This is a genomic window from Sphingobacterium sp. UBA7625 (assembly GCF_002484085.1).
Classification (GTDB): Bacteria; Bacteroidota; Bacteroidia; order Sphingobacteriales; family Sphingobacteriaceae; genus Sphingobacterium; species Sphingobacterium athyrii.
This window is the reverse complement of record NZ_DLJD01000003.1, coordinates 230687-288357: the sequence shown is the minus strand read 5'-3', so window position 1 is coordinate 288357 and position 57671 is coordinate 230687. Positions and strand designations below refer to the sequence as shown.

Below are 57671 nucleotides of genomic sequence, written 5' to 3'. Positions count from 1 at the left end.
AGTCGGAAATAGCAGCAATAGTTGTTACCATTATCTTTTTTTCAGGTTGCTTCACGAAACCCGATATTGAAAAATGAAATGAGTTTACAACAAAACCTGCACAAGTTTTACAATTAAAAAATGGTGAACAACAATTTTTATTGCAATTATCGTCATTTTGTTGACTATTTGAAGTTTCAAAAGGTTCATCCATACAACTATCTTCTACAAGGCAAGGTGCTATAGATAACAGCAAAATCATTATAGCCGATATGTAAGACAGATACTTCATTCTGCAAAAATATGAAAATTTATATTCACTTTTTTAAGTGTTCTAATAACAATTTAATTAAACTTTTTACAAACTGATAAAAGAATATTTTAAAAAAAAATTGAAAAATAACACAGAATCTTTTCTTTGGTCGCCCATACGACAAGAAAAGAAGATATGCTAATTGCCCGGAGTAGGGCGAAAATTGATGGGCATATCCTAAAGCGGCTATTTCGCTTTACGCAAAAAGACATTTCCTTAGCAGGAAATGTCTTTTTGCCCGATAAGATCAGTCTATCAATATCGGGCTAGTCCTGAAATCTTCAAGATTATGGAATAATCCTCTGTACTTGGTCATTCCGAACCTGAATAAACTCCACAGTAACTTGCACCCCAATTGCGCTAAGGAAGCGTTAATAAAGAGGTCTTGCTGTTCAAGTGCTTCTGCAAGGGAACAGCTTGGCGTATTGTCGTCCCTTTCTGACTGCATCAGCAGTTCGCCATATTCTTGGGTCACAAATGGCAGATTGTTCACAGGAATATATTTTTCAGATTCCGGTTGTACGATGTTACCCACTGTGGAAAGGATAACCTGCCCTGTATGTTTACTATTGCCATAGTCCAACCAATATTTGGGCGAATCCCGAACACGGTTACGCTGCCCGTTAACCGATGTGAGTATTTCGGCAACTCCAAATCTTGCCTGTACCGTATCGACACAGGTAATCGTAATTGTCGCATTTGATTGTTTGGGTAGTTTTCCAAACTTATCCTTTTCAAATTTGACTGTCTCGGCTTTCCAGTTAGAACCCGTACAACGGTTAATACGGTTAATAAGAGCCACGGACTTTGGCAATCCGACCTCACAGTCAAAAAATCGCTGTCTCCCCAAATTTGCGGATGTGACAATATCATCATCCCATAGCCTGACCTGCAGACCTGTATGTCCTAGAGCCAATAGGCTTTCATTGATTTCCATCAATCCAGTCAGTACCTTTGAGCCTGTTCCGCCTGCTCCCACCAAATTGACAGTGATCGGGTTTGTCGGGGCTAACAGGTAGTTATCTGTAAAATGCATTTTTGTTTTCTCCTGATTCATAGCAATATATTTTTAAGGGTTAATTTATGGGGCAGAAGTACCTCTGTTGGAAAAACTGTTCCCTGTTCGATCAGCCTTTTCCATAGTGTCACAGAATTTTCTTTGCACTGTCCACCTGTAACAAGGGCATGGCTAAAATAGCTGTGGAAAAAATAGTGTTCCCATGCTTTCATAAAATCCTCTACCGAAGTAGTATTTTTAATGTCGATTTTTATTGTTCCCAAACATACTTTTCCGTCAGCGTATATATTGAAAAAAGGGCAATGGTAAAGCTGTGACTTTAAAGTTGGTCTTCTATTGTTTTTAAGCGCAAATACCGTGAGACTGGATTTGCTAGCCTTCCACAACATAGGCGGAACATAGGCTTTGCCGTTTGGAATCCCTAGATTTTCGACAAAAAACAGTTCTCTTTGCTGTGCTTTCGTATGCCAGATCACTGTTCCTTTTTCGGTGTTCGGGTCAAGGCTCAAAACATTGCTCGGAAGGACAGATTTAGGTTTTAAAAATGCGCTTTCTTTTTCATGTTCGAGCATTAGCGTTTTCGCCAGAATATCGGCTTCCATCACTGTCAGCGGATGGGCGTTTATAGGGTTTCCGTTATCGTCCATATCAAAATGTTCTACATATACATCAGGGTCAAGTCCCTGTGATTCATAAAGCACCAATGCACATTTGGGATAATAAAGTTTATTGTCAAAATCCTGCGTAATATCTCTGTTATTGTTTTTCATCGCTCAATTGTCTATAATCGTAAATTAAATCAGTAAGGTCATGCAATAGGTCAAAGAGTCTTTCCTCAAATGCAAGGTCTTTACTTTCGTTTTTCTGTCCGTCAAAACATTTGATCAGGGCAGGTTCCTGCGTTTCACTGTATTCCTGAAGCTGGTTATTGACGGATTCAAATACAGTTTCTGCGAGCCAACCCCTATTATCGGCATAGAAAGAAATATATTTTTCCATTGGAATGATCTGATCTTCCAAATATTCTTCATCCTCATCGAACATACTACTGGCATTGCGAAAAATACTGGCATCGGGATATTCACGGTAAATTGACAGTGTTTTACGTGCCAAGATCAAACAATTGGTGTCAAAATCATCTTTGGGATCGAAACGGGCAATCCGCTGATCGAAAAAAGTGAGGTTCTCACGGTTGTAAATTTTCTGTTCAATTTTATCTCCCACCCATTCCGCAATCTCGATTTCGCTTACACGGTTGTCTTCTTCGTCTTCGTAGGGATCATCCATTATCCAGTCTTTCAGCATTTCATACTCATAATATAAATAGCTTCCCTCCTGTCTGTAATAGGGTATATCAGCAATGTGATAGAGATAGGAAAACACGGATAATAAAAGATGGGCTGTTTTTTTCCGTTTTTTGTCGTTAATCATTCTGAAAAGCGGGATAACAGGAATGTAAAAGAGTGTCGCTCCTGTATCACAGCGTTCTTCGGAAACCACATAAAATTTATCATTTTCTTTTTTGAACCGCAAACTGTGAAAGTTCAGCACGTTCTTTTTTAGTTTCCCCTTTATGTCGGAGATTGCAAGATTGATATTGTAGGGAAATTTATAATTATCGGACTTAGCAAACGGTTCGATTTTGTAGTGTTCTGCCAGTCCTGAAAGTGACCGGAAAAAGTCACTTTCAAGTTTTGCAGAGGTTTCATTTACCTGATTCATTTCTGTTTGCCTGAACTTGGGCAGAAATGTGCAGTTTAGTAAACCATTGGCAACATGGCTATCGGTACGGACTTCCTTCTGTCCCTGAAAATTTCCTGTGCGTCTTTTGGTTTTTCCATCCATCGGGCGAACTCCGCAATCCTGCGGTGCAGGTTGGTTTCTTTTTCTTTGTCGGGAATTTTTATTGTTCCCGATATGATCTGTTTTCGCATTGTTCATTGTTTTAATTCTTTAATAATTAACCCTTCGTCCCCATCACACTTTCAAAAGTGTATACGACAGAATCATCCTTAATTACTGGCGCAGAAACCTTTGAAGTCGTCAAAATGGGATAGGTATTGGCATAAAAATTCATCACTGCATCCACGCTCCAACGTGGTTCGGGGTCGTCAAGGATTATTTTCAATCCCTTGTCCACGAGTACAAACACTCTCGCTAATTCAACGCTCAATAACATATTCTTTCAATTTTATTGTTAAACATTCACTTCTGTCAATGGCTCGTCTGTTTGGTTCTGTGGTGAGGCAAAAAGATCACCTGCAAAGTGGGACTGATACAAATTTTGCTTCTGACCTATTGTTTCGGCATGGTCGGGATATTCGGAAGCCTTTGGTAACGCAGTCCATGCTTCTTTGAATTTCCCCTCTTTTTCAAGTGCTTCGGCTTTCGCCATTGCATCGTTGTACTTTTTAATCTTCACATCCTTTTCCTTTTTCGCCTTGTCTGCTTTTTCTTTTTCCATAGCGGAATGTTTTTTTGCTTCCTCCATCTGCTTCATAAAAGCTTCCATATTGGACATAAGCCCCGAAGCGGATTCAATCGGTTTTTTGATATGTGAGAAAAATTCAGCGTCCAATTCTTCTGCCGTTCCTTTAAGATTAAGTGGGGGGATTATATTTTTTGCTTTATCTCCACATCCGTCATTCTGCACCAAAATAGAGACAACTATTTTATCTTCTGTTGCTTTGGCAATCGTAAGCGTTACTTTGCTCTGCAAGTCCATTTTTGCTATCTGTTTAAAAAAATTCGCTTCCATAATACTGTTGTTTGTGAATATTGATTTATTTATAATTGCCCGTATGGGGAAATGATTTCAGTCGGGTTATTGAGTTTAAATCTATCTATGAGAAGATTTGCGATTTCGTCCTCGGAATAACCCATTTTTTTTAATCGCTTTTTATACCTTGCGAACCGTACACCTTCCTCGTCTTTTCCTTTGAGGTCAAGTAAATGTGTTTTCCAGTTATAGATCGCATATAAAATACTTGAATAAGTCATGCAGGCATATTGCTGTGCTTTTTCAGGGTCATTGTAGCTAAAACCGACTTCTATATATTTTGAAATAATTGTCAAATATTTATATGATCGGCTTTTTCCGAACTTTCTTTCCATCATCAAAAATTCATTGAAAAGAAAGTCCATAAATTGATTATCCTTGTCCATGTTATTTACCGTGTATAATTGTGTTTAGCATTTGAAATATTATCATCTTTGAGAAGCGGTCTATTTCCCTTTCCGTCACGGTCATAATTTATCTTGTAGCCGTTGTTCTGCACGATGCCTTCCAAAAGATTCCTTGCTCCTGTGGCATCCCAATCGTCCGTTGCCGTCATGTTCAGGCAATGCAAACGTTCAAAATCCTTCACCATTCGGGCTATGATCGAAAGTGCCCGATATTCTGTTTTATCTGCTAGATTGCTCATGATATTTTTGATTTTAGTTCCAAAAGTTTGTTGTAAACGTCAGTCCAGTATTTTTGTCTTACTTTATCGTATGGTACAGGCGGAACATGGTGCATGTCCTTAAAGAGTTCCGCCTGCTGAATCGCTTTATCTAAGTCGGTCACTGTGATCTCAAGACCGTTTAAATCCGTTATTTTCATTTCAAATAAATTATAGTTCTCCCAGATTAGAATCTGCCAAAATCCATTGGATCTAAACAGATCGTTTTGAGAACACCATTAGCATAGGTTGCCATCCCATATAGACAATTGCCTATTTCCTGATAGCCCAGTACAAAATCAACTTTATAATGCTTTGCTATCCGCACCACGGCTTGTATGTTGGGTGTCCATCTCGTATCATACTCCAACATGCCGTCATGGTTATAGCTGATATCGCAGAAAAAATGATCTTCCGTACCGCCAAGAAAATCGGGCAGTTTTTCAAAATCTATCTGCTGTTCCATTTGAACGATTGTGTTAAAAAGAGCTGTTATCTGCTGGATTGCTTCGGGAGTTCCCACGAAGACAAGCGTGTTGTTACACCAATTTGCCATGATTACAAGAATTTTTTAAGATTTTCTGCTTCCTCTATATTTTCCTTTACCAATGGCATCCAGTCTTTAGCCATTGTATAAAGAATAGCATGGTAAATAATCATTGCTATCCTGTAACTATTCTGTTCTTCATCTTCATAATTCAAAGCACCACTATTTACTGCCTTAAAGAACAGTTCTTCAATCTTTTTAAGGGGCGGATTTCCTGCGATCATTTCGCTGAAATTTTCCTTTAATTCTGCCTGTGTCATTTTGTTTGTATTTACAGGTGACTTTTCACAGTCACCTGTGGTTAAACTTTAATCTTCCGTATTTTCTGTAAATTCTATGGATACTATTTCTTGTTCTCCGAACAGTAGTTCTATTGCCAGTTTCAGGCTATGGTGGGGATTTTCACACCCGACAAAGCGCACTAGGCAGTGTATCATAAAAATTGAATTGTGTCCCCAAAAAAGATGTTCGGAAAATATTTTAGGGTTTCTGTGAAGCTGAACATTGAGCCTTTCCAATAGCCTTTCAATTTCTGCGATCAGGCTGTACCAATAATTCGCTGTTATCAAGCAGTGGGGTGGCCAAGCCATTTTAATATCCTCCTGCTTTTCCCGAAAATGGGTTATCTCCTTTTGAACAAAGCTGATAAGGTCTTTTAAATCTTTGGGAAATAATCGGGCTAGTACATAAGCCCTTTCTATATTGTTCATTTCGTCCAATGGTTTCATTTTGATAAATTTTGATGTGTAAAATTCAGTTCTGCGACCTGCGGTAAGTGCTTCGGTCAATGAAAGGTTCAATTCTGTATGCAACCCTTTTATTGACAAGATTTGCGTATTCAGTAGCTTTTTTCCTTGTTCGGAAAACCGCACCGTCTACTTTCCAAGTCACTTTATAATGCCTGATTGTAGAAGGCGACCTAAATGCGTAATAATCTATCCATTTAAGTTCCTCGTCCCTGAACACCTTGACAGGATGGATATACAGCCCTTTTCCGTCAACATTCGGGTAATAGGTAGATGCCAGTAATTTCTTCTCCCTGTCGAAGATTTCAAAGCGTACAAAATCTTTGTCGTGCAGGATGATCCTGAATAATTCATCTACATTGAAATGTGCATTCAGTAGCACATTTTCGTCGTACTTTTTGTATGTTATTACGCCAATATTCATTGCGGTAAATTTTAAATGATTGATTTCTGACCGATTTTTTTAACCCTGATTATTGCCCCTATTTGACAGCTTTCGCAGGTCATTATCTGCTGAATTGCTCCCTGCTCTCCGCTGAGTGAGGTTACTTTGACCTTGAAAAAACCTGTATCATGTTTCAATGTTATTTTGAATGTTTCCAGTACCATTTTTTTAGATTTATAGGCGACTGCTTTCACAGTCGCCTGTGGTTAAAGTTTAGTTATAGAATACGTGTCCGTCCTGGCTCCAATAGCTTCCGCAGAAAAGATCCCTTGCGTAGGCTTCATAATCAAAATACTCTTTCGCAAAATCGCTGAGGTCTGAACGACCTTCTACCAGTTCCCGTGCAAAATCCTCCTCACTGTCGTAATGGGCTACATAATCATCTTTAAAATCACTGATAAGCTCGTCAATGTCACTTTTGGAAAAGTCCTTGTGATCGTTGTCACACCAGATTAAAAATGCTTCAAGATCGTTATCGTCAAGATTTCCGAGGGCTTCCAATACTTCAAAAGTGTTTTCACATAACCATGATTCGCCTATTAAGCCTTTGGGTATATGTTCGTAATCTTGAAACATAAACTCTGGGTCTTCCTCGTCACTGTGCAACTCGGCGCAGGCTTCGTAAAACTCGCCCCTATCTGCATAATCGGACAGTTTTAGCCATTTTCCGAAAATTGACCCATCGTTATATTTAGCGTATGTTCCAACGTAAATACTAGCCTGTGTTATATCTATTTGAATTGTTGACATGATGTTAAATTTTTGAAGGTTTAAAGATTAGTTTGCACTTTCCACAAGCTGTTTTAATTTGGCTTTTACCGCCCTTGCAACCTCTCCGCGCCAAGTTGTCGCATTTGCAAGGAAATAATTAATTATGGAGCTTGCCGAATCTTCGTAATAGTTGTCGTTTACGCTACTGAGTGAGCGCATTGCATCCAAATAAGGCACAGCCCCGAAATAGACGTTTTTCCAGTCTTTTGTGACCAATAGGGCAATGTGTGCTATATTATCCGGTATCTGTACCCCTGTATTTTGGGCTGATTTTTTCATAATGAATTTTAGATTTGGGTTGTTTTAAAATGGTAGATCATCGTCATTATCTCCCGCAAATACGGGCGAAGAGTTGCCAGATTTTACGGTTTCTTTTTTTACAGATTCTCCGCCCTGTTTTGTGTCGCCACCGTGAAAAACTATTTCTGATACCTGAAAATTCAGTCCTGCCTTTAGGTTGCCTTCTTTGTCTACCCACGCTCTAGGGCTGACCCGTCCCGAAAGTTCTACAATAGTGCCTTTTGTGAGGTATGGGGCGATGTTTGGGGTTCTCCAATATGCGCAGTCAAAAAATGTGGGCTGACTGATTTTTTCGCCTTCTTTGTTTCGGAAGGTGTGCCTGATCGCTACGCCAAAATTGACGACCTCTTTGCCGTTTGAAGTTGTTCTAACTTCTGCTGTTCTTGTGATTTTTGCTGTGATGTTCATAACGTTTTGTTTTATTGTTTTACATTGCTTGTTATGTTCTTCCAGTCCTTCCGAGGCTCGGCCCCGATATTATTTTCAAAAGAAAAAAAGGAAAAAAAGAAAGCAGACAAACAGATCATACAACTGCGTAGACCAAGAGAAAAAATGATTTAATGGGGGGTCCCTTTGGGAGGAAACCGTTCATTCACTTTTTTCTCTTGGTGGGATGTGGGTCGGATGGATGAACTAACTTGGCTGCCTTTTTATCCTTTTCTTTGAAAATGATATTCATTGAATTTCTATGCATAAAAAAATCCGGATATTTAGTTGTCCGGACATCAGAGATTTGAAAGGCAGATGTTGGGAACTGTTTTGGTATCTGACTTACAATTTTCTGATCATGGGGAGCCAAAAGCTCTTTTATGGGACGGAAAGAAGCCAGGAAATAAATGTGCTTTGGTGTGCGTGATGGGAAACATACAATAATGCGTGAGCGATTGAAGTGGATAGCCCACAGCTCAGCGAGGACTTGGAACAAAAAGCGCGGTCTGAATTAGACACACCCCAGTTAAAAAGAAGCTATACCATAATTTCAACATGCTCCTAGGAAAAATCATAAAAATTGGATCATGCTTCATTTATTGAGGAACCTGAAAATTTGTTATGAAATTGTTGGACTTTCTAATTTTCTAAGCCCTAAAATCAATTCGTAAAAAAAATTGCGAAATCGTACTTGATTTATTGTTTTCATTAACTTTTATAGATTAAAAACAAGTTATCTATTTCTTTAATTAAAGTTTATGATTATTTTTATTGTATATTTATAATACTAACCATAAAAACTAGATTATGAGAAAAATTTATTTGTATTTAGCTATTCTTATCTTCTTTTCATGTAACAGGGAGGATATTAATACGGATAAGTCAAATGATGAGAATTATGTTACCTTAAAGGAGAGCAAATCAATTGCTGACTCTTTACAGCAGTACATATTACATAGGAAAGCAAAAGCCAGTGCGGGAATTAATAAAAGCCGTAATACAGTTCTAGAGAAAGAAATAGTAGGTAGTGATGGAACGGTTGTCATGCGTATATTTAACTATACCGAAGGCGGCTTTATTATTTTAGCAGCTGACCGAAGAGCAAACCCTGTGCTCGCATATTCAGACGAAACTTCCTTTTCTTCAGATACTGTGCCACTTGCTACAGATGCATGGCTGAATGACACGAAGCTTGAAATTGATGCTATAAAAGCAAGAGGAACCCAGGGAACAAATGTTGCGGATATTCTATTGAAGAAAGCCAAATATACACAGCTATTATCCGGTAACATGGTCTCTACTATAAAAACAAAGGCAGTTGGAGGAAATGTCGCAAAACCGCCACCCCCAAAATGTGAGGATAGTGATTTTGTAAAAGGTCCACTTCTTTCAACAAATTGGGACCAAATCGGTGGCTATAATAATTATATGCCGGCGAAAAGTTGCACTCCTTATTATTGCAATGGTAAAGCTTTTACAGGTTGTGTAGGCACTGCAATGGCACAGGTCATGAGATATCATCAGTATCCAACTACATTTAATTATAGCATTATGCCCAGTAGTGTGCCAAATTATTCAGATGTTTCTGCAGGAGCAAATGAAATCTCTAAACTCATGTGGCTGGCAGCGGATGCAGTTGGTTCAGATTATAAGTGTGATGGAACTGGAGCGGCTGCAGATATAAGTGATATTTCCTCTACTTTTAAAAGTATTGGGTATTCCACTTCTGCAACTTCGGGTGATTTTAATTCTGCGACAGTTTTGAGTGAAATAACAAGTAACAGGCCCGCTATATTATCAGGTTACAGTACCAAAAGCGGATCACTTTTTCCTACATACAGCGGCGGACATGTATGGGTAGTAGACGGAGCACACCACCTCATAACATGTCCTGAAACTTTGCCTGATGGTTCAACAGTTGGCGGAGGGGGTTATCTGTGGTTCCACATGAATTGGGGATGGGGGGGGTCGCATAACGGCTGGTTCGGTTATGCCGATGCAAATTCAGGTAATGGTAATTACCAATATAAACGACAAATGGTTTATAATATTCATAAATAAGATCAATATGAACAAGTTATTGTTAATAATCGTAAGTGTTCTTTCTTTCTTTGGATGTAAGAAAGAGGAAGCTAAGCAAACAAACCTATATGACAAGGTTCAGCTAAATTTAGTAGATGAGAATGGTGTAAATGTCCTTAATTCAAAGTTGACAATAGCTGATCTGGATCTATATTACGTCACAAGTACTGGTGATAAAGTCCTTCAAAATCATGAAAACCTGGATTTTCCAAAGAATATGAATATTGTAAATGATGGGCAGGCGAAGATGTTGATTGTGTTTGCAAATGTAGAAGCACAAAATAATGAGTATGCTGAAAGCATATTAAAAGTTAAAGGTTATGATGATATAACAATTAAGGTTAAGGTTCAAAAAAATGGCGGTAGCCTTGGATATTCCGACTTATTTTTAAATGGAAAAAACATACCTGTAGATTTAAGATCTAAACCTATTAAGTTACAGCTGGAAAAATAGTCGCATTAAGATATACAAAGACCACAAATCAGTGGTCTTTGTGATTTACCGCTTTACAGATTAAAAAAACGTTACTTCTCCCATATTAGGACTGATAACTGAATGCTTATAGCAACAATGTTCATTTGGTCTATTAAAATTCAGGAAACATCCCTCCTTTCTCAATTTCACTTCTACGTTGCTGCTTCCATTTAAATCCTTAATAAAGAAGTTTATAACATTCGTAAAATTAAACCATTAAAGCCATGATCAACCACAATATATATTTGTTGGTCAGATGCACATGGTTCCGGACAAGATTTATAAATTTTAATCAAGGAACCATCTTATTATTATAGAAATACAGACGCCATTAAAATTAAAATCAACAAAGCACACAATTGCATATTTAATAAGCATCCAACTTATTATAGAAACATATAATTAAGACATAAAAGTCCTTAAAAAAAGTGTTTTCATATTTAGTAGGAAATTCAAATTATATCTAATATTTTTAGTATTTTTAAGAAAAACTATTAACCTTTATGGCAAAGAAAAAACTCAGAATTGAAACTGAAAATTTTATAATTGAAGATCGGCCACCTATCAAACAAGATGAGAAATTTAAACTATATGTTAGGTCTGGAGGCAGATGTGCAATGTGCAACAGGTATTTAATTGATCTTCAAACTGGCATCAACCTTGGAGAAATGGCTCATATCGTTGGTTGGACGAATAAAAAAGGATCACCAAGAGGCTTGTCATCCATGCCGCAGGAAGAACGGAACTTTGAAACTAACTTGATTCTTCTATGTCCTGAACACCATAAAAAAATCGATGATGCCAAAATGATAAATGATTATACGGTTGAAAGACTAATTGCAACAAAAAAGGAACATGAAAGTAGAATTCACCATCTTACAAATTTGCCCAAAGATTCAGACACTGTAGTTTTAAGAATGCTTGGAAATATACGGGGAACTGCTGTTGAATTGTCACAAAGGCATGCTTTGGATGTTGTCTTCAAGGAAGAAAATCGTGCTGCTGTGTTTATAGATAGCTTTGATAAACAAAGCATTGAAATTGACCTTACCAAACTTCCTGAGCCAGAAGAAGATTGGGACGGATATTGGAGTCTCGGACAAAAAACAATAGATCGAGAACTTAGCAAGTTTGAAGAAGGAATCCGTTCAGGATCAATAAGGCATCTTTCAGTTTTTGCTATAGCTAGAATTCCACTTTTAGTTTATTTGGGATATAAACTGGGCGACAAAATCCCGATGTCTTTGTATCAAAAACACAGAGGTGAAGAAGAAACATGGGGCTGGATTGATCAGGATGAAAATATTGATTTTGAAATAAGTAAAATTCAAGAAGTTGATTCAGACGATGTGATATTGATTTTAAGCATAAGTGGTAGTGTTGACAATGCAAGGTTGCCGCAAACTTTGGTAGATAAATCGAATATTTATGTCATCAAACCCTCTTCTGTAATCCCAAATCGGAATATTTTTAATTCAAAAAAGACGTATCAAAATTTTGTCAGGAGATATCATGAATTTCTGAGTCAATTGGAAGTAGACCATAAAGGCTGTGATTCAATCCATGTCTTTCCAGCTATACCTATTCTAGCAGCAGTTGCATGCGGAAGGGGAATTATGAGAAATGTTCACCCTTCTTTACTTATTTACGATTTTACCGGAAAGGACTATTTACCAACCCTAACTGTCAATATTCATGAAACTAATTAAATACTTTAAAAACTTTCTAGAGCAAGAGGTAAATTTAAACCCGACCAGGATCAAAAATTTGGATGAACGAACAGAAGCAATCACAAATTTTCTTGAAAACAGCACATTATTTCAGGATAATTTCATTGATGTAATACCGCAAGGTTCATATGCCCATAAGACTATTATTAAGCCAGTAAATTCTTATGATGAATATGATGCAGACGTTTTATTATTTGTGGAGGAATTTGAGGATTGGAAGCCATGTGAATACGTAGAAAATTTATATTCTTTATTCCGAGATAGCGCAATTTACAGAAATAAAGTTAGCAGAAAATCGAGGTGTGTTACTATTACCTATGCGAATGATTTTCACATGGATGTTGTACCTTTTGTTGAAAGAAATGATAAAAAATGGGTAACGAACCGACATGAGGATAGGTTTGAAGTAACTGACCCTGAAAAATTTACCGAATGGCTAGATGAAAGAGGAAGAATCACGAAACACCACTTTGTCAAGGTTGTAAGAATCATAAAATATTTGAGGGATTACAAAAAGACTTTTTCTGTGAAATCAATTATTCTCAACACTTTGTTAGGGATGCAGGTTGATGATGTAGCACTAATGGAAGATCCTAAATGTTATGATGATGTCCCTACTACTTTATATACTGTAATGAAGAAGCTGAAAAATTATGTTTCATCTCATTATTATATGCCAACCATTGATGATCCTGGGGAAACAGGGGAAAACTTTGGAGACAGGTGGGATCAGGACGGTTGGGCAATTTTCAGAAATAAGATGATGTATTATGCTGATAAAATAATAGATGCATACGAAGATCCAGATTTAAATTCCAGCTTGGCAAAATGGAAGGCAATTTTCGGTGAAGGGTTTAAAAAGGCTGAAACTGAAAGTTCAAATGTAAAGCAAATGACGGACAACAGTTATGTGGAATTCACAGATACAGAGCAAACGCTTGCTGACAAAAATATTGCTTTGGAGATTAACCCTGCTTATAAAGTTAAATTAACTGGCAGAGTAACAAAGAAGAATGGCTTTCGTACGTTTACTCTTGCAGAAAGAGGCGGTCGAGTAGAGAAAAAAAGATCAGTTGTATTCTCCGTTAGATGCAACGTACCGGAACCATATGATATTTATTGGAAAGTACTGAACCGCGGAGATGATGCATTAAAAAATGACTGTATACGTGGTCAGATCGAGAAGGGTTTTGATACGAGAACGGAGCCAACCAGCTTCTGGGGAAACCATTATGTCGAATGTTATATTGTAAAAAATGGAATTTGCGTTGCAAAAGATAGGCAATCAGTTTTTGTAATTTAAGGTTTTAAATGTGTAAGTATTAAGTTCATAAAAGATCCTTTTAATGGCATATAAATATTCAGATCTAGAAAGAATAAAATGGTTGAAAAACTTAAACCCTAATTTTAATGAGCAGGACTGGTATGGTGAAGTAGTAGTCCATTTCAGTCATATCCGTCATTTACAGTTCTTTAGACAAACTGGGACGTTTAAAGAAAAAATAGATCCTGCGAAAATTTGCGGAATTGATTATTCTTATGGGTACAATTGCATCATGTACAAACCTAAAGATTGGCGTTATCATTGGCTGCAATTTTTTACTGATCTTCGAAGGCTAGATCGTGTCATAGATAATTTCCCAACTAAAGTGAAAGTAATTCATCATATACATTTAGCGGAAGAAGCAAAAACAGTTGTCCAGTATGGAAATCATTATTTTACAATTGGGGGTCAGCATCGTTTATGTCTTGCTAAATTTCTGGAAGTACCAGTAGTAGAAGTTGACGTTATCAAATATGAATTGGACAGAAATCTCTTCAGCAGAGAAATGCGGTTTAGGAAAATAATTCCTGAACTTAAACAAGCGGGTTTCTTATCCGAAGATTATGAGGGAGATCACACGCATGATTTTTTTATTTTGGAATTTGCTGAAGACAATGTTGTTATCAAAAAAAAATATGCTAAGTATGTATTGGAAAGATATGCTACTTTAAAAAAAATGCCCTTAAAAGGTTTTTTGAACTACCTTAAATTTACAAACACTCAATATTATGAACGAACCAGAGTTAATGAAGATACTCAACTTTATCTCTTGGATACTTATTTATTAAAACACATCAAAATGCAGAAAAAAGTACATTATGAGAATCCATAAGGCCAAATGTAAGAAATGAAAAAGGGTAGAAATTTATTTCTGCCCTTTAATATTTATAAATTTTAAGAAGAATGGCTGTTTTTAAGACCACGGATTGGGAAGACCAGTAAGATAAAACTTAACATTAACTGGTCCACAAGGAAGACCCAGTTTTACTTCTAAAATACCTGTGGGATCACCTGTTGTATACACTAACATAGCATTAGAATAAGGAAAAACAGTAAGCGTTGGAGGTGCTGAAATAACCTCCACTGATGTTACCCCGTTGTTACTGTCTGACCAACCCTGGTTATCAAAATAAAGTGTCGCGGTATTAGGAGGATTAAGTGTTGTTTTCCCGACTGAGGGGGCATATCCAAATAGGATTGTTATTGGGGGCACACCACTAGGATAATTTTTTAGTATACCAAGTGTTCTATTTGGGTTGTTTCCGTCTGCCCAGTATCGTGTCATTACATCTGCAGGATTTGAGGATACCGCCCAAACTTCTTGGGGATACGAACCTGCAACTACAACTTTCTGTCGAGGTTCTGTGCAAGTATTAGATAAGTTAGCTGTTAAAACTGTACGTCCTGCCTGACCACTTGGGTTTGTTACCAATCCTGCCGCATTGACTGGAAGATTTGGATTATTAGAGTTCCAAGAGGTCACAGTTGTTCCAGCTGGTAGGTTCGCAACATTATATTGCGATTGTGAACCACAAAAGGGGGTGGAACCTTGAATACTGTAATACGAAGCAAAAAAGTTAGCTACATTTATTACACCATAACCATATTCCAATGTTCTATCGGTAGGTTTAACACCAGTAGCAACATGAGTTTTGTCACAATTAAAATCTATTGCATCGCGCAACTGAACACGGGTCATTGAAGGTACAGCTGATAATATCAGTGCTGCACAACCTGCTGCCACTGGAGTAGCTGCGGAAGTACCTGAAAAATACCAATAACTACCATCGTAAATAGTTGTAAAAATACTTTCACCAGGTGCTAAGAACTCAACATATCCGTCATAATTCGAGAAGGTTGATAAGACGCCATTGCTATCTGATGATCCTACAGCGAAAACATTGGCGTGACGGGCGGGGTAATGAATAGGCGAAAGCCCTCCGTCATTGCCCGTGGCTCCGAGCATAATACCACCTTTTCCACCTCTGCCATTTATTGTAAAATTGTTAATTTTAGTATCAAGAGAACTAGACGGATTTCCTAATCCTATTGAAGCACTTATAATGTCGATGCCATTATTAAAAGCATAATCCATTCCACCGACCACCCATGAATCAAGGGAAGAAAAGGTAGGATTATTAGGATTACTTGTGGGATTATAGCCTACCCGGATCTGGTAAAGGCGTGATTTGAAAGCAACACCTGCAACCCCGATATTATTATCACCCACTGCGAGGGCACATCCAGCACAGGGTGTTCCATGTCCATCGGCTCCTAGTGGTCTACCTGTGGGGTCGTAGCTACCTGCATGATTTGCCTGAAGATCGGGATGGGAAGTGTTGATTCCTACATCCATTATACCTATTTTAATATTCTCTCCCTTTTTCCAGCACCAGGCGCTGTTTGCTCCTATACTTGGAATATGCCATTCCAACGAAAGATTAGGATCATTGGGCGTGTAAACTAGCGTATTAATTGAGCGGAAGAAGTTAGGTTCTGCAAAGGCAAAATATCCACTTTCAAAGAAAATGTTAGCTATATCCATTGGGTCGAGGTTCCCTTTTAAATCCAAGGTCAATAGATATATATCATCTCCCATTGCCTCTGTTTTAATTACCCCATATTCTTCGTAAAGCTTTGAAACATTTTCCAGCTGAAATCTTCTTTCTATCTGTACCAAGATCTGAGGTGTTAACCCCATTTTCGTGTTGGCTTCACCAATAAATACCTGACTTATATTTTCTATTTCAGGTTGATCAAAATCATTAGAGAAATTGTAGATAAAAGCTGCTTCTCTATCCAATGTAACCCAGACATATTTATCTTTTGACAGATTTTCAGCATCTAGATTTTTAAATACAGAAGAGTCTTTGGCAAATGCATTTAACAATTGGATCTGTTGCTCAGGTTCCTTCTCCTCTTTAAAGGTAATAAGTAAAAGGTTTGGGTCAACATCCATATAAACCCTTTTTCCATTATAATAATAGTACCTGCGCGTCTCGTTTAATAGTTCTGATAAATTTCTCATAATAATATTGATTTATTTGGTTAAAAAATTATTTCATAAGCTGGACTTTGCCTTTATCGTAATTCAATTTAACATCATTAAGTAGCACTTCACCTACAATCGGATTGGAACATGGGCCATCGGAATTTTTCATTTTCACCACCAATTTATCTGCTGGTGTCTCACCGATATGCATCATGAGTGTATCCGCCAAAAGTTTATTATCGGGTGAGATTTTAAAATATCTTTCAGTTCCGGTTCCTTCAACGGAAGGCCGAATAGTATCTTTTTTAGCTGTGTCTTTTACCTTAAAAAAATAGATATCCTTTATTTGGTAAGTGGGCGCAGTAGAGAAAAATAGATCTTTGCCCGATTGAGCACCTATGACATTAAAATCAAGGTAAACTGGCGTAATCTGAAAGGTACAACCTATTTTCTCGTCATTACTTTTTGAGCATCCCAGAAAAAAAGAAGATGCAATAATTAACGTTGACATTGTTTTGAATAATTTCATGGCTATAAATTAATAAATGAGTAACAATTTTGTCCATACCTGCTAACTGACAGGAATGACCTGGTTTATAATTATTTTTAAAGGTAACGGTTGAAGACCGGGAAATGCTACAGCTCTATTTCAATCAATGATGAATTATATGATTAAATTACGAATATTAGATTGAAAAAGAAAATTAAATACCTGTAAAGAAAATAATATATTCTAAGAAGTGTTACATTTCCGTTAATACATCGGGATGATTACTTAATCTTCCTAGTGGCGAAGATGTGATTCTGGTCCTAATTTGCTGACTTGACTATGGCATTTAATAATCCTATTATGTAAATAGTTAAAATTGATTTAGAATTGTGGCGATAAACCTTCTACAATTTTCCAATCATCAGCAGTTTTATCGTATCTCAAGCGCCATATTTTCTCTGGGACTTTGATGCCGTCACCTGTTGAGTATTCACCCAACCTTATAATTACTTCATTTGAAAATATCTCATCAATTGCAGCATATGCTTTTTCACCACCTTCAAATTCAGCGATTGCAGGAATCGACCTTTGATCCGGATCTGGATTGAATAAAAATTTAGCTGAACATCTGACATAGACCTTACTATCCTGAAAAATTATTCCATTCATATCTCTAGTATTAAAGAATTTAACAATTCGATAAAAACCTAACAACCGTTGGTATGCACATAAAAACCACAAACAGCATGGAAAGTATATAACGTATGGCTTTTCCTTTTGTTTTATCATTTCCGATAAAATACAGACTAGTAGGTTTTGGAAAAAAAAGATGACAGCTAATGTAGTACCTAGAGGAAAGTTTCAAACGTTTTGATATTTGTACTGCTTCCAGACCGATTTTATTCTAAGATGTTTATTAGACCCATAAATATTATTAGTATGATCACCGATGAGAATTTATTGCTGCAAAATGGAGCATTTTATGAGCAATATCCTGCGAAAGCGATTATTTTTCAAAGTGGAAATATGCGTAATTACAAGAGGTCATCTATCATCGGAAAAGATCAGCCGATATATCTGTTGATCATTTACTGTATGTTCAGATACAGCAATTTTTACACATTCTGATATAATTTCAATTATTATATTTTCAAAAATATTACCCATGTAATTATTTGTCAATGATTTACCACGATTAAAGTTAATCATTTTTAATTTTTGAAAGGTAAAAAAAGAAACCACCTTTCGGTGGTTCCCAAAAACATTCACATCAACATTTATTACGAGAATTTCAGATCTATTTTGAAATACCCGACTTCTATTTTATTGTAACCAAATAATCTGGTTTTCATTAAAGGCATCAATAATACGCTTGCTTAAATATGGTACAACTACTTGGACACTAATTATACCTTGATTTTCAAGTTCCTTAGAAAGAACAGTTCTTTTACTTTAAATCTACTGTTTTTTCCGCAATTTGCTTATCATTCTTTAAAGCTCATTTGCCAACCATCAAATTCGCACTCGCAATTATCAGCTATTTTATACATTGCCTCACTCCAAGAATATATCTGTTTTTCATTAATCGACAAAGGCGAGGTAAGACCTGTAATTACAAATTCTTTATTATCAATGGAACGATGATATTCTGAAGTATATGTCATCGTTTTTAGATTAGATACCACCTTGTTTGCTTTGCTGTCAGAGGAACAATAAAAGTAATATTCAAGTTTGTGTTTTGAGTTTTCAACAATACCGTTTCTATTATAGGTTGTTTATAGCGTTAGAAATTAATTTATAATCTGGTTTTCGCAAGTTAGAATTTGCCTGAGCAGTGGTGATGATATTAGGTGGGTTAATAATTTGAGTATCATTCTTCTTACTGCACGAAAAATTAATTGTGACAGCAGTTAAGATTAAAATTAGGTTACGCATATATTTATTTTTAACATTCGACTCCATTTTAATACTCAGATATTGAGTATCATTAAATAGAACAAAGAATTTTAATATTACCCCCGCCTAAGCAGGGGTGAATAAATTACATATACTTGTTTATTGAAAGTCAGGATAAACAAAATTAAATTTTCCAGTTCTTATGCGCTCTACAACCATGAGAGGAGGTATAACAGCACCAATTTCAGCGTTACGGTTTTCCCCGTTCAATTTTCCAACATTTTTAAAATTTTTGTCATTAATCTTCCAAACGTACCAGTCTTCAGAAATAAAAACCTGAGGTTTTCCTGGGCCATGGCCGGCATCATTAGTCCCTCTAAAAAGGACACTATTTATATTAGGATAAACAGCATAGTTACCTTCAGGATTAAATAAGCCTTGCTTCACACCAATATTAATTGGAGTATGGGTATGGAAATCAATTTCTCCTGAAAGTAATTCTTTAAAATCAGGTACTTGATCTTTTAAATATTCCTGTTTATAGGACCTGATCACATCACTATTTAGTTGGGTAAGGTCATTTGCAATGTATTGGAAGAATTTTTTATTTCCATTGTCTAATTCTACAGAGAATATGTCTCCAATTTTTGTAATTACTCGTTTTGCCATTTTAAATTTATCTAATGTGTTGTTGGCGAAATTATTCCTTCAAAATTTTTCCAATTTTTTGGAGCGATTGAATTGATTTTATTTAACAATTGCCCGCCATTTTTTTGTAATCCATATTGATTAATTAAATTCTGTTCTATAACCCGTGCCCCTGATTTAGATAAATTTGAGGCCCCATTTAATTCTTGAAAAATTAGAGCCCCCCTTTCTCCTCCAGCAGCAGCATGTTCTGCCCAACGCAGTGCAGGAATTCTATTTGTTATCCCGACGTATTTTATACTACCAGCTGCGTCAATACCGTAATAGACAGAGTAAGATTTCTGTATTATTGGTGCGCTTCTTAAACTACGCGCAATCAGGCTTCCAGCTCCGGCTGTCACAGCTCCCACAACTGCATCCTGTACTAGCGGGTTTTCTGCAACTAGCATCTGAATTTCAGTTTTACCTCTTGAATCAGGTATTGGCCCAATTGTGGGAATATTATAATTTGCCATCCTTACGGCCATATTTATTGCCGCATTCTGCATGTTCTGTTGTAGGTTGGAAAGATCATTTCTTCCACCATAGCAAACCGAACAATTTGAAGGCATGATGGAGCCTGGATTTGAAGCTATTGCACGAATCGGTGCATTCAAAACAACTTCTGGGATAAGATAAGGTTTATTAGCCCCACCAATTTCATTAGGTTTAGGATCTTCACCTGGACCATCTAATCCCTGTGGTCCACCGATCTCCATTCCACCGTTAATCGGATCACTTCTTAGTCCTGTGGCGTCGGAGTAAAACAACGGATTGTTATATGCATAGCCATAGGGGTCAAGAGTTGTTACGCTTAAAGGATCATGCGAGTTAAATCTTCCAATATCAGGCATATAGAAACGTGCTCCAAGGTCATAGAAGCCTGATTCCTGCAATTCCTTTCCTAGAAACTTATAGTTTTTAAAGCTGGATGCGCCAAAAAACGAATTTCCAGTCCGCAGATGATTCATCCCAAAAGGATAATAATCATTTGCATCGACAATTTGAAGAGCACCTTTGCTGTTTCTGATGAAACTTATTCTGGCATTACCCAGATGATCTTTGTACTGGTAAATATACTGATCATTTTGATAATCATAAAACCCTTCGTCAGTGGAGAAGAATCGTAAATTTAAATTTTTTGCTTCAGCAGTTACCGGAGGGGGATTTAGCCTGGTATCAGTATCATCAATGCTAAATGCTTGATTCTCGTAGGCATATTTTGCTTTTTCCAGAGTAGATCGCAATTCAACACTTCCACCGCCATCATTACTTGTAACTGTGCTTTGATACTGAAAGCCATCGAGGTAATCTGTTATTTCTGTCGTAGTGTAGCAATTAATAATTCCACATTCGAATCTAGGAACTGATTTTTGCAGTTTGACACCTTCGGAATCATATAGATAATTTTGACTACCAAGAACCCCTAAAGTTCCGTACTCAAATTTACTGGGCAGATCTAAGTGGTTATAGGTAATTCGGCTTATATTTTTGTCAGCCATCGTGAACATATTGCCATTTAAGTCATAGTCAATACTTCCGCCACCTCCTTCATAACCTGCCGGATTTCCTGTATTGTCAGTTATACTTGATATCTTATTGCCGGCATTATAGACATAAGTAAGATTATCGATGACAGTTGCCGTAGTGTTTAAATTTTCTGTTACAGATGTCCTATACATATTGGTAATATTTCCATTAACATCGTAACTCAATGATTCTGTATTTTCTCTACTATAGGGGTTCAGTGGATTCTGATAATATCCAGCAGAGAGCCTATTTAGGCTATCATAAGCATATCCATACCTTTTTGGGACTAGAGGGGGATTAGATCCAATGGACTCTACAGCTCTCCAGTCTATTTCTGAAACACTTCCATTGAATTTAGGTTTTACGTCCTTTCCGGGAAAAAGTGAAGGATCAGGATTGGTAATACCATCCTTTTGATTGTATTTGATCTTGTAAGACAATAACTTGCCGCCTAGGTCAGTGACAGTCATTTGATCTTTGTTAATGTCAGTAAGCCAACCTCGGATATTGTAACCATAATCGATACTTTGAAGATCATAACCAACTTTTTTATTAACAAGCTGGGAAATTTCATTGTATGTTTTCTCAGATAGAAGCTCTTCTGCTTTGCTTCCGACCTTATGATAATGACGTTTCAACCTATTCTGATTGTCATATACAAAACGTTCACTTATTGAGATAGCAACTTCCCCCGGCTTTCTAAGATGTATTGTGTTAACTTTAAGCTTTTCCCCCGCAAAGCTTAATAGTAGTTCATTTTTGGTATATCCTCCGAAATGGTTAATTGAATAAGTTCCTATAACTCTTGTTTTCGAATCATAGTAGGCATAGTTTTTTGTCCAGTTATCATCCTCGATATTTTTAACAAGCTTCATAGTTGCTTTTCCCTTAGTACTGACGGACTGCATTTCAGTAATTACAGGCTGACCTAAAATTGAAACTGGAAAAGGTGGGTTAAAACTGTATGGTGGATAAGAGTCGTAGTACTGCACAGACAGAAGTTTTATCCATCCGCCAGTCGGATAAGTTCCATTGGGATCATAAAAGACGTCCATGCCCTCACGGTTGAAGAATATATTCGGGGTTCTTTTTATATTATTAAGACCTAAAGCATCAACATTTGACTGTTCAGCACTCCTTTCACCGCCAGTCGAAATACCAGTAAAAGCTATTCTCCCAAAACTATCATATTTTGTATATAACCACTGTCCCTTTGTTTTTAAAACTGCATCCTGAAATGCCACCGGTCTATTTTGTTTGTCATAAACAATTAGCTCCCAACCTTTACCCGGAAGCTTTCTTTCAGCAATACGTCCTTTACCATCATATCTATTTTCATAACAAAGATTTGCGAGTTTAGTAGTATTAGTGCTAATATCTGTTTCCCGACTTGCTAATGGAGGCACTATATAAACCAGACGGTCATATTTGTCATAGATGTAGTAAGTATCAGAAAAGTTTCCCGGATCTCCTCTTCGCTCTAAGATTATCTGATCCTTAGTATTTTTAAAAGTTAGTTTTTCATTTCCATCCTCATCTTTAACACTATTCTTAAATAGCTGGGAAGCTTGAAAAAATCCAGCATCAATTAAAGTGGTAACGGATACACCATTCGTCCATGAAGTTGATGTTTTAAAATATCTAATTTGTTCAGAAGTAGAATTCGAAGAATATGCTAAGATAACTGGTTTACTTGTCCAGTCATTTCCCATTTGTACCTGCTGTTGGACTCTATTCAGAGGAGAACTCTCTATAGTTTTTTCAGAATAGATCTTCTCATTAGCGTAAAAATTGTTTGCATCATTCACAGGAAACGCGGTGAGACTTGAGGACTGAGCGTAAATTGAACCGTTTGTTGACCCTGTTTGCGGTATAGGAAGGTAGGTTCTTGTTTTCTTTCCTGAACCATCATAAACAATCGGCTGAACAACGTCCCTTCCTAACGGTGAACCCTTTATCGCAATTATTTGGCGAAGCTTACCAAAACCGTCATAGTATTTTGCGGTTTCAGAGCTTTTGACACAGGTTGAGTCCAGACATTCTTTAGAATAAATATAGTTTTCCGTATCCGACAATCCTGTTTGTGCATTTGCAGTAGCTATGGCTAAAAGAAGGCATAGCAGACTAAAAATATATGTTTTCATCTGTGGAATTTTTAATTAATGGAAAGTGCAAAGTCTAAATTGATAACTGTATTATTTGGCGGAAGGACAAAGGTTGCCCCAGGGACAAATTTCACATAAATTTCACCATTTGGCTGAACCGTGATTCCCCACACTCCGGTGGAATAAGCGGAACTGGTCCTCACATTTGGAGATAAACAATTTCCAACAATTTTACCTACCAGAACACCGTTTCCACTCTGCCAGCTCATTCCTGAATTGAAAACATATTCCATTTTAATTCTAAAATTCAGACCAGATCCTGGGTAAATTCCAATAGTACCATAATGCCAATTAATAGAAGGGCCTTGAGTGATAGAACATGAAAAAGGTGTGCAAGTGCCATTATTATTTGCAAAATTCTGCCCATTTGCATTAATATCATTTGTAGCTTGATTATCTGCATCTGCCTGACTAAAAGTTGAAGAATAAGTATTTTCTGGAACTGTATACTTTATAGTGCTTCCGAAGGCACTGCTACCACAGGTTTTTGCAAAGGATTTGCTTTGTTCAGCATTGAAAAATCTGGCCGAGGCATATTTATATTTGTACTCACTTAATGTTTTGCCTTCATTGTCCAGAACTTTGGAAATTCTATTGCTATTATCATAAATATTTTTTGAGCTTAAACCAGAAACATCCGTTCTAACTTTTAAGCCAACCAGAGGATCATAAACGTCGGTAATTACTTGAAAATTCTTTAAATTGGGACTATTTCTAAATGTTGATAGTTCTGACAAATACTGGTTTTCAGTATTTTCATCAACATCCAAATTGGATTTTTTAACGATTTCAAGCTGTAAGTATGAGGAATTGCTCTGCGGGTCAAGCCCGAATGCGTTCATAACTTCGCCATAAGTTGCTCCTACTATTTTTGCAATAACTTTACTCTGATTATACCCCCAGACCATAACTGATGGTCCATTAGCACCTGTTATCTGCAAAATGTTTCCCTTACTATCATATTTGTCAAATGATAGAATTTTATCCCAATCATTCATAGCATAATCGTACGTATAAATCGCATTTGGAAGTACAAGTCCATTAGTTGTTGAATAGGTTGTTTTGGTTTTTTCTACCTCGTCACTGCCATTCTTTTTGTCATGGCCGATTTTAATTTGCTCATAATCTACATTTGTATTAATTAATTGATCAGTGCTCTCAAAAGCATAATTATTAATTTGCGTGTCATTATTTACAGGTCCTGATGAGGTGATGTTTTTAAGAAGATTAAAGCGATCTGTGTACGTTAAGCTCTTGGAACTTTGAACTAAACCACCAGACAAATAATTCTTTTCAATAATATTGGAAATATTATTACGCTTAATTAAAGAATGCGTATACTGAGCAGTTGCCCCCATAAAGTTCGCATCTAAAGTCGAAGCAGTTGGGTAGAATAAAATCCGTGTTCGTGGGTAAACTCCAGGTTCTACAAGATTTGGCCCCACATACTCTGTGGTTGAATAAGTATTTGCTATTTCTTTAACGATATTACCTAACTTATCATATAACTTTGTGTTTACGATATTTCCTCGTAAATAATCATAATTAAACATCTTTGAAGCGAGGCTTGTTTTAGAAAACAGATAACTGTCCATATCCATGTCTACATTGTTTCCGGAAATCTGCCATTTATAACTTTGAATCTCTGGATAGTCCGAATAACTGCTAAACTTATAATCGGAGTAACCTCCATCTGGATCTATTTTTCTTGAAGTAGGATAAATAACATAACTTCCTTTCGATTTAGTAACCAATGTACTATAAGAACGTGATACGCTTGATTTAACCCCAACCGGAACGCCTCCAAGTGCAATATCTTCATCTCCTGCAACCATTGGAAGGCTCGAAACCAGCCCATCTCCATAAGTATACTTTGTGGTAAGAGTCTTATTAATAAAAGGATCTATCAAATTTATTTCTTTGATACGTAAACCACCACCTTTAATTTTAGATCCTTTCCAGTTAAACTCGTGTGGCTCATAAATAAAGGACTGGACGCTCTGAGTTGGATATGTTATACTTTTTAAGGACCATGCACGGATATTTTCCAATCCTGAAATTCCCTGTTCAAATTGGCCAGATGTCATTACTGGATTGAGCGAAGGAACCTTTAGCGGGGAGAAATAAGAGAAATTAATATTATTTCTAGTTTCTGTATATTGATAAACATATGGTCTTACTGGAAATCCATAAGAATCTTTTATGGAGGATTCTATGATGTCATTTTTGAATCCAAAGACATCCTTATTTAAAGATGTAATTTTAGGAAGGTTAATATCCTCATAATAATCTAACTTATAAATTTCCTTATTAAGATTATTTTCTCCATAACCTTTTTCAACTGCAGTGAGTTTAAGTCTTTTGCATACATCAGCATTGCCACAGCCTGAATCAAAATAGCTATAAACGAAATTATACTGCATTACAATCTGACCCAGATTATTTTTAATCAGCATTGATTTTAAAAGGGGTTCCTTAACGAAAGGGTTCACTATAGATTGTCCCCAAATTTCGCCGATATATTCAACATCAGGAGCGAGTGGTATTTCACTAAGGATCATATTCCTAGTAATTTTATCCTCCCTAAGATTTTCATAATTAAAGATTATCTCTGCATCATTTGTCTTGATTTTGGACGGCAGTTTTTTAATATAGGTTTCTTTGGTTGTCACATCAAACTCTTTGATTGCTCTTAAGTAGTTTGTGACAGAGCCGTTATCTACCCTTCGAATAAGTTTATCCCATACTTTGTCATATTTAACATTTTCATTGATTCTGGCTAAAGGTTTGTAAGTAACCTGTAAGACATTCTTCGTAGTATTATCTTTAATTTCTGATAATTTTAATCCAGTATTGAAACTCATATTGGTAGTGCTGGACCCCAGTGCACTTCCTCTAAAATTAACATCCTTTGTATTTGTACTAATTGCAATTCGTTCAATTTCTGAAAAGGTATAAGTGAACTTGTCTTTATTTATTTTAACTTGCTGAGTGTCAAAATCGTTACCTGGTGTATATGAATTGCAGTTTCCTGTCATTGTAAATAAATGATAGTATACAAACGGACCCGCGGGCGGCATTGGACAATCTTGTATCCGTTTCCGATTCGATACTACACCATATTTTAAAGCTTCCTCCTCCAAAGGCTGTGACCTGAGAAAAGTTATGTTTGCTGTATTATAGCCTTCAATTTCTCTTACTTTGAATTCCCTGTCAATAAAAAATTTACCAGATAAGTTAGGTGTATTGATAGTGTAATAATCAGGAAAATCGGTTGGAAATGGTTGTGGTGGTTCATGCATCCTTAAATAGGCTTTCCAATTATCCCTACCTTCATTATCCTCATAGTTTCCATTTACCTCTTTATAAATTTCCCCTACTGAAGAAAGAGTCCATCCTAAACCAACTTCGCTTGCGTATTGGTCTACCTGAACTCCTTCCGCATTGTATTGCAACCTGATAGGAATTTCGATTCCACCAAAATTTATAGTATACAAAGGAATAGAAGTATCGGCTCTACCGGTATAAGTATTTACAGACCCCAAATTTACATTGGTGGAACGAAAAGGATTATTATCAATTGGAGCATCAAATACAGCATCTGTTGAAGTTTGGGCAGAAAATACTGTCGCGATTGAAAAACATAGCGTAGAAAATAGTGTTTTCATCATTTTACTTTTTGATTAATTTGGCATTTGCGGATTTGTTTGCATCCGTTTTTATCGTAACTAGATACGCTCCCTGAACTAAAGCTTGGGTATTGATCTTAGTTACGCTGTTTTTAGTTTTAATACTTTGGAGCTGTCTTCCACTCATATCATATAACAGAATATCTGCATCCTTAAAATCAAAGCCGATTTCTACATAAGCATAATCTGAAACTGGATTCGGGTAAATCTTGATATCGTATTTCTCAATAAGTTGGTCAACTTGTTTATCTCCAAGCTTTACAATCTTCCAGTTTTCTTTGCCTAATTCTGTAGCACTGGTTCCCGCCAGGATAATAGAACCATCTCTGTTCAGTTTCAAATCTGAAAGTCTTTCTTCTTTTTGTCTTGACTCTCCTGTGATGTACTTTCTCCACTGTTCATTGCCGTTAACGTCTAAATACAACATCCAGAAGGTCTCATCGTCTTTTTCTATTCTTCCTTCGGCCTGAGTATAACCGCCAAGTAAAATTCCCTTCGCAGATCTGTCGTCTACGGAATGAAGTACACTCATACTCATAAGAATATCCCTGTTTTTGAAATTGTAGGATTTTTGCCACTGCTCATCACCTCTTTCATTTAAAGAAATCAACCATAGGTCTGTTCCCTCCTCGGTACCTACTGTTTTGCTACCTGATCTTTCTGATCTGGATTCTCCACCAATGATAAAACCATTTGATGTTAAAGCCAACGTTCTGACATGATCATCCGCTTTTCCTCCGAAGTTCTTTTCCCATTCCACTTTATTATCTTTAGATATTTTGATCACCCAATAATCTCCTTCTCCATAATTTTCAGTTTTCTTCATTCCGCTTGCATTACTTCGAGAGTATATTCCGAGTAATGCTCCTCCATCAGCTGTAGGAATCATTTTTTCAACTTCATCTAAACCTTTTCCTCCTAAAATAATTTGGGAAACGACATTTCCGTCTTTGTCCAATCTTGTGATCCAGACATCTTTGGAACCATAACCTTTTGAAGACCTTAATATATTTCCTGCAACAAAGAATCCCAGATCCGTCGTTTGAATAACTGCCCTCGCTTCTTCATCTGAAGATGTTCCCAAGGTTTTTTGCCATAGTTCGTCCCCAAATTCATTAAGGCGTAAGATCCAGATGTCCGCCCCTCCATTTGAATCATTTTTCTTATCCAAACCTTTAGTGGAATAGCTGGTGCCGGCAAGAAAAAATCCACCGTCCTGCGTCGATATAGTAGATGATAAATAATCGTGATTGTTTCCAGAGAGGTACTTATCCCAGATCTGTTCTCCATTCTGATTAAGTTTGATAAGGTGGAAATCATAACCCTTGTTTTGCTGATTCTTCGTTGAATTTGAATTTTCAAGCTGAATGGTGCTTCCGGAAACCAAATATTGCCCGTCTAGTGTAACTGTAACTTGGTTTAGAAAACTTTGAGTGGATGATACTATATCCTTTTGCCAAAGCAGTTTTTGACCGCACAATGAAATTGCCATGCACAATGTAAATGTGCAAATAATTGTAGTTTTCATGTAAATGGATTTTTTTTAAGGAGCGTAACTATATTAGAAGTTTGGTAGTGATCTTTTATCGGTTGAAAAATATTTACACCGATTTTATTATTCATACCACAATAAAGAACCAAAATATTTGCAAACTGAAGTTCTGGTGGATGAAGGCATTTTAGATCGACTTGCGATGCATTTTCCTCTTCTATTGAGACCAGTTCACTAAGGACTAAATTAGATCCCAAAAGAAACGCACAGAGCATGACTCTGGAAAAATCAATTCTTTTCATAGGCTATAAAATGTTTTTGGTTAGTGCTAGGAAACCTATGAAAATAAAGCTCTATGCATCATATTATTATACGATACAGGTAGAAATAATCAACATCTGGTTTCTTAGCGGTATTGTGGCAATATTATAAAAAAAATCGATACCCGGTATGGGGGAAAACCCCATATTTTTAATGGGTGTTTTCACGATATCAGGTTGATATTGAATTCTTTAATATTTAATAGGAATAAAATAAAGCTAAAAAACCCCGATAATTAGGGGTTTACAGCTTAAATAAGAATGTGCGTACAAAATTGTATAAATTGGACTACTATACATATCTTTATTTTACAGAGATCCGTAAGGAATTATCGATCTTATAATCGATAGCGTAATGAAATAGCCCTCCATATATCTTTAGCAAGTTCTTGATCCGCCTCAGAGTTTTCAAAAAACCAAGCTTTATCTCTATTAACAAGTTTTTGAATTACTCCATCTAGTAGAAGATCTACTTCGGTGTCGTCTTTTGAAATTCCTCTTTTTAAAAGTCGAATCTGAAAATCTCTATTCTTATATGTGATCCTAAAAATTTGTCCGGCGGTACTTTCAAAACTTGAACCTATCGTATCTTCCATAATAGCAAAATAAATTAATAAATTGAATTTAGTATGTTTTCCTTTTTTTGAAACGTAAGATAATATGAATTGTTGTAGGTATTACCTTATAATATTATTACCTATAAAGCTTCTGAATGCCAAATTATGCCATAAGTTTCACATATTCAAGATTCGATAAAAAATCATTCTATATTAGCTCAAGCATTGTATAAAAAATTCAAGCACAGTTTTATGATTATATAAGTAATAAGGACCCATTAAAAAAATAGACTGTCTCATTATATGTAAAAATTTGGAAAAATATATAATATTAATTTACGAGTGATCAACAGAATGTTGGACAAAACGAGACTATAAAATATTAGCAAAACATCATTTACTTTTTGACAAACATTTCATCATCCAAAATTAAATACATTCTTTAATTACCAATATAGGTGGTGAATTCACCAATAATTTCACCACCGACATAAAGATATTTTTGGTTTAAATAAAATAAATTACAATCCGCAACTTAGCTCAAACATTGCATAAAAAAATCAAGCACAGTTTTATGATTGTATAAGAAATAATGACCCGTTAAAAATAGACTGTCTCATTATATCTTAAAAATTGGAAAAATATATATTGTTAATTTACGAGTGATCAACAGAATGTAGGACAAAACGTGACTATAAAATATTAGCAAAAACATCATTTACTTTTTGACAAACATTTCATCATCCCAAATTAAATACATTCTTTAATTACCAATATAGGTAGTGAATTCACCAATTATTTCACCACCGACATAAAGATATTTTTGGCTAAAATAAAATAAATTACAATCCGCAACTACCTTAAGTTCAGTTAGTTATAAAATCACTCGATATTAATTTAAATATTTGATTTACAGTATTTTACAAAAAAAAGTTTTTTAAAATTGAGCATTTTGTCCCTTTCTTTTCAAAAATAGTTAGTTTGAAGAGAGCTGTAAATTTGAAAAACTGCATGAAATGAGCATAGTTTGTTATTATCAAATTATCAAAATAAAACCCTTCTTTTTGACAATGTTACTTCGTTAGAAATTGACAATAAATTCTTGAATTACAATGGGAAATAATAAAACTTGTTTCTATTATATTTTGTTCATTTTTATAAAATCCGTAAATTTGTAACAGTTATTATTGGTTTGTGTGAATTTACCCCTTATATGTCCCTCAATGGTGACAAACCACTGAAAACAAGGATTTTCCAAGTTCTGTATCGGCAAGTAAATATACAAAAAAAAACAAACCAACAATATACTAATCAACAACTTACATAGACATCAATTTTGTAAGAGATTTTAATATAGTTGGTTTTTTTTGTTACAATTTGCCCCCTATTTGCCCTTCCAACCAATAATATTTTATTTTTTAAAACCAGGATGTTTGGTCCTGTCAAGTGAATTTTATGAATGGGTGAAAACAGCCGATAAATCTCCTTAACCAGATCTGACCCAAAGGAAAGGAGTACTTTTATTATTTATCCAATTCGCTGATCGCCTTTTTTACATATTCATCATTGAGTCCATCCCCTGTAATCCTATCACTCCAAGACAAATAGCCATTTTTATCTTTAGCAAAACAACCGGACACCGTACTTTTTACTTTAAAGGTTTTATAGTCTACATTTTTTAAAATCCCCTCACGGTTTTCGTAGATATGATTTTTATCCTTCGCGTAACAATCACTAAGAGCTACAAAAGTCGCATGGTCAGCTTCTTCAAAAGTAGAAAAGCTTCCCCCGTAAGCCATTGCATAATAGCGATAAATATGTTTTTTATCTTTATAAAATGCACTGTTTAGCTTTTGAAATGTACTGGTATCAATAATTGTATTCAATGGTTCTTCCGTATTAAATCCCATTCTTGTAAGATAACTATCAACGAAAGTAAAACCCTCACTTCCAATAGCGATCACTTCTTTTAATCCGATATCTCCTTTTTTATTAATCCACAGATCATCTTTCACAAGTCTCCATTTTAAGCACCTATTTGTGCTATCAATTGCTTGTGCCAGCATTTTGTACCGCTGTCTCTCAAGCTCATTGGGGCATCTAATATTTTGGATTCCTGTAAACGACAACAGCCCACCAAGTTTCTGTAATTCCTTTTCTTTGAGAGTATTTGTTTGTATCTGATAGATCCCCATACGGTATCTGTAGAGATTATCCTCTCCGCAGCTATTAGAATAACGTATCGGTTTCAAAAACGAAACAAGACAAAAAATACAGGCAATTATTATTGCCGCAACAGATATAAATTTCAATAATCGCATATTAGGAAATCTGTCGTGAAGAATAGGGCTTTCGGTATATCAATACCACGAAAACAATTAATATCAATTGCAATACAATGATCAAAAGCGCGAATAGTTGGGTTTGAAAAGCCTTCCCCGAAATTTGTCTTTCATTGACACGTTTCAGATCTATCTGATTTTTGATCATTTGTTTTTCGCAGGAATCAAGATCACTCCGTTGATCCACCTGCCATTTTTGCTCACTTGCAAACTGATCATTCTTATTGGACGGAATGTCCAAAGAGCTCATCAGACCAAGGATAAGCCAACCACAGGTTAGAATAGTTACAACAGCCAAACCAATAACAATGCTTTTCTTTATCGTAAAACTGTATCTCCCATTGTTTCGAGCTATACCATCTTTGTTTTCATTGTCCATAATCATTGAGATAATAGAATAAATATTTTCGGTTAAATATTGCACTGTACCCCAGCAAGTCCATAAAAATCAAGGAGAAGATGTAAATGTGGAATCTTCATCTGACTCAACATAATCTGGATTCATTAATGTTAAATTCTTGGGTTTCGCAATTTCCACAAACTTTTCTTTTTCCAGATCGATGCGCCATATCTTGTTGACTTGCGTAATGATTTCGGCATTAGTGTCATAAAATTCCACAAGATAATCTCCCTGGGTATTATTTTCTATCGCTAATTGAAACTTCCTATAACAGATCCTTGGATAATCGGCCACCACATCCAGTTCGTCTACAATCAAAAAAACAGATTTTCCGCTTGGTTCATGGCGTAAAAATCGCTCTATCACAAATTTGCTCTGCCCCCGCTGGCAATGATCAACACTGGTTGAATACTGTGAAAGTGCATATTTATCCTTTGATACGCCCGCCGCTAACATTGCCCCAAGGCAGGTATGCATCTTCGACACCTCGGATTGATCGGTTGTTTTACCAATAAAAGAAGCGGCAGAAATAGTTCCCTTTTTTACGGAATCAGATTGGATAGTAGCCTCTATTAACTTAGAAGCTCTTTTTTCCCTGTCCTGATCCTGGGTTTTATAACGGCAGGATTGTAATATCGTCCCAACTGCTAAAATCAATGTAAAAACTTTTTTCATAAGACCTATTTTTATCAGACTATTAGCACAGTGCTATTTTTCACTATTTTCTGCTACACTATCCCTTCTTCCTTGAAAAAGATCGTATTTGTTTGACCAAAAAATAGATCAGCCAACTAGAAAAACCGATATAGGCTACGGTCTGGAAAGCAAACCGCATCGGTCTGTCTGTCCAATTTATCCTTGTATAGCCACCTCCGGTTCTGCTAAATCTCAACTTATATTCGCCTTTTCTTAGCCCCTCAATAGCCATACAGACCGTCATTCCAGACAATCCTAATAGAAATATGAGCATCCCTACGTGCAATACATTATATGCTAAGCGAAATACCTTTTCAATCCGGTCTTTCCCAAAACCTTTTGCCGATATAATCGTAAGTCCCAAATACAGCAGCAATAAACATACACCAGCGATTAAACTGATAATTCCGATGCATAGTATGACCAGGGGTATTTTTTCTATGATATGCATTTTTAGCTGAGATTATTTAACACATTTTGTCTTATGATCAGTAACTAGCCAACGAACACCTTGTTTCTGTCCTTTTTCCAAGAAAGACTTTTTCCAATACGAGCTTAGATAAGCTCAATATCAAATGAACTAAGTTGACTCAAAGATATCAAGTTATTTTTGGCCGTCACTAGACGAATCTTAAATTAATCCCAACGAATAATAATTGTCTGCGACAAAGAGGATATTCAGCTATTTTCTCCTATCAAATTAATCTGCAACATCTGTATAGCTTTTGCGACATACACCTAACAGCGAAACATACGCTGTGATATAAAATAAGAAAATGCGAACCCAACGGAACCCATGCACGATCATGCTCAGCCATTCAATAAAAAGATCCATTTTAGTGGTATTCAAAAGCCTATCCTTGTGTTTATTGGCAACTCGGCTCTTAGCCCAACAAGCTCAGAAAAATGAATTTACATTATCGGGAAAAATAGCGAATACAGAAATATCTACACTGGAAATCCACCTATTCAATGCGGATAGCCAGCTGATCAAGACCGAATTCCCCAATCAGCAGGGTGAATTCAATTTTGAAGCACTTCCCAAAGGAGCCTATTACTTCAAAATTCGTCGCGGTCAAGCAGACCTCTACAATTCCGAGGTGATCCAAGTCACACAACAGCATATGGTGTTGCCAGAAATTCGCATTAACGAACAACGCCTGGAGACTGTTGTGATCAACAGGTCACGCCCTTATATTGAACGACACGATGGCAAACTGATCTTAAATGTGGAAAGTAGTCTCCAAAATACAGGTGGATCAGCGCTGGAAGTACTTGAAAAAGCTCCCGGTGTCACTGTAGACGGGAATAACAATATTATTCTGCGGGGGAAAAGTAATATTCTTGTCCAGATTGATGGAAAAAATTCGCCGCTTACCGGTGAGGAACTCGCCAATTACCTGCGCGGACTCCCCGCATCTGCCATAGATAAAATTGAACTCATCACCAACCCCTCCGCAAAATACGATGCTGCCGGAACAGCCATTATCAATATAAAACTGAAAAAAGGAACAAATAAAGGGACCAATGGCAGCTTCTCTACAGCATTAGGCGCGGCCAGATACCTTAAAAATAACAACAGCTTTAGTATTAATCACCGTAATGATAAGCTCAACCTTTTTGCCAACTATAATTTTGCCTATCGTGAGGCTTATAATGATCTTATGATCGATCGAAGATTTTATAAGGAAGGTCATTTAGAGAAAACATTCATTCAGGATAATTTCTTTAAGTTCAGCTCCCGCAACCACAATGGTAAAATTGGCTTCGATTACAACCTGACGGACAAAAACTTAGTGGGTGCCTCTGTCAGCTTAACAAGTAATGTATTTAAACCATTTGGCGATAGCAAAACAACATTAATGGATTCCGATTGTCAACCACTCAACCATACCGCTACACTAAGTCAGACTGATAATATTACAAAAAACATCTCCGCAAACCTCAATCATAAATACCGTATGGATACCCTTGGGTCCGAACTGAGCACCGATTTCGATTTCATTCGCTATATCAACGCATCAAATCAAAGTTTTGATACCAGGACCAGCGATAATAACGGTGCTCCTATAGGTATACCCTATCTCTTAAAAGGCAAGACTGACGGTGATTTGAATATCTATGCGTTAAAGAGCGACTGGATCAAGATCCTTCCAAGGGGTCTAAAACTGGAGACCGGCTTTAAAACGAGTTATGTTAAATCAGATAACGATATCAAGTTTTATGATCATAGTACATCACCGGCAGTGCCTGACAGCAATAAATCCAACCATTACATCTATCAGGAGTACATCCACGCAGCCTATGGGAATGTAACCAAAAAGTGGGATAAGCTGAAAACTGTACTCGGCCTGCGCATAGAAAACACCAATGTTACCGGAACACAGCTCACTACCGACCAAATTAATAAGCGGAAATACACGCAATTATTTCCAAGTGTCGTTTTTTCGTATGAGTTCACAGCAGACCATAATCTCGAAGTTAATCTCAGCCGTCGTATTAACCGCCCCAATTATCAACAGCTCAATCCCTTTAAGTACTATATCAATGCGACGACATACCGTGTTGGCAATCCCGACCTAAATGCGCAGGCATCACAAAACTACGAGTTGACATATAGTTTCAAAGGTAAATATATAGCTACCCTGAGTTATAGTAAAATAAGCGACAACATCACGACTGTTGTAAAACCCATACTCGAAAATGGAGAAAATATCACCGTTCAGACCGAGGAAAACCTGAAATCAGCCGCCTATTATTCGCTCAACCTGATCGCGCCGCTCAAGCTGACCAATTGGTGGGATATAAACAATAACGCCAACTTCTATTATGGTTCCTATACGGGTAACGTCTCGGGCACACAGATCAACAACATTGGTAATTTTACCCTCGATATAAATAGCATCCATACCCTTAAACTGGGTAAAAATTTCGCCGCCGAACTGGCGGCTAGTTATAAAGCTACAGAAGTGTATGCCTTTGCCCGTATCTCCCCTTACTGGAATGTCAATATTGGGTTGCAGAAGAAATTTAAGGAAAAGAACAGCCTGAAACTCGCCCTTACCGATGCGTTTAACAGCAATAATAGAAAGGGACTGACTGTCTACAATAATTACGAGGAAAATTTCAAGAGCAGAAGAGAGCCCCGTATCCTGACCTTATCTTACAGCTATAATTTTGGATCCAGTAAATCAGTTCAGTCACGTAAAACCGGGGCTGCCGAAGATCTCAGACAAAGGGCCGAATAACTTACTGAAAAGCCCAGAACGACAAACCCCTGGGCTATTATTTATCTGCTATCAATGGCCGTGGATCAAAGACTACCTTCACTTTAAGAATAAGTTCGTTTTCAACCTGGTACCAACCGGCGCTAAAGATCTCCTTCCCTCCCATATCAATATTATAGAAGATTGCAACATGGTTACCGTTTGTCATCACTTCTTTGATATTATATTTAAATTTCATTTTCTTCATATCCGCAATATAATGATCAGCCGTATGTCGACTCCCCAATACTCCTTCAAAGACCATATCCTTATCCAATAACTCATACGCGGCGGCAAAATCTTCCCTATTTAAACTTTCGAGAAAACTGAGCACAATATATTTCGTTGATTTCATATATACTGTTTTTTGGTTATTTATGATATATTCAATCGTATTACTACCACTGTAAACATCCGGGAAAAGACGATCAAAATTTGGTTGTAATACCATTTCAAATAAAGAACAACAAAAAGGCTAAAGCGTTTGATATTTTTTATATCCCTTTTCTTCTTTAAATCTGCCAATATCCTATAAAAAAATGTTTACTTAATAGAAATGAGCCCATAGTAACTAACCCAAAATAATGTTCTTTTCAGCGAATAGAGATTCTCCCCTGTCATTTAATTTCGAGAGGACTTTCACTTGTCCCTTGTTTATAAATGAATTGTATTTACAATGGAACAATGAAAGTGGGACGAGCGGTCAGAAGTATTAACATCTAAGGTTGATCGTTCCAAATATCAAATCCTTTTTTAATTTTCCATGCAAAAGGAAATATGTAAATTTGAAATAAATCAACTCACAGATCAGGTCATGCAGATACCACCTCCAAAAGAATTATTGCCCTACATTAAGCACTATCTTTTTTTGGAAAGTAATGCTGCTCAGCAAAAAACACTTCGTTTATTCTCTGATGGTAATACCGGAATGGTTTTTCTGCTTCGTCAGGGCCGTTTATCCGTGAATAATAGTCATTACTTGCCATCATCATTTTTGTATGGTCAGATAAGTCATTTTCAAGATCTCGTTTTAGCCAAAAAGACATCCTTTATTATCACTGTATTCCAACCCGATGGATTATACCAGTTACTCCGTATCTCAGCCCGTGAATTAAAAGATCAGATTGTCAATACCCGAGATATTTTCGGACAGTCAGCGACAAGACTCCATGAGGCTCTCGTACAGTGCAAACAACCAACGGATAAGATACAGATATTAAATGCTTTTTTTTACGATTTAATGAGTCAACGTAAATTTTCCGGTCATCCCCTAATTTCCTCGGTATTAAGACATATTAATCAACACAAGGGACTACTTTCTGTTGAGCAACTCGTCCGATATACTGGCTATACGGAGCGGCACATGGAAAGAATATTTGCTGAACAGATCGGAATGAGCCCCAAGAAATTCACCAACATTGTCCAGCTCCATACTTTTTTGAAGTTGCTTCGCAGTAAATCCGATATAACGAGTCTGACAACCATCTGCCATGAAAGTGGATATTTTGATCAATCTCACCTCATTCGGGCATTTAAAAAATACACTGGTATCACACCTTCCGAATATCTGAATGGTACAAGTAGATTAGCCGTCAATTTTATGGAGTTTAACGACATGCACGACCCAATGTCGGGTTTGTACAATTTATCTTAACTGCCCGGGGCTAGATTTGTCCATAGATCAATCAATGAAATATGGAAAAGCTAAAAATTGCTACCGCACAATTCGAGCATAGAAGTGCGGACAAAGCCTATAACTTGAACGTTATAGAGAGACTCTCTAAAGAGGCTGCTGCGCAGGGAGCCGAGGTGATTGCCTTTCACGAATGCTCCATTACAGGTTATACCTTTGCGCGAAATTTAGAAAGGCAGCAGATGCTTGACATTGCCGAACCTGTTCCGGATGGCGAAAGTACGCAGAAGCTGATCGCCATTGCCGCCAAATACAACATTACCATTCTCGCGGGACTGTTTGAAAAAGATGAAAATGACAATTTATACAAACCTTATATCTGTGTAGACAAAAATGGCTTAATTGCCAAACACCGTAAACTACATCCCTTTATAAGCCCACATCTAACAGCAGGACAAGACTATACTATTTTTGAAATTAAAGGATGGAAATGTGGTATTCTAATCTGTTACGATAACAATGTCATAGAAAATGTACGAGCGACAAAATTATTGGGAGCAGATATCATCTTTATGCCACATGTGACCATGTGCACACCTTCATCCAGACCGGGCGCAGGTTTTGTGGATCCGGAGCTCTGGGATAACCGCGAAAACGATCCAACTTCACTACGTCTGGAATTTGACGGAATGAAAGGACGTAGCTGGTTGATGAAATGGTTGCCCGCGCGAGCCTACGACAATGCGGTCTACGTTGTTTTTTCAAACCCTATCGGTATGGATGATGACCAGTTAAAGAATGGCTGTTCGATGATCATAGACCCCTTCGGCGATATCCTGGCCGAATGCCGTACCTTTGAAGACGATTTTGTCACTACCACAATTACACCTGAAAAACTAATTCAGGCTGGTGGACATCGCTATATCAACGCCCGACGGCCAGAGCTATATCAAGAGATTATCGGCCGACAACATAAATCGGCCCAAAAAGTTATCTGGCTGCAACCAAACAATAGCTAATTCCCCAACAACTGATTTAAGGCTTTTCCAGAAGGCCTTAAATCAATTGAATGATAACAGACATCCGTAGCTGCCCCAGCCATCTGTTAACTAAAGTTTTGCGAACATTTTTTTCGTTAAGCATCGCTCTAACACCTTATTTATGTTAATTTAGCAGATTCATATTCACTAGCAGATTAAATAAAATTATGAGCTTTGTCCGAAGATATTGGAACATACTTACGAATATCGGTACACATCCGGATATGTCCTATGTTAACCTCAAAAGGATACAGATGGTCAATCTGATTGCCATGCTCTGTTTATTGCCCACACTCTGTTTTTTTGTCCTTAACACCATGGACCAGCGCTACCTGCTGTCAACCATCAACCTATCCAATTCAATCTGTTCGATTTCTGTTCTCTTTTTGCAATATGATGGTAAACATAATTTTGCAAAAGCAATGTTACTGGTCAGTAATTTTATTTTTTTCTTCTTAGGCGCTATATTATTTAAAAATGGAGGCGAGTATTTTCTGCTGTGTACGTTAATTGCATCAATATTACTCTATGACGACCGCCGCATCCATATTATTTTCTGCCTTGCAACTGCTATTGCTATCACTTTACTCTATTTCTATCCCACGATTGTCCCCGTGGCTCAACGTGTGCCTAAGTTCAGACTGATCTTCAATATCTGTAATGCGCTAGCGTTTATCGTTATCGCAGTTAATTTCTTCCTACAGATTATTTATAATAATACAGAGAAGATCGAGGAACAACGTCGCAAACTGGAATCCATGAACCGTGACAAGGAAAAAATATTTTCCATCGTCGCCCATGACATCAAAAGTCCGTTTGCCAGTCTCGAAGCATTGGTATTGATGCTGCGCGATCAAATACTCAACAATAATATATCCAAAGAATATATACAGCAACTGTATCAACAAATTGTGCATCAAAACCAGGCACTGGACGATTTTCTTCAATGGGGCAGCAGTAGTATGCGCGGAATTACCAGTCCGGCGACATTGGTAGTAATCGAACCATTGGTTTATGATATCATAACCCTATTTGCTGATCAGATACAGGCGAAACAGCTCAAGACTGAAATTGACATACCCGAGTTAACTCATATACTCGCGAATAGGGACCATACGATCATTATTCTCCGAAATCTTATTAGCAACGCCATCAAATTTAGCTATGTAGCTGGAAAAATAAGCATCTATTGTACTGAGGATGAAAAGTACACCCATATTCATATCCAGGATGAGGGCATTGGAATTAATCCCTCCAAATCCGCACTGCTATTCAATGTGATCCAGCACAAATCATTCGGTACGGAAGACGAGCCCGGGTCGGGCCTGGGGCTCGTATTATGCAAAGACCTGATCGAACGCAATAAGGGTGTAGTAGATATACAGAGTATCCCCCACAAAGGTTCCATTTTTACCGTTGGCTTGCCCACTTACCCTACAGTGGACAATCCCACAAAAAAAACAGCACAAACCCGTTATTAAAATCTACAACCTATTCAAGTGTGCCAAATTTACCAGCCTGAAAATCTTCAAAAGCCTGATAGATTTCCGCTTGTGTATTCATCACGAAAGGGCCATAACTCACAATAGGCTCGTCGATAGGTTCTCCGCTCATAAACAGTAAGACGGCTTGTTCATTGGCCTTGACCTCTATTTCCTCACCATTATTTTCAAACAGCACGAAACTATGTTCTTTGGCCAACTGCCCATTTACCTCTGCTTCTCCATTGACGACCAGAATAGCAGAATTATGATGTTGTGGAACACTAAATGTTACCTGATGTAACTTTTCCAATTTTATATCAAAGAGATTGACTGCCGTATATGTCTCAGCCGGTCCCTTTGTATCCTGAAATTTACCGGCTATGACGTTGATGACACCTGCCCCATCAGGTAGCAGTACTTTGCCCATCTGATCCGCGGTTATATTCTGATAATGTGCTGTGGCAGACTTGTCTTTTGCCGGTAAATTAACCCAAAGCTGCACCATTTCAAAAGGACCTCCAGTTTTAGAAAAGTTTTCTTCATGATATTCTTTATGCAATATCCCTGCTCCAGCTGTCATCCATTGGACATCACCGGGATTAATAACACCACTGTTGCCCGAACTGTCATGATGCGCTACACTGCCTTTATAAGCAATTGTTACGGTCTCAAATCCTTTGTGCGGATGAACATCTACTCCGCGGATATGATCAGATGGACCAAAATCAAACTCCGCATTAAAATCTAACAAAAGGAATGGACTCATCCGCCTTTTGGTAATTCCGTTACCGGGAACCATATTATACACGCGGAATCCATCACCTACCATACCTGGTTTTGAAGGACGAGGGAATATTTTTTCAATTGATTTTTTCATTTTTAGTACTCCTATCTTATGAATCTATACATCAGCAACAGTGCACTTGCTTGCTTTTGTATAGTCAAATTTACGCCATTAAGGAGGTACAAACCAATAACCTAGCTTAAGCGTAAAACTTAATGTAGATTAAGCATCTGCGAACGTATCATGTGCTGTAGGCTTTTTAAAAATGAGTAATAGCAACACAAAAAAACAGCAAGTAAACAATATTAAAACCCGCGACGAGATTCGCATAAGCCTCCGAAAAAAGCGGCATCCGTGGAACAGAGTTATTGGGTTCACCGGAATGTTATTTATCAGAAACAACATTTAGAAAATAATCGTAACTTCATATAAAGAATGATTTCTTATTGACCACTAGACCTTAATTGTTGTAATATGCTCTACCAATACTTAATTAAACCAGCTTCAGCCCTAACTTTTATTTTCCTTTCCCTGCCGTTTTTTTCAGAAGGACAAGTCCTTAAGCCGGCAACCGGAAACAACATAAAACAGAACGGAACCATCCAATGGGACGATTCCAGCCGACGTCGGATCTCCTCACCCAATTTCGCCAGATATTCCGGCTATGGCCGAATTATCCAGCTATCGGACGAATCGTTGCTCGCTGTTTATGAAGCAGACGGAAATATTGTTGCTGCCAAAAGTCAGAATCTTGGTGACAGCTGGTCAGAGCCCATCGTTATTTCAGCAGCGAAGAAAGGCGTCAAAATGTGCGTACCAGACCTTATTAAACTCGACGATCAGCGTATTCTCGCATTCTATAATGCACGTCCTTATGACATTTCCCCAAGCCGGAAGTTCGGCATCCATCTTAGACAAAGCACGGACGGCGGACAGAGCTGGGAAGCCGAACAGATACTTTACCAAGCTGGGCACCAATTCGAAAATGGATGCTGGGAACCATCGGCCATCCAATTACCAAATGGCGAAATCCAGCTCTTTTTTGCTAATGAAGGACCCTACACAAAAAGCAATGAGCAAAATATATCTATGCTGCGATCCATTGACCATGGAGCAAGCTGGAGCAAAACACCATCTATCGTCAGCTTTCGCCCCGGAAAACGGGACGGGATGCCTGTACCACTATTGCTGAGGAATAAAAAAGAAATCGTTCTAGCCATAGAAGACAATGCCGTTCGTACTTTTAAACCCTATATCCTACGCAATACACTTCAAAAAAATTGGGCAAATACCATCTCCGGCAAGAGTGCTGATCGCAGTTACGCATTACATGATCCCATTGCAAATGAAGTCTATGCTGGAGCCCCCTATATTAGACAGTTAAGCACAGGTGAGACGATACTTTCCTATCAGAGCACAGAGGGCCGCACCAACAAAATGGATTATGCCGATATGAAAGTGCTGATCGGAAATGAACGGGCAATGAATTTCAAAAACAAATCGGTCCCGTTTGTCATCCCGCAAAATAAATCCTGTCTCTGGAATAGCATCACCGTACTAAGCGATGATACAATCCTTGCGGTTACGAGTACGAACGCATATTCAGATCAAACCGAAGTATGGATGGTCAAGGGAAAATTTCTTCGAGGCACAGAAGATCAGGGAACAAAAGATCAGGAAAAAACAGAAAAAAAATTCACCATGCTCGCATATTCTGCAAAAAAAGCACGACACCAACATCAATAAACACTACAATTAAAATAAAACAAACAACTCAAAAACAACTTATTAAAAATACAATAAATCCAAATTTCTCGCTATAAGGCTAGAAATAAGCATCGCTTGCATAGGCTGTACGAGTAAATGATTTTCAGTGCCATGGAGAAAACAATGATTTTTACTGATGGCGTCATCCCATATAAACCGCATACACACGCAACACTCAAATGATACCACAGCACTATCCATTCTAGAGTCCAATTAGCCGCTGTATTCAATTTTCTTTCGAAAATGAAGTTCCTTCTAGGCGGCAGGGATAAACATCCCGCTAAGCCTCTTATTAACACATCTACATCCATCAATGCAGCACTGCATTGGTTAGGCTATAATAACTTCTTTCATATTTCCATCGCATGTCAGCTGATATCACACTGAAACGCTATATAGATGACCGCATCTGCACAGATATTCCTTAGTCCCTGCCATACACCTTAGCCAAAACAACTTTGTTTACAACAATAGCCAACTTCCCCAATGGGCAAAACAAGGTTCTGAAAGTCCAGAAATTCATAAAAAAACCCAGAAACACCGCCATAACCAATGGTTATATCGACCCACTATTACTAGTATACTTTTTATTTATATAAAAATCATAACAAATTAAACTTCAAACAACAATAATATTAAAAAGCCATATTTTAACACGCCCCAGCAGATTAGTTAGAATCCGGTATTGACAACATATAAAGAATCCAGCCTACTTTTCCTTTTCGTCAAATTGCATACCGTCGAGTTTGCCTATCACGGTTGTCGCATCTGTAACTTTTGGTATCAACCTTATATAAAACTTTGACACTGCATCCCAGAAAAAGGTTTTCGATAGATTCAGACTGGTGACTACTGGCCAGCCCACCCCCGCCCCCGAGAATAGGTCAATTCATCTGTCTTAGCACTCAATTGTGGTACAATCCCTCCTAAACTGCAACCCCAAATTTTATAAGTGTTTAGATTTGATGTCGACGTACATAGTTACAAACTTGTCCTTTAAGGTTTAAACAATTATGCTCCGGCAACTGTTCCCCCATAAAAAGAAAGATCTAAAACTTAGCATGATGAAAGATATTTTAATAAAAGATATTAAACAACAATTGAGGGATGTCGAAGCAGCGGACCTTTGGATTGATGAAAATTTTGAAAAGAAGCTGTCTCAGGTGGATGACACGACTGCTTTTGAACGTCCTATCCCCGAAATGCATAGCATGGCAGAGTTAGCATCACATTTAATCGAATGGCGCAGAGAAGTATTAAGCCGATTAAAAGATAACCCGAGAGGACTTGAAATGAGTGATGCCGCAAACTGGCGAAACAATAATGAGCTAAGAAAACGTGGCTGGGAGAGTCTAATGCAAGATCTTCACACAACACAGCAAGATATTATTTCTTTTCTGGAAGAAAAAGATGACACTTTCCTCCAAACGACTTATCCACATGCAGATCCGTCTTTTCCACACGATTATAAGTATCTGTTAACTGGTTTAATCCACCATGACATGTATCACCTCGGACAGATGGGCATCACGATTAAATTCCTAAAAATTCAACATTTGATACGCTGACGATATTTACCCCGAATGCCCCCCTACTATTGTAAGAATCCCGATAACACGCAGACCAAATAGCCAACCAACAAATTAAGTACTTATGTCATCTCGACGACAAGTGTTATATAGCATAATTGCAAACAACAAGCCGCTTATTTGCTCAAGTCTTTAAAATTATCGGAATTGTTTTGGCTTCATTTGGCTGGCAGCCTGCTCTGCAATCTCGACGATCCGCCTGTTTCGGGTATCAGGACGTTTTGCCAGAGCAATCCATTGCAGCAGCATTTTTTTTGCTGATCTGCTCAAACCGGCAAAGAAAGCCTCGGCTCCTGGACAACTCTTTAATGCCCTGTCCAGATCTTCCGGGATAAGCAGTTCCTCCACATCATTAAGAACGGACCATGAACCGTTTTCCTTGGCAAGCCTGATTACCTCGAGTCCCGCTTCGGTCATCTTTCCACTAGCTATAAGTTTCTCGACTTTTTCCTTGTTGATCTTCGACCAGGTTCCCCGAGGTTTACGTCTACTGAATAACTGCTGAAAAGTGCCCTTCGTAATCGTTTTTCGTGTGCTGTCAATCCAGCCAAAACATAAGGCTTCGTCAACCAGCTCGCTCCAGGCGACAGCAGGCCGCCCCGAATTCTTTGTATTACAGATAATCCACACGGATTGCTTGACAAAATGATTCTCTACCAGCCACTGCCGCCATTCCGCCTGTGTATGGATGCTGATGAACTGTATATCTTTTGTTTGTTGTGCGCTATTCATTTCATTTTTTTTGTACTTCCAGGTCCCGATTATTGGCCATGATTCGCATTTCGCTTCTAAAACGAACACAGCCCGTATCTTCGCTGTTCGTGTAAAAATAATAGAAAGTGCGACAACAGTACGTCAGTATTGTTTATGAGCCATTTCATTCTATTATAAGGTATTTTGACCATTCAATGTGATACACCGGTTTAGACTGTAATAACAACAGCTTTTTATAACTGTTTTACTTAAAATTCAAACTGCTGAGATACAATATGGCAATATTTACAATTCGCATTAATATCCTGTTAAATTAAATCAAATTCATCATTTAACCTTCCTTCATCGATTGTTTGCAATGCTCCCCAAAAAATATTTAAGTTGTTTTTAAGGTCACGTGAAGGTGTAGTCATTTTTTTGAGCTTCTCATCAGGCAACAAGCGTTTTAATTTTTTCTTTATTTGAGAATTAAGTTTAAGCTCTTCCGGACGATGTAAATACACTCTAAAATACAGCATATTTAAGTAGACCGTTGCACTGACCTTTACTAACCAAGGATTGGACATCAACACTTTTGTAGTAACCTCTATATAAGAGATAGTACCGTCTTGCATATATACATCTGATTTACGTGGACCTTTCACAACAATTACAGCCTGAAGGCATTTTATCTTCTTTTGATTATTCAGCTCAGATTTATCGCTTCTTCGCAAAATATATTCCATTAAAGCCGAACAATCCCGTTCTCTTTTCCAAAGAGTCACCAAAGGTTCCAGCGGGAATTCTTTATCCATTTGGAAAAAAGACGGTCTTTTCTGAATGTTTGACCTCTTATCTGGGGACATTAGCATCCTTTTTTCATCAGTTACAATTTCAGTTCTTTCTTCAACTTTATTCATTATTTATTTCATAAGAAAAGTAAAACATAAAATATCTTTTATTGAAATTTTTCAGATAGCTATTGGTATCTTATCAATAATTGGCTTTTACCAAATTTGACGGTATAATAAAGTTTTAGTCGCTACGGAGCAAACATTGATTCGTTTCATTAAATCAAAAACAAAAATTACCGCCAACCCAAATTTACAAAATTTCCTTTAATTATATATTTGTTAACTATTACACTTTCCGTAAAATATTACTGATTCCAACTTTTTATTATTAATCCGTTTGTTTTACCCCTTACACTTTATTTTATTTGTCCAGAAGTTTTAATTCTTACAACAAACCAATTTTTCTAAATAACCTGAAATATTTCAAAAAAAATCAACAGTTGTATGCAGTCCAAATCATTTCATTTGATAGAAGCAGATATGTGTTTATTAGCGGGGAGTACGCCAACAAAATTCATAAAGGAAAGATTACCAGGGAGTCGTAAACGACTATTTTACAACAGTAGCATAAAAATATTTGAAGAATATCTAAATTTCGGCAATCTGGAAAGTTATAGCTATACCATTGAAGTCGCGACACACACAGCTATCAATTTTCAGATCCACAATCCTCAAACCCATTTGCTCTACCATATTGACGGGCGTAAGGCTGTTCGATACGGCCAATGCCAGAGCTGTGAGGAATATCTGTTCCCCCCACAACATGGTGTATTCCTCTATGTTCCCGAGACTATCATTAACGTATATTTTGAGCCCGGAAATTACCATATACAGGGATTTACTTTGCCTGTCAACCTAATTGAATTCGGTGAACTGGCCGAATTTGGATTTTTAACCGAAATCATTGCCACAAATAGATTAAAGCCCCGGCAATATAAAGCCAGCATCGGTTTTATAGCTTCACAACACACCCGGCGAATTCTTCGCGATCTTACTATCGAACTTGGCAATAAACCACTTATTCCAAAGATCCGCATCTTGCGAAAAATTGAGGATCTACTTTACCTTTGCAAAGATAAATTATTAATAGCCGGAAGACAGTTGTATGATCCTGATCTGATAGTACAGCAGGCACGTCTGCTTATCTCCAAATGCATCGCCGAAAGTGATGATCTGGTAAGGATAAAAAATATTGCTTACGCGCTAAATATTCAACCAGCCTACTTAAGTTATCTTCATAAAGAACGCTTTGGAATTACGATTATGAAATACCGTAATCAAGAATTGCTGAAAAAAGCTAAAGCCCGTCTCCATCAAAACCGTTCCATCAAAATAAGCACTATAGAATGTGGTTTTAAGAATGAGTCCAGCTTCTGTAATTTTTTTAAAAAACAAACAGGGCTCACCCCAAGCGGTTATCTCCTTGCCACGACAACACCGGAAGAATAATCGGGATTGTCAACGACAGCTTTAACTGTGGAAATAAGAAGCCCAGTGTAGCAGAAACCCAAAGTAGCCCCGCTATTTGACAATGCCAAATTCAAATTTCAGAACATAGAACTCTGGTCAAAAAAACAGGATTAAAAAATATAGGGCACGGCTTTGTCTGTCCAGTGTAAAAAGGAATTGCTAAAGACCCCAAATAACCATTTTTACGGCAAAAAGCTATGGAAAGGGAATGGTGTTTGCATTAATAAAAAGAGCGACAATAGCATGAATTCACGCAATTCAAAACGAATTAAAATCAACATGCCCGGATAAAAAGACAAGGGAATAAAAAGGGAGGTCATATGAAACAGTTATTTGTGCTGCTGGCTTTGGGCATCGGCCTATTCATTGTCAGCAAGTTCGGCTTTTCACAGAAAGCCGCAGGATCAAAATCAGCTAAACAACATACTATGGATAATATACATAACAACGATCAGGTCATCTATTTCGCCGGCGGCTGCTTCTGGGGGACCGAACATTTCTTCAAGCAAGTCCGCGGTGTCACTGCAACAGAAGTCGGCTATGCCAACGGCAACTTGCAGGATCCTACCTATACCCAGGTTTCCACTGGGAAAACCGGATTTGCAGAAACGGTCAAAGTAACTTACGATCCGAAGGTCATTGACCTTAAATTGCTGGTTGACCTATTCCTAAAAACAATAGACCCTACCTCACTCAATAGACAGGGCAATGATATCGGTACACAATACCGCACCGGCATCTATTATACCAATGCAGCTGATATCCCTGTGATCAAGGAAAGTTTAACCGAACTGGCCAAACAATACCCTAACCAGATCGTGGTGGAATTAGAACCTTTGCAGAACTACTACGATGCAGAAGCTTACCATCAAAAATACCTCGACAAAAATCCGGGTGGTTATTGCCACATCGGCCCCGATTTATTTGAAATGGCGCGCAAGGCAAATCCGGAAACGACAAAAGCAGCCTCCGCTCCTTCCAGCAGCTATAAAAAGGCTGACAAGGAGACTCTGAAAAAGGAACTTACCCCTTTGCAATATGATGTAACACAAAACAATGTAACCGAGCGGGCCTTTGCCAACGAATACAATGATGAGTTTAGAGAAGGTATCTATGTAGATATCACTACTGGTGAGCCCCTGTTCGTCTCGACCGATAAATTTGAGTCCGGCTGTGGATGGCCAAGCTTTTCCAAACCGATCAGCGATAGCCTGGTAGAAAAATTATCAGATAATTCTTATGGCATGCGGCGCACGGAAGTACGGAGCAAAACCGGCGACGCACACCTCGGGCACGTATTTGACGACGGTCCAGTGGATAAAGGAGGGCTCCGCTACTGCATCAATAGTGCTTCGCTCAAGTTTATTCCCAAAGAAGACATGAAGAATAAAGGCTACGAAAAATACCTACCGTTATTGGTTAAAAAGTAACGGTAAGTACATCAATAAAATTGATCGAATTGAATTCCCCCTTATCAGAGGCCATGGTAAAAAGCTACCTGGCCTCATGGAGAATGGCCGAAACTGTCTATTATTTGTCATTGTAGCCATATCGACATCTTAGTACATTTGTAGCATACAAGTGAGCTATGGAAAACACAAAAAAACAAACAGGAATAAAAACGATTGCACTTTTGATATTACCGGGGGTTCAGTTATTGGACGTTGCCGGCCCCTGTGATGTATTTATGTCGGCCAACTTTTTTACACCAGTTGATAATGCACCGAAGTACCAAGTTCAGCTGATATCCAGTACACCTGATCGGATTGTATACTCAAATGCTGGAATACCTCTCACCTGCAGCCATTCCATTTATGATCACAATTGCTCAATAGACACACTACTCGTTGCTGGTACTGACCTTAATTTGCTGGACGAAGTAAACCCTGATATTTACCGTTATTTGCAAGGTATTGCAACACATGTAAGGCGTATAGGCTCAGTCTGTGTTGGTGCTTTTGTTTTAGCAAAAGCTGGGCTACTGGAGGGTAAACAAGTCACAACCCATTGGAAATATGCCGCTATCCTGCAACGGACTTATCCTGACCTCGATGTTAATGTCAATCCATTTTTTATTCACGATCAGGGGATTTATACTTCAGGTGGGGTCTCCTCAGGGATAGATCTCGCCTTGGCCTTATTGGAGGAAGATTGTGGAAAACCATTGGCTTCTGAAGTAGCCAAACATCTCGTTTTGCATTTAAAAAGACCCGGGGGGCAGTCCCAGTTCGGTGATGCGATTACCGATTATGACCTGTTAACCCCTTTCACTAAAGCGATCAGAGATTTACTCAAAGATAAACTGGGCCAGGCAATCAGTATAGACTATATGGCCGAATCACTTAATATGAGTGTCCGCAATTTCTCCAGGGTCTTTTTAAAAGAATCAGGCATGACTCCGGGTAAGTTTCTCGAAAAAATGCGGCTGGACCAGGCAAAGAACATGGTAGAATATACCGATATGAGTTTCGAGATGATCGCACAGAAATGTGGCTTTGGAAACGTAATCTCTCTTCGACGCTTATTTCTAAAGTACCTCTCCATCTCCCCGCTCCAATATCGGAAGACTTGTAAAGGCACCGAATAATCCATTTCTACAAATTAAAAACACAAAAAAATGCTGGCGTTCATTCACCGGCAGGGAAAACTATATCTCAATTTAACGATCAATAATAGTATATCATGATGAATCCGAAACAAAACAACAAGAGCATGAACGTAGCCTTTTTTATTTATGATCAGATAGAGGCACTTGACCTCAACGGTCCACTAGATGTATTTGTCAAGGCAAATGTTATAGCTCCCGGGAGTTATAATTGTTACACGGTCGGGAAGACCAAAGAAGCCGTACAAATGGAAGCGGATACCATGGCAATTATCCCAATGCACTCAATACAAACTGCACCCCGACCAGACATGATTGTCGTTCCCGGTGCCAATCCAGACTGTGTTATGGCATACCTGCAGGATGACGATTTCCAGTATACGTTAATAAACTGGTTAAAAGACTACTATGACAAAGGCACAATTATTTTTACCGTTTGTACAGGAAGCATGCTCTTATCCAAAACAGGCATATTGGATCATTATGAAATAACGACCCATGTCATGTTGCTGGATGCCTTAGAAAAGCATAATCCCAAAAGTATTGTTAAACGTGGAGTACGGTTTGTCGACCAGAAACGATTGATTACTACAGCAGGTATAACCGCAGGAATAGATGCTGCGCTTTATCTGGTGGAGCAACATTACGGAAAGGAACTTGCTGAAACCATTATCGAAATATTTGAATATCGGCAAAGTACTTGTAACCGTAAATAAGAGGTTACTATTGGCGAGATCAGAAAATGCGGGAAGTACCTTTTTAGATGCTGCCCATCACACATAGTTCGGTGAGGGTAGGTACTGGCTTACCACCCTCATCTTCAAGCGTAATGGCAAAGGCTTGTGCTTTAGAAACATCCAGCATCTTGCTCGCCATGGCTTCTTTGACATTCAGAGGGAATACACCAGCACTCACAGGCTGACCATCGACCATCGCCCAGAGCTGATACTGCTTACCTTTTGGCGCAGCTGGCATCTGTTCGAGACTGAGGTATACCGCCTTTGAAGTCTGATCCCAAAATACGAGTGCATGTAAATCAGGTTTATTTTCAACACCTTTTAGTGCAATGGTTTTTACCGCCGGGTTCTGCACCAAGCTCCATTTCTCCTGTAAAATAGCTAATGTAGCATTTTGCGTATCTAACGTGGTATTTGCCTGGACAAGCATTTCCTTATTCTCCTTTTGCTGTTGATAGAAGAATAAATTTGCGCCGACGCTGAGTACGAACAATATGCTGGCAGCTATGGCCCAGCCGTAGGATCTAGCCGGTACAATCCGCTTAGGCAGCTCCTCAGTGTTCAATATTGGCGCCTGGACAACTGTATCATGGGATATGGCTTCGTCCGTCGACAGACCATCTGGTTGATCATCCTTCAAAACCAGATTTTCAGCTTCAAGTCTATTCCAGATATCCTGTTTTAAGGCAGCAGGCATCGCCATCGCTTGGATATCGGCTAATCCCTCGAGCGCTTTTTCGGCCTCGGCGATAGCTTGTTCCACTTCGACATTATTTTTTCGAATACAGTTCAGTATGCTAACTTCCTCTTCGGAAGCAAGCCCCAAAACGTACGATTCAATAATCCCTGACGATATGTATGCTGCGATATCCAAAATTAACGATAGTCCTTTAATAATTGTTTTAACTGTAAAAATGCAGCCTTGGTCCGTGTTTTTACGGTACCCAAAGGAACATCAAGCTGTTCCGCAATTTCCTGTTGCGTATATCCTTCATAGTAGGCCATCTCGATCAAGATACGACATTCAGGCTTTAATTTATCCAAAATATTTCTGAATCCAATAAAATCTGCTTTCGTATGTTGTTCGCTCCCGCTCTGATCCCGTTCTTCCTCTGTATTTACGATATTTGAGAGCGGTTGGTTTTTCATTTCGTTGACCACACCCTTGGATTTGCGGTAGTCCAGCGCCGTGTTACGTGCAATATTGATCATCCAGGTGTATAACCGGCCTTTTTCGGAATCAAAAAGATCGACATGTTTCCAGATTTTAACAAATACATCCTGAATCACTTCCTCGGCATGTTCAGTGGAAGCTACAATACGACACACCACCCCATAGAGGGCATCCGCATAGTTATCGTAAAGATAACTAAAGGCCTGCTGGTTCTTTTTTTTCAGTAAAAGAATCAAGGTTTCTTCAGGAAGGTTGTGTAATGGACTCAAATTTCACGTTTATAACGCTTTAAAGATGTAGATAAAAAACCAAAAAACAATGCAACAGCCATAAATCACGTAAAAATACTTAAATCTCGATAAATAACGTGGAAAAATACCTGATGCTGGCACCCCTTAAGATAATGCAGGCCATAATGAAGTAATAATCGCAAACCTTTAAATAAAATCATAAATACCGTTCTTCCAGCCCAATATTTTAGAAGAATCCGCATTTAGCCAGTTTCTCAATAGCGTGGCGTACACTTTTCTGAAATCTTCCGAATACACCAGATCGCCGGCGTTGAGGTGCTCCAGATCAGGCAGCGCATTGCGCAGGCCCTTCCCTTTTAAACCTCCTGAAATAAAAAAAAGCTGATTTGCCGTTCCATGGTCCGTACCATTGCTTGCGTTTTGTGCTACCCTACGGCCGAACTCTGAAAAAGTCATCAACATGACCCGCTGAAAAAGGTCATTTTTTTTCAGGTCATCCACAAAGGCTTCAACTGCGTCGTTAATGATCTGGAATAGCCCCTCCTGCCGTTGCCGTTGATTAATATGTGTATCAAAACTACCGATCTGCAGGTAATACACCTGCGTATTAATATCCGATTTGATCAGGGAGGCGACCGTCCTGAAATCCTTTCCCAATGCCGAATCGGGATAAGGAGCCGCCGTAGACTTCGCTTTGCTTTTTTCAAAGATATAATCCGCATTGTTGATGGTCTCTCCCAATGTCTGATAGAGATAGCCTACTGTCTCATCTTCATGTTGATGGTTTTCATAGAGCGACTTGAAGTATTCTTCACGACTGGTTTGATAAAGCTTTTTGGGATCTTTAAAAGCAAAAGCTTTTTTGTGTTTTCCTTTGAGGGCAAGGCTCAGCATATCATTGACTTCCAAAGCCTGTGTGGGATGGGTACAGTCGTAGCAGGCTTCATCAAGGTATCTTCCCAGCCATCCGCTTTCCAGATATTCGTCGCTGCGACTTGCGCTGTGCCAGATATCCATGCTCCGGAAATGCGATTTATCGGGATTGGGATACCCCACATTATTGAGCACAGCCATTTCACCGTTGTCATATAATTCTTTAAAAAAGCCCAAAGCAGGATTAATACCGGCTTCGTCGGTGAGGGGAAGCGCGTTCGTCACAGCAATCGTCTGCCTTTCGCGAAAATAGATATCGTTGCGCCGGGGGATGATCGTATTAAGTCCGTCGTTTCCGCCGCTCAACTGTAATATGACCAGGATTTTCTGATCTCTTTCCAGGGCATCGGGCAAAGTCATTGCCTTTAAAAAATTGGGCAGCAGCATAGATGCTGTTACTAGGGAACCTGCTTTAAGAAATTCACGCCTTTTGATGATCATGGTCTTATTTTTTTAGTTAACAGAGCTGATATTCGGGCATACTCATGGTTTCAATAATCGACATCCTGATGTCTCCGGCAGCGTATTTTTCAAGTATATGCTGTTTAAAAGACGGTTCCTTCTGCAACAATAACTGTATTGGTTCCTTTCCTGCAAATACTGCTTCAACCTCCGGCCAGGCGATCGACATATTCGGATTTTTGAATCCTTTCAGCTTCCGCTTTTGTTTTAAGCCCATGTCAAGGTCGTCGTCCTGCTGTGGGGAGAGATCAAGCGGGCGTAGGCCGCTCCATATCTGTGGAATCTGCATCCGGAGCAAAAGTGTGGAACTGTCGATCCAAGCCTTTCCCGAAGGCCATCCAGCTACGTTCGGTGGATATAATAATAACTGTCCCAATAGTTTTTGATAAACAATCAGGTGTTCGGGATTTTCTATTTTCATCGGTAACATACGCATAATACCAACTATCAGTTCTACTGGTGATTTTATTTTGCTGCCGATATTTTTAGGTTCGTAAAACCAGGATGCGGTAAATATATGATCCAACAACTTTTTGATATCGTACCCCGAATCATAGAATTGTTTGCTCAGCCTATTGACCAGTTCATTGTCTACCTGTTCATTGACCAGAAAACGATACAGTTTAGCTGTAATAAATCTTGCCGTTGCCGGTTGTTCCAGGATGATATCCAGGATATCATTCCCATCAAAATTCCCCGTTTTTCCTAAAAATGTTTTCATACCGGGATCATGAAACTTCTTTCTTTCCATAAATCGGGCATCCCGATCATAAGACCAACCCGTAAATGCGCGTGCAGCTTCACGCACATCCGCTTCGGTATAATGACCACGTCCCATCGTGAACAGCTCCATGACCTCCCTTGCAAAATTTTCATTCGGATGTCCTTTTTTATTCTGCTGATTATTGAGGAAGCGGAGCATAGCCGGGGCTTTGGAAACAGCAAACAGCATATCCCGAAAATTTCCCAGTGCATTTTTTCTGATCTCATTGAGAATATGCGCGCTGAAAGTTGAATTGACCACGCGGCTTGCGAAATGCCCATGCCAGAAAAAAGCCATCTTTTCCCGCAGCTGATCTTCCGAGTGAACCATAGCTGTCAAAAAATTAAGGTTGATTTCTATATTCTGCTGTCGGTTACGCTGCTGAATTTGTTTTTTCGCCCCCGCGTTCAATTTTGAAAGCGTGACGTAATCAGCATCCGTGTCCGTGTCGTTAAAGCGTATCTGTTCGAAATCCCGTGTCCGAGCATATGTCTGCCAAACTTCGGCGGTAGACAGCCGTTCGAAGGCGGAGATCTGTTCAAGGCTGATTCCAAATCCCGCACGATTCGCCAAATGTTTATTTTTAATAAATTCAGAAACCATTTTATTTCCGTTTATAGCTAATTAACAACTTAATTTGCAAATGTTTGCAGGCTAAGACAAACATTTAACAAACATTAAGGTAAATTAACAAACCCGGCAGTTGCTCCCCCTCTACTCCTAATTCAAACGAATAATCCCTTTCTGTCGATATTTCCTACACACCGATAAAGTTTCATAACCGTGTACTTTGGGGACGGATCATTCCACCGTAAACCAGCGGTAGCTCTCGGCCGGGATGGTAATGGTCATTGTCATTTTAGCAAGCGGATCCAAGGACATCTTTTTCACAGTTTTATCATCAAAAGTCAGTTTTGCGGAGCCCGACAAACCCGTATAGTAAAGTGGTAGCACCAGCGTATGTGTGATCTCAGTTTTCAAGGGGTTAAACAGCATGCCCAATCCTTTGATCCCTGGTGCCGTTGCATTGACATGCAAAAAGCCATCCCAGTCGCGACCATCCGCACGACGTAAATGAATCAGATCAGCATTGAGGATATCGCGGTATTTTTTATACCATTGGATCACATCTATCACCGTCTGCTTGGTCTCCTCCGTATCGTAGAGACGGGGGCCACGATAACAGGCCTGTACACCGGCACCGTAATACTGCATCATCAGCTGCCGATAATCCTCCAGATGCTCATTTAGAGGTTCAAGGACCGCCTCTTTTCCGCCGCCCTGATAGGCAGTCAATGGAACAAATCCCCAGCCCATAGACGGGTTCTGCTCCCAAAGCGCATCAAAGATATTCTGCCGGTTGAGTATTCGTTGGTTTTCTCTAGGTAATGAAAAATTCACTTCCCGATATCCGATTCCTGTCTTGTTAGAACCATCCAGAAAATACCAGTCCGGCGAATTGATATACACACCGCGGGCATTTAGCCAATGGTAAAGCTGCTTTTGCATGTTAAATTGTACCCATTGGCTATCTTCCTGTCCATGGTGTCCGGGATGACTTGTCGAGGCACACTGATCGCCAGGAAAAGGACCATCATTTTCCCAGATATCAAATCCAGTTTTTTCAAAAAATGTCTTGATCCGCTGAGCATAACCGATCCCCCAGTTGGAACCAAAACAAGGGGCATTGCCGAAAAATGTACCACCTGTCTTTCCCGTCTTCGGATTGATGATATCATCCGCTTCACTGATCTTGCGGGAGCTAAACAAAGAATAGGCACCTATTTTAATATTTTTACTGTGCGCATAATCCGCCAGTTTTTTCAGTGCGGCAAGGTTCCCAGCCGTCGTATCCTCCATATTTACGTGACTGCCGAAACTGAGGATCAGCGCTTCGTATCCTGTGGCAGCGCATTGGTCAATGGCGGTGTAAACCTGCTCATCCTTTTTGCTGACCAGGTGCATAAAGATCGGATTGGCCGTTGTCCAAGGTGCGATGGTCCGATACATTTTGCGGATGGCCAGGCCACGGCGTTCGCGATCATAACTATCCATGAGCAGCTCCCAGGATCGGATGGAACTGAAGTTATCCTTTGGAGCAAGTTTGATGCCTACACCCGCAGCGGGGTAGACCTCCATGATCGCCGGTGTTTTCAGGTTGTAGTTCACCTGAGAAGTAAAGGTAGAATCCGCTTTCCAGTGCAGCGACTGATCGCTGAGGTGGTAGCGCATTGCATTGTTGAAAGCAAAATTGCTTTCGACATACAGGCCATGCTGCTTCTTCATCTCTTCGACTGAGCCCACTACGGCACTTTCCTCTTCGACCAGCGCCAGCTTTTCGTTGATGACCTGATTGATCTGCACTGTCTGGTTGCCCGTATTCCGCACGGTCACCCATTTACTGATCAGCGGGATCCCATCATAGATGGCGTAATGCACTTTTACTTCAATTCCAGATAATGGGACGGCAGCCGGAGCGGCATAGGTAAAGGTCAGCACCTTCCCTTTTCCGGCAACCTTATGTGTAGACCACCATTTATCCCCCTTCCAAGGTAGCAGCGGATCCAGTTCACTGATTTCATGCTTTACATAACTAAAATCTTCGGGTTTTGTCGTAAATGTGGGCATCCATTCCGGTCGCAGGTAAGCGCGTTCCTTTTGCCCATCCACCCCACCGACATTATACCATTTGCCGTTGAGCTGCAGCAACGCTTCCGGCTGTACGGCACGAATGAGCTGCTGTCCTGTGATTAAGTTGGTAAAATCGTAGCAAAAGGCATTCGGTCTAACCCAGAAGGAGCGGCGTACAAGCCCATTCTCCAATACAATGTTCTGGTCATCGACCGCAATGCGGGATTGATATGCTGCAGTTCCACTGATTAGCCAATCCTGCGACTTAGGTTCTTTTTTTTGTGCGAATCCCTCTTCCGCAGTTATCAGCGTTAATGCAATTAAAAATAACTTAAATCTCATATTTTGTATAAATTAGGAAGTAATCGTGCTTCCAAGACTACTATGCGCTCATAAGATATCGCCTTCCCTCCTTCGGTCAATTGCCTGTACGCACTTTAAACACATGTTCTTAATGAGGTGGAGAAGACAAGGTATGGTTTATAAAAAAATTTCTTTGCTGAAATATAGGAGATTTAATTAAGTAAAAAAAAATAAAAGAGGTGCAATCGATTGTTTAAAAATCAATTGAATATCCACCTTAATGCATATCTGTTTGAATTTGATTCAAAAATAAAAACCTCACATGGGATATAAAACGGGTATGCGAGGTAGAGAATAGCAGACTTGACCCATTT

53 protein-coding genes and 1 pseudogene are annotated in these 57671 nt (G+C 38.4%); 16 read left to right on the top strand and 38 right to left on the bottom strand.

Annotated features, from left to right (window positions below; all coding sequences use genetic code 11):
- Positions 1–539 precede the first annotated feature (539 nt).
- The 15 genes from B4G94_RS01240 to B4G94_RS01170 all read right to left on the bottom strand — a co-directional run bounded on the left by B4G94_RS01240 (position 540) and on the right by B4G94_RS01170 (position 7970).
- Entirely contained in the window at positions 540–1349 is an 810-nt protein-coding gene (locus B4G94_RS01240) for a PRTRC system ThiF family protein (protein WP_286856631.1), read from the bottom strand.
- The gene (locus B4G94_RS01235) at positions 1346–2080 is read right to left on the bottom strand and encodes a PRTRC system protein B (protein WP_286856629.1); all 735 of its coding nucleotides are present in this window, start codon (positions 2078–2080) and stop codon (positions 1346–1348) included. Before B4G94_RS01235 ends, B4G94_RS01240 begins: the two co-directional genes overlap by 4 nt.
- Positions 2067–3251: a hypothetical protein gene (locus tag B4G94_RS01230; RefSeq protein WP_286856628.1), complete on the bottom strand. Its 1185-nt coding sequence runs from the start codon at positions 3249–3251 to the stop codon at positions 2067–2069. Before B4G94_RS01230 ends, B4G94_RS01235 begins: the two co-directional genes overlap by 14 nt.
- Before the next feature lie 19 nt (positions 3252–3270).
- Positions 3271–3489, bottom strand: coding sequence for a PRTRC system protein C (locus B4G94_RS01225; RefSeq protein WP_124533562.1), 219 nt, complete (start codon positions 3487–3489; stop codon positions 3271–3273).
- An 18-nt stretch (positions 3490–3507) separates the two neighbouring features.
- Positions 3508–4068 carry a PRTRC system protein E gene (locus B4G94_RS01220; RefSeq protein WP_286856627.1) on the bottom strand — a complete coding sequence of 187 codons (561 nt, stop codon included), beginning with the start codon at positions 4066–4068 and terminating at the stop codon, positions 3508–3510.
- A 29-nt stretch (positions 4069–4097) separates the two neighbouring features.
- Complete coding sequence (locus B4G94_RS01215; RefSeq protein WP_286856626.1) at positions 4098–4475, bottom strand: hypothetical protein; 378 nt, start codon at positions 4473–4475, stop codon at positions 4098–4100.
- Between the two features lie 5 nt (positions 4476–4480).
- A complete protein-coding gene (locus B4G94_RS01210; RefSeq protein WP_286856625.1) occupies positions 4481–4735 on the bottom strand; it encodes a hypothetical protein in 255 nt (84 codons plus the stop codon).
- Positions 4732–4914, bottom strand: coding sequence for a hypothetical protein (locus tag B4G94_RS01205; protein ID WP_048506363.1), 183 nt, complete (start codon positions 4912–4914; stop codon positions 4732–4734). The genes B4G94_RS01210 and B4G94_RS01205 overlap by 4 nt, the downstream gene beginning before the upstream one ends.
- 26 nt (positions 4915–4940) lie before the next feature.
- Positions 4941–5309 (bottom strand): hypothetical protein, encoded by a 369-nt coding sequence (locus B4G94_RS01200; RefSeq protein WP_124533570.1) that lies wholly within the window; start codon positions 5307–5309, stop codon positions 4941–4943.
- Positions 5310–5311: 2 nt separating this feature from the next.
- Entirely contained in the window at positions 5312–5560 is a 249-nt protein-coding gene (locus B4G94_RS01195) for a hypothetical protein (RefSeq protein ID WP_124533572.1), read from the bottom strand.
- 48 nt (positions 5561–5608) lie between these two features.
- Entirely contained in the window at positions 5609–6028 is a 420-nt protein-coding gene (locus B4G94_RS01190; RefSeq protein WP_124533574.1) for a hypothetical protein, read from the bottom strand.
- A 25-nt stretch (positions 6029–6053) separates the two neighbouring features.
- Positions 6054–6470: a hypothetical protein gene (locus B4G94_RS01185; RefSeq protein WP_048506367.1), complete on the bottom strand. Its 417-nt coding sequence runs from the start codon at positions 6468–6470 to the stop codon at positions 6054–6056.
- A gap of 234 nt (positions 6471–6704) precedes the next feature.
- The gene (locus B4G94_RS01180) at positions 6705–7241 is read right to left on the bottom strand and encodes an antirestriction protein ArdA (RefSeq protein ID WP_286856624.1); all 537 of its coding nucleotides are present in this window, start codon (positions 7239–7241) and stop codon (positions 6705–6707) included.
- Between the two features lie 27 nt (positions 7242–7268).
- Positions 7269–7541, bottom strand: coding sequence for a hypothetical protein (locus tag B4G94_RS01175; protein ID WP_124533578.1), 273 nt, complete (start codon positions 7539–7541; stop codon positions 7269–7271).
- Between the two features lie 24 nt (positions 7542–7565).
- Positions 7566–7970 carry a single-stranded DNA-binding protein gene (locus B4G94_RS01170; protein ID WP_124533580.1) on the bottom strand — a complete coding sequence of 135 codons (405 nt, stop codon included), beginning with the start codon at positions 7968–7970 and terminating at the stop codon, positions 7566–7568.
- Positions 7971–8798: 828 nt separating this feature from the next.
- Between B4G94_RS01170 and B4G94_RS01165 the strand changes: the two genes are divergently transcribed.
- The 5 genes from B4G94_RS01165 (at position 8799) to B4G94_RS01145 (ending at position 14434) form a co-directional block, all read left to right on the top strand.
- On the top strand, positions 8799–10052 hold the full coding sequence (locus B4G94_RS01165; RefSeq protein ID WP_286856622.1) for a C10 family peptidase: 1254 nt from the start codon (positions 8799–8801) through the stop codon (positions 10050–10052).
- A gap of 7 nt (positions 10053–10059) precedes the next feature.
- Complete coding sequence (locus B4G94_RS01160) at positions 10060–10527, top strand: hypothetical protein (protein ID WP_124533584.1); 468 nt, start codon at positions 10060–10062, stop codon at positions 10525–10527.
- Positions 10528–11051: 524 nt separating this feature from the next.
- Positions 11052–12257 (top strand): SAVED domain-containing protein, encoded by a 1206-nt coding sequence (locus tag B4G94_RS01155; protein WP_124533586.1) that lies wholly within the window; start codon positions 11052–11054, stop codon positions 12255–12257.
- Entirely contained in the window at positions 12244–13581 is a 1338-nt protein-coding gene (locus B4G94_RS01150; protein WP_124533588.1) for an SMODS domain-containing nucleotidyltransferase, read from the top strand. The genes B4G94_RS01155 and B4G94_RS01150 overlap by 14 nt, the downstream gene beginning before the upstream one ends.
- A 43-nt stretch (positions 13582–13624) precedes the next feature.
- On the top strand, positions 13625–14434 hold the full coding sequence (locus B4G94_RS01145; protein ID WP_124533590.1) for a hypothetical protein: 810 nt from the start codon (positions 13625–13627) through the stop codon (positions 14432–14434).
- Positions 14435–14515: 81 nt separating this feature from the next.
- Here B4G94_RS01145 and B4G94_RS01140 read toward each other — a convergent pair whose 3' ends face one another.
- From B4G94_RS01140 to B4G94_RS01075, 14 genes are all read right to left on the bottom strand, one after another.
- Positions 14516–16630 carry a S8 family peptidase gene (locus B4G94_RS01140; RefSeq protein WP_286856621.1) on the bottom strand — a complete coding sequence of 705 codons (2115 nt, stop codon included), beginning with the start codon at positions 16628–16630 and terminating at the stop codon, positions 14516–14518.
- Between the two features lie 28 nt (positions 16631–16658).
- The gene (locus B4G94_RS01135) at positions 16659–17105 is read right to left on the bottom strand and encodes a hypothetical protein (protein WP_286856620.1); all 447 of its coding nucleotides are present in this window, start codon (positions 17103–17105) and stop codon (positions 16659–16661) included.
- A 360-nt stretch (positions 17106–17465) separates the two neighbouring features.
- A complete protein-coding gene (locus B4G94_RS01130) occupies positions 17466–17753 on the bottom strand; it encodes a hypothetical protein (protein WP_286856619.1) in 288 nt (95 codons plus the stop codon).
- A gap of 815 nt (positions 17754–18568) precedes the next feature.
- On the bottom strand, positions 18569–18838 hold the full coding sequence (locus tag B4G94_RS01125; RefSeq protein WP_286856749.1) for a ribonuclease E inhibitor RraB: 270 nt from the start codon (positions 18836–18838) through the stop codon (positions 18569–18571).
- A 301-nt stretch (positions 18839–19139) separates the two neighbouring features.
- Positions 19140–19649, bottom strand: coding sequence for a hypothetical protein (locus B4G94_RS01120; protein WP_124533602.1), 510 nt, complete (start codon positions 19647–19649; stop codon positions 19140–19142).
- 11 nt (positions 19650–19660) lie between these two features.
- Positions 19661–23341 (bottom strand): DUF6443 domain-containing protein, encoded by a 3681-nt coding sequence (locus tag B4G94_RS01115; protein ID WP_286856617.1) that lies wholly within the window; start codon positions 23339–23341, stop codon positions 19661–19663.
- Positions 23342–23352: 11 nt separating this feature from the next.
- Positions 23353–27033: a DUF5977 domain-containing protein gene (locus B4G94_RS01110; RefSeq protein ID WP_286856616.1), complete on the bottom strand. Its 3681-nt coding sequence runs from the start codon at positions 27031–27033 to the stop codon at positions 23353–23355.
- 1 nt (position 27034) lies between these two features.
- Positions 27035–28579 (bottom strand): T9SS type A sorting domain-containing protein, encoded by a 1545-nt coding sequence (locus tag B4G94_RS01105; protein WP_286856615.1) that lies wholly within the window; start codon positions 28577–28579, stop codon positions 27035–27037.
- Positions 28576–28845 carry a hypothetical protein gene (locus B4G94_RS01100; protein WP_124533610.1) on the bottom strand — a complete coding sequence of 90 codons (270 nt, stop codon included), beginning with the start codon at positions 28843–28845 and terminating at the stop codon, positions 28576–28578. The genes B4G94_RS01105 and B4G94_RS01100 overlap by 4 nt, the downstream gene beginning before the upstream one ends.
- Positions 28846–29201: 356 nt before the next feature.
- Positions 29202–29459, bottom strand: a complete 258-nt coding sequence (locus B4G94_RS01095; RefSeq protein WP_124533612.1) for a hypothetical protein — start codon at positions 29457–29459, stop codon at positions 29202–29204.
- A gap of 1484 nt (positions 29460–30943) precedes the next feature.
- Entirely contained in the window at positions 30944–31615 is a 672-nt protein-coding gene (locus tag B4G94_RS01090; protein ID WP_286856613.1) for a DKNYY domain-containing protein, read from the bottom strand.
- Between the two features lie 127 nt (positions 31616–31742).
- Entirely contained in the window at positions 31743–32141 is a 399-nt protein-coding gene (locus B4G94_RS01085; protein WP_286856612.1) for a hypothetical protein, read from the bottom strand.
- Between the two features lie 69 nt (positions 32142–32210).
- On the bottom strand, positions 32211–32837 hold the full coding sequence (locus tag B4G94_RS01080; protein WP_286856611.1) for a hypothetical protein: 627 nt from the start codon (positions 32835–32837) through the stop codon (positions 32211–32213).
- A 58-nt stretch (positions 32838–32895) separates the two neighbouring features.
- Positions 32896–33309 carry a hypothetical protein gene (locus tag B4G94_RS01075; protein WP_286856610.1) on the bottom strand — a complete coding sequence of 138 codons (414 nt, stop codon included), beginning with the start codon at positions 33307–33309 and terminating at the stop codon, positions 32896–32898.
- Between the two features lie 325 nt (positions 33310–33634).
- On the opposite strand from B4G94_RS01075, the gene B4G94_RS01070 reads away from it, so the two are divergent.
- A complete protein-coding gene (locus B4G94_RS01070) occupies positions 33635–36106 on the top strand; it encodes an outer membrane beta-barrel family protein (RefSeq protein ID WP_286856609.1) in 2472 nt (823 codons plus the stop codon).
- A gap of 37 nt (positions 36107–36143) precedes the next feature.
- Here B4G94_RS01070 and B4G94_RS01065 read toward each other — a convergent pair whose 3' ends face one another.
- Positions 36144–36479, bottom strand: a complete 336-nt coding sequence (locus B4G94_RS01065) for a nuclear transport factor 2 family protein (RefSeq protein WP_108633601.1) — start codon at positions 36477–36479, stop codon at positions 36144–36146.
- 408 nt (positions 36480–36887) lie between these two features.
- On the opposite strand from B4G94_RS01065, the gene B4G94_RS01060 reads away from it, so the two are divergent.
- The 3 genes from B4G94_RS01060 to B4G94_RS01050 all read left to right on the top strand — a co-directional run bounded on the left by B4G94_RS01060 (position 36888) and on the right by B4G94_RS01050 (position 40278).
- On the top strand, positions 36888–37778 hold the full coding sequence (locus B4G94_RS01060) for an AraC family transcriptional regulator (RefSeq protein ID WP_286856607.1): 891 nt from the start codon (positions 36888–36890) through the stop codon (positions 37776–37778).
- A gap of 41 nt (positions 37779–37819) precedes the next feature.
- Positions 37820–38776 carry a nitrilase family protein gene (locus tag B4G94_RS01055; RefSeq protein ID WP_286856606.1) on the top strand — a complete coding sequence of 319 codons (957 nt, stop codon included), beginning with the start codon at positions 37820–37822 and terminating at the stop codon, positions 38774–38776.
- A gap of 188 nt (positions 38777–38964) precedes the next feature.
- Complete coding sequence (locus B4G94_RS01050) at positions 38965–40278, top strand: sensor histidine kinase (protein ID WP_286856604.1); 1314 nt, start codon at positions 38965–38967, stop codon at positions 40276–40278.
- 10 nt (positions 40279–40288) lie between these two features.
- Here B4G94_RS01050 and B4G94_RS01045 read toward each other — a convergent pair whose 3' ends face one another.
- A complete protein-coding gene (locus B4G94_RS01045) occupies positions 40289–41158 on the bottom strand; it encodes a pirin family protein (RefSeq protein ID WP_165307566.1) in 870 nt (289 codons plus the stop codon).
- Positions 41159–41539: 381 nt separating this feature from the next.
- Here B4G94_RS01045 and B4G94_RS01040 point away from each other — a divergent pair, with 381 nt between their 5' ends.
- Complete coding sequence (locus B4G94_RS01040) at positions 41540–42811, top strand: sialidase family protein (RefSeq protein ID WP_286856603.1); 1272 nt, start codon at positions 41540–41542, stop codon at positions 42809–42811.
- 1034 nt (positions 42812–43845) lie between these two features.
- The gene (locus tag B4G94_RS01035; protein ID WP_286856601.1) at positions 43846–44400 is read left to right on the top strand and encodes a DinB family protein; all 555 of its coding nucleotides are present in this window, start codon (positions 43846–43848) and stop codon (positions 44398–44400) included.
- A 159-nt stretch (positions 44401–44559) separates the two neighbouring features.
- Here the strand turns inward: B4G94_RS01035 and B4G94_RS01030 are convergent, their stop codons facing one another.
- Both B4G94_RS01030 and B4G94_RS01025 read right to left on the bottom strand, forming a co-directional pair.
- Complete coding sequence (locus B4G94_RS01030; RefSeq protein ID WP_286856600.1) at positions 44560–45153, bottom strand: YdeI/OmpD-associated family protein; 594 nt, start codon at positions 45151–45153, stop codon at positions 44560–44562.
- 290 nt (positions 45154–45443) lie between these two features.
- The gene (locus B4G94_RS01025; RefSeq protein WP_108633593.1) at positions 45444–46034 is read right to left on the bottom strand and encodes a hypothetical protein; all 591 of its coding nucleotides are present in this window, start codon (positions 46032–46034) and stop codon (positions 45444–45446) included.
- A 378-nt stretch (positions 46035–46412) separates the two neighbouring features.
- Here B4G94_RS01025 and B4G94_RS01020 point away from each other — a divergent pair, with 378 nt between their 5' ends.
- The 5 genes and pseudogenes from B4G94_RS01020 (at position 46413) to B4G94_RS01005 (ending at position 50759) form a co-directional block, all read left to right on the top strand.
- Entirely contained in the window at positions 46413–47417 is a 1005-nt protein-coding gene (locus B4G94_RS01020; RefSeq protein WP_286856599.1) for a helix-turn-helix domain-containing protein, read from the top strand.
- Between the two features lie 341 nt (positions 47418–47758).
- A pseudogene (msrA, locus tag B4G94_RS27970) lies at positions 47759–48334 on the top strand (peptide-methionine (S)-S-oxide reductase MsrA); the annotation flags it as partial.
- 33 nt (positions 48335–48367) lie between these two features.
- Entirely contained in the window at positions 48368–48868 is a 501-nt protein-coding gene (msrB, locus tag B4G94_RS27965) for a peptide-methionine (R)-S-oxide reductase MsrB (protein ID WP_349681857.1), read from the top strand.
- A 158-nt stretch (positions 48869–49026) separates the two neighbouring features.
- Entirely contained in the window at positions 49027–50025 is a 999-nt protein-coding gene (locus B4G94_RS01010; RefSeq protein WP_286856597.1) for a GlxA family transcriptional regulator, read from the top strand.
- A gap of 95 nt (positions 50026–50120) precedes the next feature.
- Positions 50121–50759 (top strand): DJ-1/PfpI family protein, encoded by a 639-nt coding sequence (locus B4G94_RS01005; protein WP_206531763.1) that lies wholly within the window; start codon positions 50121–50123, stop codon positions 50757–50759.
- A gap of 43 nt (positions 50760–50802) precedes the next feature.
- Here B4G94_RS01005 and B4G94_RS01000 read toward each other — a convergent pair whose 3' ends face one another.
- The 5 genes from B4G94_RS01000 to B4G94_RS00980 form a co-directional block, all read right to left on the bottom strand.
- Positions 50803–51654: an anti-sigma factor gene (locus B4G94_RS01000; protein WP_165307577.1), complete on the bottom strand. Its 852-nt coding sequence runs from the start codon at positions 51652–51654 to the stop codon at positions 50803–50805.
- Between the two features lie 2 nt (positions 51655–51656).
- The gene (locus B4G94_RS00995; protein WP_286856592.1) at positions 51657–52223 is read right to left on the bottom strand and encodes an RNA polymerase sigma factor; all 567 of its coding nucleotides are present in this window, start codon (positions 52221–52223) and stop codon (positions 51657–51659) included.
- Between the two features lie 168 nt (positions 52224–52391).
- Entirely contained in the window at positions 52392–53579 is a 1188-nt protein-coding gene (locus tag B4G94_RS00990) for a DUF1501 domain-containing protein (protein ID WP_286856590.1), read from the bottom strand.
- Between the two features lie 16 nt (positions 53580–53595).
- A complete protein-coding gene (locus B4G94_RS00985) occupies positions 53596–54966 on the bottom strand; it encodes a DUF1800 domain-containing protein (RefSeq protein WP_286856588.1) in 1371 nt (456 codons plus the stop codon).
- Positions 54967–55164: 198 nt separating this feature from the next.
- Positions 55165–57336 (bottom strand): alpha-galactosidase, encoded by a 2172-nt coding sequence (locus tag B4G94_RS00980; RefSeq protein ID WP_286856587.1) that lies wholly within the window; start codon positions 57334–57336, stop codon positions 55165–55167.
- Positions 57337–57671: the final 335 nt, after the last annotated feature.

Excerpts from the sequence above, each read along its gene's own strand:
- msrB (WP_349681857.1), top strand. The coding sequence starts at position 48,368 with ATGGCGCGCAAGGCAAATCCGGAAACGACAAAAGCAGCCTCCGCTCCT.
- B4G94_RS01195 (WP_124533572.1), bottom strand. The coding sequence starts at position 5,560 with ATGACACAGGCAGAATTAAAGGAAAATTTCAGCGAAATGATCGCAGGA.
- B4G94_RS01180 (WP_286856624.1), bottom strand. The coding sequence starts at position 7,241 with ATGTCAACAATTCAAATAGATATAACACAGGCTAGTATTTACGTTGGA.
- B4G94_RS01190 (WP_124533574.1), bottom strand. The coding sequence starts at position 6,028 with ATGAAACCATTGGACGAAATGAACAATATAGAAAGGGCTTATGTACTA.
- B4G94_RS01210 (WP_286856625.1), bottom strand. The coding sequence starts at position 4,735 with ATGAGCAATCTAGCAGATAAAACAGAATATCGGGCACTTTCGATCATA.
- B4G94_RS01170 (WP_124533580.1), bottom strand. The coding sequence starts at position 7,970 with ATGAACATCACAGCAAAAATCACAAGAACAGCAGAAGTTAGAACAACT.
- B4G94_RS01120 (WP_124533602.1), bottom strand. The coding sequence starts at position 19,649 with ATGGCAAAACGAGTAATTACAAAAATTGGAGACATATTCTCTGTAGAA.
- B4G94_RS01155 (WP_124533586.1), top strand. The coding sequence starts at position 11,052 with ATGGCAAAGAAAAAACTCAGAATTGAAACTGAAAATTTTATAATTGAA.
- B4G94_RS00980 (WP_286856587.1), bottom strand. The coding sequence starts at position 57,336 with ATGAGATTTAAGTTATTTTTAATTGCATTAACGCTGATAACTGCGGAA.
- B4G94_RS01220 (WP_286856627.1), bottom strand. The coding sequence starts at position 4,068 with ATGGAAGCGAATTTTTTTAAACAGATAGCAAAAATGGACTTGCAGAGC.
- B4G94_RS01025 (WP_108633593.1), bottom strand. The coding sequence starts at position 46,034 with ATGAATAAAGTTGAAGAAAGAACTGAAATTGTAACTGATGAAAAAAGG.
- B4G94_RS01070 (WP_286856609.1), top strand. The coding sequence starts at position 33,635 with ATGCGAACCCAACGGAACCCATGCACGATCATGCTCAGCCATTCAATA.
- B4G94_RS01115 (WP_286856617.1), bottom strand. The coding sequence starts at position 23,341 with ATGAAAACATATATTTTTAGTCTGCTATGCCTTCTTTTAGCCATAGCT.
- B4G94_RS01240 (WP_286856631.1), bottom strand. The coding sequence starts at position 1,349 with ATGAATCAGGAGAAAACAAAAATGCATTTTACAGATAACTACCTGTTA.
- B4G94_RS01185 (WP_048506367.1), bottom strand. The coding sequence starts at position 6,470 with ATGAATATTGGCGTAATAACATACAAAAAGTACGACGAAAATGTGCTA.
- B4G94_RS01205 (WP_048506363.1), bottom strand. The coding sequence starts at position 4,914 with ATGAAAATAACGGATTTAAACGGTCTTGAGATCACAGTGACCGACTTA.
- B4G94_RS01005 (WP_206531763.1), top strand. The coding sequence starts at position 50,121 with ATGATGAATCCGAAACAAAACAACAAGAGCATGAACGTAGCCTTTTTT.
- B4G94_RS01140 (WP_286856621.1), bottom strand. The coding sequence starts at position 16,630 with ATGAGAAATTTATCAGAACTATTAAACGAGACGCGCAGGTACTATTAT.
- B4G94_RS01085 (WP_286856612.1), bottom strand. The coding sequence starts at position 32,141 with ATGGACAATGAAAACAAAGATGGTATAGCTCGAAACAATGGGAGATAC.
- B4G94_RS01215 (WP_286856626.1), bottom strand. The coding sequence starts at position 4,475 with ATGGACAAGGATAATCAATTTATGGACTTTCTTTTCAATGAATTTTTG.
- B4G94_RS01040 (WP_286856603.1), top strand. The coding sequence starts at position 41,540 with ATGCTCTACCAATACTTAATTAAACCAGCTTCAGCCCTAACTTTTATT.
- B4G94_RS01065 (WP_108633601.1), bottom strand. The coding sequence starts at position 36,479 with ATGAAATCAACGAAATATATTGTGCTCAGTTTTCTCGAAAGTTTAAAT.
- B4G94_RS01100 (WP_124533610.1), bottom strand. The coding sequence starts at position 28,845 with ATGAAAAGAATTGATTTTTCCAGAGTCATGCTCTGTGCGTTTCTTTTG.
- B4G94_RS01145 (WP_124533590.1), top strand. The coding sequence starts at position 13,625 with ATGGCATATAAATATTCAGATCTAGAAAGAATAAAATGGTTGAAAAAC.
- B4G94_RS01225 (WP_124533562.1), bottom strand. The coding sequence starts at position 3,489 with ATGTTATTGAGCGTTGAATTAGCGAGAGTGTTTGTACTCGTGGACAAG.
- B4G94_RS01095 (WP_124533612.1), bottom strand. The coding sequence starts at position 29,459 with ATGGAAGATACGATAGGTTCAAGTTTTGAAAGTACCGCCGGACAAATT.
- B4G94_RS01105 (WP_286856615.1), bottom strand. The coding sequence starts at position 28,579 with ATGAAAACTACAATTATTTGCACATTTACATTGTGCATGGCAATTTCA.
- B4G94_RS00990 (WP_286856590.1), bottom strand. The coding sequence starts at position 53,579 with ATGATCATCAAAAGGCGTGAATTTCTTAAAGCAGGTTCCCTAGTAACA.
- B4G94_RS01080 (WP_286856611.1), bottom strand. The coding sequence starts at position 32,837 with ATGAAAAAAGTTTTTACATTGATTTTAGCAGTTGGGACGATATTACAA.
- B4G94_RS00985 (WP_286856588.1), bottom strand. The coding sequence starts at position 54,966 with ATGGTTTCTGAATTTATTAAAAATAAACATTTGGCGAATCGTGCGGGA.
- B4G94_RS01020 (WP_286856599.1), top strand. The coding sequence starts at position 46,413 with ATGCAGTCCAAATCATTTCATTTGATAGAAGCAGATATGTGTTTATTA.
- B4G94_RS01160 (WP_124533584.1), top strand. The coding sequence starts at position 10,060 with ATGAACAAGTTATTGTTAATAATCGTAAGTGTTCTTTCTTTCTTTGGA.
- B4G94_RS01055 (WP_286856606.1), top strand. The coding sequence starts at position 37,820 with ATGGAAAAGCTAAAAATTGCTACCGCACAATTCGAGCATAGAAGTGCG.
- B4G94_RS01075 (WP_286856610.1), bottom strand. The coding sequence starts at position 33,309 with ATGCATATCATAGAAAAAATACCCCTGGTCATACTATGCATCGGAATT.
- B4G94_RS01050 (WP_286856604.1), top strand. The coding sequence starts at position 38,965 with ATGAGCTTTGTCCGAAGATATTGGAACATACTTACGAATATCGGTACA.
- B4G94_RS01010 (WP_286856597.1), top strand. The coding sequence starts at position 49,027 with ATGGAAAACACAAAAAAACAAACAGGAATAAAAACGATTGCACTTTTG.
- B4G94_RS01175 (WP_124533578.1), bottom strand. The coding sequence starts at position 7,541 with ATGAAAAAATCAGCCCAAAATACAGGGGTACAGATACCGGATAATATA.
- B4G94_RS01035 (WP_286856601.1), top strand. The coding sequence starts at position 43,846 with ATGCTCCGGCAACTGTTCCCCCATAAAAAGAAAGATCTAAAACTTAGC.
- B4G94_RS01135 (WP_286856620.1), bottom strand. The coding sequence starts at position 17,105 with ATGTCAACGTTAATTATTGCATCTTCTTTTTTTCTGGGATGCTCAAAA.
- B4G94_RS01200 (WP_124533570.1), bottom strand. The coding sequence starts at position 5,309 with ATGGCAAATTGGTGTAACAACACGCTTGTCTTCGTGGGAACTCCCGAA.
- B4G94_RS01235 (WP_286856629.1), bottom strand. The coding sequence starts at position 2,080 with ATGAAAAACAATAACAGAGATATTACGCAGGATTTTGACAATAAACTT.
- B4G94_RS01090 (WP_286856613.1), bottom strand. The coding sequence starts at position 31,615 with ATGGGGATCTATCAGATACAAACAAATACTCTCAAAGAAAAGGAATTA.
- B4G94_RS01110 (WP_286856616.1), bottom strand. The coding sequence starts at position 27,033 with ATGATGAAAACACTATTTTCTACGCTATGTTTTTCAATCGCGACAGTA.
- B4G94_RS01130 (WP_286856619.1), bottom strand. The coding sequence starts at position 17,753 with ATGAATGGAATAATTTTTCAGGATAGTAAGGTCTATGTCAGATGTTCA.
- B4G94_RS01045 (WP_165307566.1), bottom strand. The coding sequence starts at position 41,158 with ATGAAAAAATCAATTGAAAAAATATTCCCTCGTCCTTCAAAACCAGGT.
- B4G94_RS01230 (WP_286856628.1), bottom strand. The coding sequence starts at position 3,251 with ATGAACAATGCGAAAACAGATCATATCGGGAACAATAAAAATTCCCGA.
- B4G94_RS01060 (WP_286856607.1), top strand. The coding sequence starts at position 36,888 with ATGCAAAAGGAAATATGTAAATTTGAAATAAATCAACTCACAGATCAG.
- B4G94_RS01150 (WP_124533588.1), top strand. The coding sequence starts at position 12,244 with ATGAAACTAATTAAATACTTTAAAAACTTTCTAGAGCAAGAGGTAAAT.
- B4G94_RS01030 (WP_286856600.1), bottom strand. The coding sequence starts at position 45,153 with ATGAATAGCGCACAACAAACAAAAGATATACAGTTCATCAGCATCCAT.
- B4G94_RS01165 (WP_286856622.1), top strand. The coding sequence starts at position 8,799 with ATGAGAAAAATTTATTTGTATTTAGCTATTCTTATCTTCTTTTCATGT.